This window comes from Bacteroides sp. AM16-24 (genome assembly GCF_003471885.1).
Taxonomy (GTDB): Bacteria; Bacteroidota; Bacteroidia; order Bacteroidales; family Bacteroidaceae; genus Bacteroides.
This window is the reverse complement of record NZ_QRKI01000022.1, coordinates 1-57,671: the sequence shown is the minus strand read 5'-3', so window position 1 is coordinate 57,671 and position 57,671 is coordinate 1. Positions and strand designations below refer to the sequence as shown.

The 57,671-nt window shown below is 41.8% G+C and carries 56 protein-coding genes, 1 tRNA gene and 2 pseudogenes; 27 read left to right on the top strand and 32 right to left on the bottom strand.

All coding sequences use genetic code 11. From position 1 onward, the window contains the following. Position 1 precedes the first annotated feature (1 nt). Positions 2–85, bottom strand: a complete 84-nt coding sequence (locus DW182_RS22820) for a hypothetical protein (protein WP_370449836.1) — start codon at positions 83–85, stop codon at positions 2–4. A gap of 271 nt (positions 86–356) precedes the next feature. On the opposite strand from DW182_RS22820, the pseudogene DW182_RS19740 reads away from it, so the two are divergent. Then, positions 357–2,172: pseudogene (locus DW182_RS19740) on the top strand (right-handed parallel beta-helix repeat-containing protein). A gap of 45 nt (positions 2,173–2,217) precedes the next feature. Beyond that, positions 2,218–4,713 carry a glycoside hydrolase N-terminal domain-containing protein gene (locus tag DW182_RS19735; protein WP_118296566.1) on the top strand — a complete coding sequence of 832 codons (2,496 nt, stop codon included), beginning with the start codon at positions 2,218–2,220 and terminating at the stop codon, positions 4,711–4,713. Between the two features lie 88 nt (positions 4,714–4,801). On the opposite strand, the gene DW182_RS19730 is transcribed toward DW182_RS19735, so the two are convergent. Together DW182_RS19730 and DW182_RS19725 are read right to left on the bottom strand one after the other, a co-directional pair. After that, positions 4,802–5,488, bottom strand: coding sequence for a TrkA family potassium uptake protein (locus DW182_RS19730; RefSeq protein WP_118296565.1), 687 nt, complete (start codon positions 5,486–5,488; stop codon positions 4,802–4,804). 51 nt (positions 5,489–5,539) lie between these two features. Continuing rightward, positions 5,540–7,369: a TrkH family potassium uptake protein gene (locus DW182_RS19725; protein ID WP_118296564.1), complete on the bottom strand. Its 1,830-nt coding sequence runs from the start codon at positions 7,367–7,369 to the stop codon at positions 5,540–5,542. A 132-nt stretch (positions 7,370–7,501) separates the two neighbouring features. On the opposite strand from DW182_RS19725, the gene DW182_RS19720 reads away from it, so the two are divergent. Further along, positions 7,502–8,869 carry a TrpB-like pyridoxal phosphate-dependent enzyme gene (locus DW182_RS19720; protein ID WP_118296585.1) on the top strand — a complete coding sequence of 456 codons (1,368 nt, stop codon included), beginning with the start codon at positions 7,502–7,504 and terminating at the stop codon, positions 8,867–8,869. Between the two features lie 16 nt (positions 8,870–8,885). Here the strand turns inward: DW182_RS19720 and DW182_RS19715 are convergent, their stop codons facing one another. From DW182_RS19715 to DW182_RS19700, 4 genes are all read right to left on the bottom strand, one after another. Beyond that, the gene (locus DW182_RS19715; RefSeq protein ID WP_118296563.1) at positions 8,886–10,460 is read right to left on the bottom strand and encodes a ClC family H(+)/Cl(-) exchange transporter; all 1,575 of its coding nucleotides are present in this window, start codon (positions 10,458–10,460) and stop codon (positions 8,886–8,888) included. 187 nt (positions 10,461–10,647) lie between these two features. Further along, on the bottom strand, positions 10,648–11,190 hold the full coding sequence (locus tag DW182_RS19710; RefSeq protein ID WP_118296562.1) for a hypothetical protein: 543 nt from the start codon (positions 11,188–11,190) through the stop codon (positions 10,648–10,650). A gap of 25 nt (positions 11,191–11,215) precedes the next feature. After that, positions 11,216–11,569 (bottom strand): hypothetical protein, encoded by a 354-nt coding sequence (locus DW182_RS19705; RefSeq protein ID WP_118296561.1) that lies wholly within the window; start codon positions 11,567–11,569, stop codon positions 11,216–11,218. A 4-nt stretch (positions 11,570–11,573) separates the two neighbouring features. Then, complete coding sequence (locus DW182_RS19700) at positions 11,574–12,113, bottom strand: RNA polymerase sigma factor (RefSeq protein WP_007665601.1); 540 nt, start codon at positions 12,111–12,113, stop codon at positions 11,574–11,576. 169 nt (positions 12,114–12,282) lie between these two features. Between DW182_RS19700 and DW182_RS19695 the strand changes: the two genes are divergently transcribed. Continuing rightward, positions 12,283–12,510 carry a hypothetical protein gene (locus tag DW182_RS19695; protein WP_007665603.1) on the top strand — a complete coding sequence of 76 codons (228 nt, stop codon included), beginning with the start codon at positions 12,283–12,285 and terminating at the stop codon, positions 12,508–12,510. A gap of 897 nt (positions 12,511–13,407) precedes the next feature. Next, complete coding sequence (locus tag DW182_RS19690; RefSeq protein ID WP_118296560.1) at positions 13,408–14,505, top strand: DUF4421 domain-containing protein; 1,098 nt, start codon at positions 13,408–13,410, stop codon at positions 14,503–14,505. 11 nt (positions 14,506–14,516) lie between these two features. Here DW182_RS19690 and DW182_RS19685 read toward each other — a convergent pair whose 3' ends face one another. The 5 genes from DW182_RS19685 to DW182_RS19665 are packed head-to-tail and all read right to left on the bottom strand — an operon-like array spanning position 14,517 to position 19,042. Then, on the bottom strand, positions 14,517–14,693 hold the full coding sequence (locus DW182_RS19685; protein WP_044534617.1) for a DUF4250 domain-containing protein: 177 nt from the start codon (positions 14,691–14,693) through the stop codon (positions 14,517–14,519). Positions 14,694–14,748: 55 nt separating this feature from the next. After that, positions 14,749–16,308: a carboxypeptidase-like regulatory domain-containing protein gene (locus tag DW182_RS19680; RefSeq protein WP_118296559.1), complete on the bottom strand. Its 1,560-nt coding sequence runs from the start codon at positions 16,306–16,308 to the stop codon at positions 14,749–14,751. A gap of 19 nt (positions 16,309–16,327) precedes the next feature. Further along, on the bottom strand, positions 16,328–17,185 hold the full coding sequence (locus DW182_RS19675) for a FecR family protein (RefSeq protein WP_118296558.1): 858 nt from the start codon (positions 17,183–17,185) through the stop codon (positions 16,328–16,330). Then, positions 17,182–17,733 carry an RNA polymerase sigma-70 factor gene (locus DW182_RS19670; protein ID WP_118296557.1) on the bottom strand — a complete coding sequence of 184 codons (552 nt, stop codon included), beginning with the start codon at positions 17,731–17,733 and terminating at the stop codon, positions 17,182–17,184. The genes DW182_RS19675 and DW182_RS19670 overlap by 4 nt, the downstream gene beginning before the upstream one ends. Positions 17,734–17,782: 49 nt before the next feature. Beyond that, positions 17,783–19,042, bottom strand: a complete 1,260-nt coding sequence (locus tag DW182_RS19665; RefSeq protein WP_118296556.1) for a carboxypeptidase-like regulatory domain-containing protein — start codon at positions 19,040–19,042, stop codon at positions 17,783–17,785. Positions 19,043–19,307: 265 nt separating this feature from the next. On the opposite strand from DW182_RS19665, the gene DW182_RS19660 reads away from it, so the two are divergent. Both DW182_RS19660 and DW182_RS19655 read left to right on the top strand, forming a co-directional pair. Then, a complete protein-coding gene (locus DW182_RS19660) occupies positions 19,308–19,778 on the top strand; it encodes an N-acetylmuramoyl-L-alanine amidase (protein WP_118296555.1) in 471 nt (156 codons plus the stop codon). Positions 19,779–20,082: 304 nt separating this feature from the next. Beyond that, positions 20,083–21,660, top strand: a complete 1,578-nt coding sequence (locus DW182_RS19655) for an RNA-binding domain-containing protein (RefSeq protein WP_118296554.1) — start codon at positions 20,083–20,085, stop codon at positions 21,658–21,660. Between the two features lie 218 nt (positions 21,661–21,878). On the opposite strand, the gene dnaK is transcribed toward DW182_RS19655, so the two are convergent. After that, positions 21,879–23,798, bottom strand: a complete 1,920-nt coding sequence (gene dnaK, locus DW182_RS19645) for a molecular chaperone DnaK (protein WP_117694496.1) — start codon at positions 23,796–23,798, stop codon at positions 21,879–21,881. A 332-nt stretch (positions 23,799–24,130) separates the two neighbouring features. Between dnaK and DW182_RS19640 the strand changes: the two genes are divergently transcribed. The 4 genes from DW182_RS19640 to DW182_RS19625 all read left to right on the top strand — a co-directional run bounded on the left by DW182_RS19640 (position 24,131) and on the right by DW182_RS19625 (position 27,238). Continuing rightward, the gene (locus DW182_RS19640; protein WP_118296553.1) at positions 24,131–25,564 is read left to right on the top strand and encodes an MATE family efflux transporter; all 1,434 of its coding nucleotides are present in this window, start codon (positions 24,131–24,133) and stop codon (positions 25,562–25,564) included. Then, entirely contained in the window at positions 25,503–26,078 is a 576-nt protein-coding gene (locus tag DW182_RS19635) for a Crp/Fnr family transcriptional regulator (protein WP_118296552.1), read from the top strand. Before DW182_RS19640 ends, DW182_RS19635 begins: the two co-directional genes overlap by 62 nt. A gap of 198 nt (positions 26,079–26,276) precedes the next feature. Continuing rightward, positions 26,277–26,840, top strand: a complete 564-nt coding sequence (locus DW182_RS19630; RefSeq protein ID WP_118296551.1) for a Crp/Fnr family transcriptional regulator — start codon at positions 26,277–26,279, stop codon at positions 26,838–26,840. 71 nt (positions 26,841–26,911) lie between these two features. Further along, positions 26,912–27,238: a multidrug efflux SMR transporter gene (locus tag DW182_RS19625; RefSeq protein ID WP_115502947.1), complete on the top strand. Its 327-nt coding sequence runs from the start codon at positions 26,912–26,914 to the stop codon at positions 27,236–27,238. A 64-nt stretch (positions 27,239–27,302) separates the two neighbouring features. Here DW182_RS19625 and DW182_RS19620 read toward each other — a convergent pair whose 3' ends face one another. Next, the gene (locus DW182_RS19620; RefSeq protein ID WP_118296550.1) at positions 27,303–28,094 is read right to left on the bottom strand and encodes an META domain-containing protein; all 792 of its coding nucleotides are present in this window, start codon (positions 28,092–28,094) and stop codon (positions 27,303–27,305) included. A gap of 264 nt (positions 28,095–28,358) precedes the next feature. On the opposite strand from DW182_RS19620, the gene DW182_RS19615 reads away from it, so the two are divergent. From DW182_RS19615 to recA, 3 genes are all read left to right on the top strand, one after another. Beyond that, entirely contained in the window at positions 28,359–29,552 is a 1,194-nt protein-coding gene (locus DW182_RS19615; protein WP_118296549.1) for a saccharopine dehydrogenase family protein, read from the top strand. A 96-nt stretch (positions 29,553–29,648) separates the two neighbouring features. Beyond that, complete coding sequence (gene bcp / locus DW182_RS19610) at positions 29,649–30,095, top strand: thioredoxin-dependent thiol peroxidase (RefSeq protein WP_167507391.1); 447 nt, start codon at positions 29,649–29,651, stop codon at positions 30,093–30,095. 161 nt (positions 30,096–30,256) lie between these two features. Next, positions 30,257–31,294, top strand: a complete 1,038-nt coding sequence (gene recA / locus DW182_RS19605) for a recombinase RecA (protein WP_007665644.1) — start codon at positions 30,257–30,259, stop codon at positions 31,292–31,294. 73 nt (positions 31,295–31,367) lie between these two features. Here recA and DW182_RS19600 read toward each other — a convergent pair whose 3' ends face one another. From DW182_RS19600 to DW182_RS19575, 6 genes are all read right to left on the bottom strand, one after another. Continuing rightward, positions 31,368–32,141 (bottom strand): DUF4252 domain-containing protein, encoded by a 774-nt coding sequence (locus DW182_RS19600; protein ID WP_118296584.1) that lies wholly within the window; start codon positions 32,139–32,141, stop codon positions 31,368–31,370. A gap of 6 nt (positions 32,142–32,147) precedes the next feature. After that, positions 32,148–32,675: a hypothetical protein gene (locus tag DW182_RS19595; protein ID WP_007665648.1), complete on the bottom strand. Its 528-nt coding sequence runs from the start codon at positions 32,673–32,675 to the stop codon at positions 32,148–32,150. Then, entirely contained in the window at positions 32,656–33,171 is a 516-nt protein-coding gene (locus DW182_RS19590; RefSeq protein ID WP_118296548.1) for an RNA polymerase sigma factor, read from the bottom strand. The genes DW182_RS19595 and DW182_RS19590 overlap by 20 nt, the downstream gene beginning before the upstream one ends. A gap of 176 nt (positions 33,172–33,347) precedes the next feature. Beyond that, positions 33,348–34,424: a YeiH family protein gene (locus tag DW182_RS19585; protein WP_118296547.1), complete on the bottom strand. Its 1,077-nt coding sequence runs from the start codon at positions 34,422–34,424 to the stop codon at positions 33,348–33,350. Positions 34,425–34,614: 190 nt separating this feature from the next. Further along, positions 34,615–35,511 (bottom strand): LysR substrate-binding domain-containing protein, encoded by an 897-nt coding sequence (locus DW182_RS19580; RefSeq protein WP_118296546.1) that lies wholly within the window; start codon positions 35,509–35,511, stop codon positions 34,615–34,617. 44 nt (positions 35,512–35,555) lie between these two features. Next, a complete protein-coding gene (locus DW182_RS19575) occupies positions 35,556–36,158 on the bottom strand; it encodes a DUF6621 family protein (RefSeq protein WP_118296545.1) in 603 nt (200 codons plus the stop codon). 557 nt (positions 36,159–36,715) lie between these two features. Here DW182_RS19575 and clpB point away from each other — a divergent pair. After that, complete coding sequence (clpB, locus tag DW182_RS19570) at positions 36,716–39,304, top strand: ATP-dependent chaperone ClpB (RefSeq protein ID WP_118296544.1); 2,589 nt, start codon at positions 36,716–36,718, stop codon at positions 39,302–39,304. 78 nt (positions 39,305–39,382) lie between these two features. On the opposite strand, the gene DW182_RS19565 is transcribed toward clpB, so the two are convergent. The 6 genes from DW182_RS19565 to nusB all read right to left on the bottom strand — a co-directional run bounded on the left by DW182_RS19565 (position 39,383) and on the right by nusB (position 43,438). Beyond that, entirely contained in the window at positions 39,383–39,619 is a 237-nt protein-coding gene (locus DW182_RS19565) for a hypothetical protein (RefSeq protein WP_118296543.1), read from the bottom strand. Positions 39,620–40,043: 424 nt separating this feature from the next. Beyond that, on the bottom strand, positions 40,044–40,475 hold the full coding sequence (locus DW182_RS19560; protein ID WP_118296542.1) for a DUF5606 domain-containing protein: 432 nt from the start codon (positions 40,473–40,475) through the stop codon (positions 40,044–40,046). Between the two features lie 29 nt (positions 40,476–40,504). Next, positions 40,505–41,119 carry a dephospho-CoA kinase gene (gene coaE / locus DW182_RS19555; RefSeq protein WP_118296541.1) on the bottom strand — a complete coding sequence of 205 codons (615 nt, stop codon included), beginning with the start codon at positions 41,117–41,119 and terminating at the stop codon, positions 40,505–40,507. Continuing rightward, on the bottom strand, positions 41,109–42,125 hold the full coding sequence (locus DW182_RS19550) for a CdaR family protein (protein ID WP_118296540.1): 1,017 nt from the start codon (positions 42,123–42,125) through the stop codon (positions 41,109–41,111). Before DW182_RS19550 ends, coaE begins: the two co-directional genes overlap by 11 nt. A 17-nt stretch (positions 42,126–42,142) precedes the next feature. After that, positions 42,143–42,472: a preprotein translocase subunit YajC gene (gene yajC / locus DW182_RS19545; protein WP_007213184.1), complete on the bottom strand. Its 330-nt coding sequence runs from the start codon at positions 42,470–42,472 to the stop codon at positions 42,143–42,145. Positions 42,473–42,511: 39 nt separating this feature from the next. Beyond that, complete coding sequence (gene nusB, locus DW182_RS19540) at positions 42,512–43,438, bottom strand: transcription antitermination factor NusB (RefSeq protein WP_118296539.1); 927 nt, start codon at positions 43,436–43,438, stop codon at positions 42,512–42,514. A 172-nt stretch (positions 43,439–43,610) separates the two neighbouring features. Here nusB and DW182_RS19535 point away from each other — a divergent pair, with 172 nt between their 5' ends. The 5 genes from DW182_RS19535 to DW182_RS19515 all read left to right on the top strand — a co-directional run bounded on the left by DW182_RS19535 (position 43,611) and on the right by DW182_RS19515 (position 46,972). Continuing rightward, positions 43,611–44,066: a PUR family DNA/RNA-binding protein gene (locus tag DW182_RS19535; protein WP_118296538.1), complete on the top strand. Its 456-nt coding sequence runs from the start codon at positions 43,611–43,613 to the stop codon at positions 44,064–44,066. Positions 44,067–44,191: 125 nt separating this feature from the next. Beyond that, positions 44,192–44,782, top strand: a complete 591-nt coding sequence (locus tag DW182_RS19530) for a 50S ribosomal protein L25/general stress protein Ctc (RefSeq protein WP_118296537.1) — start codon at positions 44,192–44,194, stop codon at positions 44,780–44,782. Between the two features lie 164 nt (positions 44,783–44,946). Further along, entirely contained in the window at positions 44,947–45,510 is a 564-nt protein-coding gene (pth, locus tag DW182_RS19525) for an aminoacyl-tRNA hydrolase (RefSeq protein WP_118296536.1), read from the top strand. 35 nt (positions 45,511–45,545) lie between these two features. Beyond that, positions 45,546–45,965, top strand: coding sequence for an RNA-binding S4 domain-containing protein (locus tag DW182_RS19520; RefSeq protein WP_118296535.1), 420 nt, complete (start codon positions 45,546–45,548; stop codon positions 45,963–45,965). Between the two features lie 20 nt (positions 45,966–45,985). Then, a complete protein-coding gene (locus tag DW182_RS19515; RefSeq protein WP_118296534.1) occupies positions 45,986–46,972 on the top strand; it encodes a Gfo/Idh/MocA family protein in 987 nt (328 codons plus the stop codon). A gap of 89 nt (positions 46,973–47,061) precedes the next feature. Here the strand turns inward: DW182_RS19515 and DW182_RS19510 are convergent, their stop codons facing one another. Together DW182_RS19510 and DW182_RS19505 are read right to left on the bottom strand one after the other, a co-directional pair. Continuing rightward, a complete protein-coding gene (locus DW182_RS19510; protein WP_118296533.1) occupies positions 47,062–47,487 on the bottom strand; it encodes an HIT family protein in 426 nt (141 codons plus the stop codon). A 53-nt stretch (positions 47,488–47,540) separates the two neighbouring features. After that, positions 47,541–49,811, bottom strand: coding sequence for a cation:proton antiporter (locus DW182_RS19505; protein WP_118296532.1), 2,271 nt, complete (start codon positions 49,809–49,811; stop codon positions 47,541–47,543). 128 nt (positions 49,812–49,939) lie between these two features. Here DW182_RS19505 and DW182_RS19500 point away from each other — a divergent pair, with 128 nt between their 5' ends. Continuing rightward, the gene (locus tag DW182_RS19500; protein WP_118296531.1) at positions 49,940–50,263 is read left to right on the top strand and encodes a thioredoxin family protein; all 324 of its coding nucleotides are present in this window, start codon (positions 49,940–49,942) and stop codon (positions 50,261–50,263) included. Positions 50,264–50,316: 53 nt separating this feature from the next. Here DW182_RS19500 and DW182_RS19495 read toward each other — a convergent pair whose 3' ends face one another. From DW182_RS19495 to DW182_RS19485, 4 genes and pseudogenes are all read right to left on the bottom strand, one after another. Further along, a complete protein-coding gene (locus DW182_RS19495) occupies positions 50,317–51,831 on the bottom strand; it encodes a hypothetical protein (RefSeq protein ID WP_147400140.1) in 1,515 nt (504 codons plus the stop codon). Between the two features lie 323 nt (positions 51,832–52,154). Next, a complete protein-coding gene (locus tag DW182_RS19490; RefSeq protein ID WP_118296529.1) occupies positions 52,155–52,595 on the bottom strand; it encodes a DUF6078 family protein in 441 nt (146 codons plus the stop codon). A 98-nt stretch (positions 52,596–52,693) separates the two neighbouring features. Then, positions 52,694–52,819, bottom strand: a pseudogene (locus DW182_RS22195) (helix-turn-helix transcriptional regulator); the annotation flags it as partial. A 59-nt stretch (positions 52,820–52,878) separates the two neighbouring features. After that, positions 52,879–52,952 (bottom strand) — tRNA-Thr (locus tag DW182_RS19485). 241 nt (positions 52,953–53,193) lie between these two features. Here DW182_RS19485 and DW182_RS19480 point away from each other — a divergent pair. From DW182_RS19480 to DW182_RS19455, 6 genes are read left to right on the top strand one after another with little or no spacing between them, the layout of a single operon-like run. Then, on the top strand, positions 53,194–53,763 hold the full coding sequence (locus DW182_RS19480; RefSeq protein WP_118296528.1) for a DUF4199 domain-containing protein: 570 nt from the start codon (positions 53,194–53,196) through the stop codon (positions 53,761–53,763). 48 nt (positions 53,764–53,811) lie between these two features. Further along, a complete protein-coding gene (locus DW182_RS19475; RefSeq protein ID WP_118296527.1) occupies positions 53,812–54,765 on the top strand; it encodes a glycosyltransferase family 2 protein in 954 nt (317 codons plus the stop codon). Between the two features lie 4 nt (positions 54,766–54,769). Next, positions 54,770–55,270, top strand: coding sequence for a DUF6452 family protein (locus DW182_RS19470; protein ID WP_115502955.1), 501 nt, complete (start codon positions 54,770–54,772; stop codon positions 55,268–55,270). Beyond that, positions 55,233–55,997: a DUF6048 family protein gene (locus tag DW182_RS19465; RefSeq protein WP_118296526.1), complete on the top strand. Its 765-nt coding sequence runs from the start codon at positions 55,233–55,235 to the stop codon at positions 55,995–55,997. Before DW182_RS19470 ends, DW182_RS19465 begins: the two co-directional genes overlap by 38 nt. Positions 55,998–56,001: 4 nt before the next feature. After that, complete coding sequence (locus DW182_RS19460; RefSeq protein ID WP_117691495.1) at positions 56,002–56,583, top strand: manganese efflux pump MntP family protein; 582 nt, start codon at positions 56,002–56,004, stop codon at positions 56,581–56,583. A gap of 9 nt (positions 56,584–56,592) precedes the next feature. Beyond that, the gene (locus tag DW182_RS19455; protein WP_118296525.1) at positions 56,593–57,615 is read left to right on the top strand and encodes an FAD:protein FMN transferase; all 1,023 of its coding nucleotides are present in this window, start codon (positions 56,593–56,595) and stop codon (positions 57,613–57,615) included. Positions 57,616–57,671 lie beyond the last annotated feature (56 nt).

The window sequence follows — 57,671 nt, the reverse complement described above, 5'->3', positions numbered from 1 at the left end:
GTCAGGCATCCCAGTCGTATTGATCTATATATTCATCAAACACAGGTTGCCCTGTAATTCCACGGCTGAGGAAAATCCGGCGAATAGATTCTTGTTCAACTAACTATGAAGGCAATATACAAAGTTGAAAGGTATCTAGTCGTAAGTAAGATTCGGTTTCATATCAATTGTTTTAAGAATGTTTTATTCAGTGAAAAGGTAAGTTTTTTTAAGGACAAATATTCTAATAACAGGTAATTTATAAATTTGTGGAAGAAAAGCCGCTATTATTAATTTTGATAGCGGCTTTTTGTCTATTTTTGCCAGCATATTTGAGTATTACCCCCAACAAATCATAAATCTTAATACCAGAATTAATGAAACACACACTTTTATTCACTTTGACACTCATTGTATCAATCAACTGCAATACGGTTGCTGCACAACAACAAGACACGGTTTTCGTCTCTAACTTCGGGGCGCATGTTTATTCTTACACAAACAGTGTTACCAACATACAGGCTGCGATTAATGAATGTAAACGAACAGGCGCTCATGTGCTTTCTTTTGAAAAAGGCCGTTATGACATCTGGCCTGAAGGAGCGATACGCAAAGAATATTTCATCACGAATACTTCGACCGAGCAAGAGTGCCCTTCCAAAGTAAAAACAATCGGCTTGCTATTTGAAGATATGAAAGACCTGATAATCGAAGGCAAAGGAGCGACTCTTATGTTTCATGGCAAAATGACAACTATCGCCCTGGAACATTGCAAGAACTTGACCTTTCAGAATTTACAGGTCGACTTTGAACGCCCTGCGGGATCAGAAATAACGTTTACGCAGGTAAATGGAAATGAAGTGGAGGTGAAGGTGCATCGTGATACCCGTTATGAAATAGTAAACGACCGGATGAACCTTTACGGTGAAGGCTGGAGGTCTAACCGGAACCATTGCATAGAATATGATCCTGCGGACGAAACATTCCGCTACAGTCAGGGTTGGAATGTACTGTCTGCATCCAAAGCGAAAGAAATAGCGCCGAACGTAATACATTTCAACGTTCAGAAAGAATATTCCCCCAAAGTGGGCAACACACTGACCATTCGTGATATTATCCGTGACCAGGTGGGATGGTTTATTTTTGAAAGTAGCGACATTACCCTCAGTCAGATTCAGATACATTATATGCACGGGTTAGGCATAGTGAGCCAATACACGCGCAACATAACGATGGATAGAGTGAAATGCATGCCTCGTGAAGGAAGTGACAGATTGCTGGCCGCTTCTGCTGACATGATGCATTATTCGGGATGCAGCGGAAAAATTAAGAATAGACAGTTGCTATTTTGCCGGGGCGCAGGACGATCCTATAAATGTTCATGGCACTAACCTCCGCGTTGTGGAGAAGCTCGACGAACATACCGTGAAGCTACGTTTCATGCATGGACAGAGCTACGGATATAATGCCTATTTTGAGGGTGACACCGTAGCTTTTGTAAGAGCGTCTACTATGGAAAGGTTTGCCTCTGCCTGTGTTGTTTCTGTAAAGCGGCTGACAGACCGCACTGTAGAAGTTGCTTTCGACCGTGATATTCCCAAAGAACTGGAATTAAACCATGATTGTGTGGAGAACATCAGTTGTACGCCCGAGGTAGAGATTCGCAATTGTTATTTTACAAGAACCAGTACGCGGGGAACCTTGATGACTACTCCCCGAAAAGTAATCATTGCGAATAACACCTACTATAAAACAGGCATGAGCGCTATTCTTATCGAAGGAGATGCCGAGGGCTGGTATGAATCGGGACCTGTAAAAGATGTGTTGATTCAAAATAACATTTTTATCGACTGTGCCTATAATGGTGGTCCTGAATATGCGGTAATAGCATTGAACCCTTCCAATACCATTATTGATGCAGCGCATCCGGTACATAGAAATGTACGCATCATAGGCAATACTTTCCAAACATTCGGCAACCCGGTTTTATATGCCAAAAGTACAGAAGGATTGGTCTTCAAAGATAATAAAGTTACATCCACTCCGTTGCCTGGCGGTGCACTCCAAAAACCGGTATTTATACTGAATGGTTCTAAGAATGTGACAATCAAGGACAATATCCTGAAGGGAACCTTCCGGGAGAATATCGTTTTCAGAAATATGAAAAAGGGATTTATCAAGACCGACTTATAAATAGACTATATACCTTATATCAAAAACAATAAAAATACCACGATAATGAGAAAAAAACATTTGCTTTTTATTTTCGCCTTATTTACTATTGTCGCAGGACATGCACAGAGTATAGACTACACTAAAGGATTTTCTATCTGGTTCGACACTCCTAATACTCTGCAAGGAAAAGCCATCTGGTATGGCGGAAGACCGGATATGTGGAAAGGCGAAAACAAACCGGAAAGTGCCGGAAATACAGCACGCAATCCGGATGCCGATTGGGAATCACAATCGTTGCCTATCGGAAACGGGAGCATCGGTGCCAATATTTTAGGATCGGTGGAAGCCGAACGCATCACCTTTAATGAAAAGACGCTCTGGCGCGGTGGTCCCAATACAGCCAAGGGAGCGGATTATTACTGGAATGTGAACAAGCAATCCGCACATGTATTGGACGAAATCAGACAGGCGTTTGTCGAGGGCAATCAGGAAAAAGCAGAGCTCCTGACCTGCAAGAATTTCAATAGTGAAGTGGCTTATGAATCTAATGAGGAAAAACCGTTCCGCTTCGGAAACTTCACCACAATGGGCGAATTCTATATAGAAACAGGACTCAGTGTGATTGATATGGACAATTACAAACGCATCTTGTCGGTAGACTCAGCCTTAGCTGTCGTGCAATTCAATAAAGGCGGAGTAGCTTATGAGCGCAGTTATTTTATTTCATATCCCGCCAATGTAATGGCTATCCGGTTTAAAGCAAACCAACCGGGCAAGCAGAACCTGGTTTTCAGTTACTCCCCCAATCCGGTTTCCACCGGAGAAATCGCTTCCGACGGAACTAACGGATTGACTTACACCGCTCATCTGGACAATAACAGCATGCAGTACGTAGTACGGATTCATGCCGAAAACAAGGGAGGAACTTTATCGAACGCAAACGGGAAGTTAAGTGTGAACAATGCGGATGAAGTAGTATTTTTCGTAACAGCCGATACGGATTATAAAATTAACTTCAATCCGGATTTCACAGATCCACGGACTTATGTAGGGGTAAATCCGGCGGAAACGACCAATGAATGGATGCAAAAAGCGATAGAAAAGGGATATGATGCTTTGTATAAAGAACATTATAAAGATTATGCCGCTTTGTTCAACCGGGTGAAGCTGGAATTGAATCCGGACATGAAAAGCAACAATCTTCCTACCCCGCAACGATTACAGAATTATCGCAAGGGACAGCCGGACTCCTATCTGGAAGAACTTTATTATCAGTTTGGACGCTATCTGCTTATTTCCAGTTCGCGTCCCGGAAATATGCCTGCCAATCTGCAAGGCATCTGGCACAATAATGTAGATGGCCCGTGGAGAGTGGATTACCATAATAACATCAATATACAAATGAATTATTGGCCTGCCTGTTCCACTAACCTGACGGAATGTATGCTCCCACTGATCGACTTTATCCGTACGTTGATAAAGCCGGGTGAAAAAACCGCGAAATCTTATTTCGGAACCCGTGGATGGACAGCCTCCATCTCCGCAAATATATTCGGTTTCACTACGCCCTTGTCCAGCGAGAACATGTCCTGGAACTTTAACCCGATGGCAGGTCCGTGGCTGGCTACCCACATCTGGGATTATTACGACTATACGCGCGACAGAAAGTTCCTGAAAGAAACCGGATATGACATCATCAAGAGCAGTGCACAATTTGCAGCCGACTTCCTGTGGCACAAACCGGACGGAACGTATACAGCCGCTCCTTCCACTTCACCGGAACATGGTCCGGTAGATGAGGGAGCTACTTTTGTGCATGCAGTTATACGCGAAATCATACAAGATGCCATTGATGCCAGCAAAGTGCTGGGCGTAGATAAGGGAGAACGTAAACAGTGGGAAAAAATACTGCAACAGTTGGCTCCTTATAAGATAGGACGCTACGGACAACTGATGGAATGGTCTAAAGACATGGATGATCCTAAGGATACACACCGGCATGTGAATCATTTGTTCGGTCTGCATCCCGGACGGACACTCTCTCCTATTATTACTTCCGAATTGACTGACGCCGCCAAAGTAGTATTGGTGCACCGCGGTGATGGGGCTACCGGCTGGAGTATGGGATGGAAGCTGAACCAGTGGGCACGGTTACACGATGGCAATCATGCTTATAAGCTATTCGGCAATTTATTGAAAAACGGTACGTTGGATAATTTGTGGGATACACACTCACCTTTCCAGATAGATGGCAACTTCGGGGGAACTGCCGGAGTAACCGAAATGTTGCTGCAAAGCCACATGGGGTTCATTCACCTGCTACCGGCTTTGCCGGACCAATGGAAGGAGGGTTCAATCAGCGGTCTCTGTGCAAAAGGCAACTTCGAAGTCAGTATATATTGGAAAGGCGGGAAATTATCCGGAGCTTCCGTTCTTTCCAATGCCGGTGAACCTTGTGTGATAAGGTATAATGATAGTGTATTGTCTTTCAATACCAAGAAAGGCAGACAGTATGAGGTAGTACTTGCGGGCGAAAGCTTACAGTTAGTTGAAAAATAATAAATTGATTCTATGTCCGGAATGGCAAGATGACAAAAGCCACTTGGCACATTCCGGACATAGAAGTATTCATCCTTACAAGATACTTTTACATCGCTTTCCAGAACTTCTGAAAGTCCTTATACCGCCCGTAACAAACCAGTTCGTCATCCGCCTGCACCTGGTCATTTTCAGGCAATTCGTTCATCACATCATGCTCTGTAAAGGAGATACCCAAGCAGTTTTTCAGCGTCTTGGCACGCTTCAGCGCCAACAGTTTCAAACCGAATTCCTTGTCCAGGTTCAGTTCGTTGGCATAATATCCCACCATCTTTTCCGGCACCGTGAACTTCACCACATAATAATCCGCATCCACCCGGAACGTCTCCATGTTGGAACCGAATTCCAAGAGATGCACCAGCCCACGGGCAGCATCCTCTTCCGGAGTCAGTATGCGTTCCAGTTCAAAGGCTTCGAGCACGGAGCGATGGACATTATCAATAGCCCTTGCATAGATATGCTTCACCTTCTGCTGTTTCAGCAAAGCCACCACACGGATGGAGGCGCCGAAATTCTCACCGATAGCCACTATCACCACATCCACCCCATTCAGAGGAAGAACGGAAAGTGCCTGTTCGTCTGTTGCATCCAGCACAAAAGCCGTAGCTATTTTCTCTTTTATGCTGTCCACACGACCTGCACTTACATCTGCACCAATCACCTCGTGCCCCAATGTAGATAGTTCTTCGGCAAGCATATGCCCGTAATTTCCTAAACCAATAATAATATATTTCATTTTAAATAAATAATTGAAAATTAAAATACAGAATATCTCCTACTAACTACTCTAATTTATAATGATCTGCCCACTCGGATACTGATATTTCGTATGCTTCTTTTGCTTAATGATACCCAGCATCAGTGTAATCAGTCCCACACGTCCGATAAACATCAGAAGAGCAACAAGCAACTTACTGTTATCCCCCAAAGTCGGAGTAAGATTCAGACTGGAACCTACCGTACTCAACGCCGATACACACTCAAACAAAAGTGCCATGACAGATACCTGAGGTTCCCAGATTGTCAGAATAAACACAAATACAAACAAAACGCCGATAGACATCACCACCGTCGCATTGGAACGGCGAATGGAATCGTAAGACAGTTCGCGGCCAAATACTTCCACCCGCTCCGTACCACGCAACACGGCAACCAAATTCAGAACAACTACTGCAAACGCATTCACCTTGATACCACCCGCCGTGGACTGCGCAGCACCACCTACCCACATCAGGAAGATATAAACCAATACACTCTGTACTCCCAGCGAAGCCAGGTCCACACTTGTAAATCCGGCAGTACGCGGACAAGTCGCATTAAAGAACGCCTGTGTCCATTTATCAGCGACTGACATACCGGCAAAAGCATTATTCCACTCAAAAACAGCGATAAGCACCGTACCAAACACCAATAACAGGAAAGTCATAATCAGCACAATCCGTGTATTCAGATTATACAGATGATAAAAACGATGTCTGTCCCACTCCCACGTATGCAGGAATTTCCAGATACGGCGCAAATGATGGAGTACTATATCTTTGAAATTCACCAATATCGGGAAACCGATACCACCCAGAATAATCAACAGAGATATATAGATAAGGAATGGATTATGCCCCGTCATCACCAATGGATTGCCAAGGTTACCCGGTAATGTGGAGAAGCCGGCATTACAGAATGCTGATATGGCATGGAAAGCTGAAAAGGCCACTTCTTCCTCAAACGTCATCCCCATCGTACCGTGAATGTCGCTCCAGATGGCAAGCATACCGACACCTTCAATAACCAACGTGAATCCCAATATGTACAACAAAGTGGAAAGTAAAGAATTCAACGAATTGGAACTGACCATATCACGAACCACCAACTGATTATAAAAGGATGTATTACCCATAAAGAACATCGCAAAGAAACTAGTCAGTGTCATCACACCCAATCCGCCAATCTGTATCAGCAGAATGATCACCACAAAACCGGATGTCGTAAAAGTAGACGCTACATCCACCGAAGTCAGCCCCGTGACACAAACCGCACTGGTAGAAATAAACAGTGAGTCCACCCACGAAATACCACTCACCGTACATCGGGGAAGCATTAGCAAACCTGTTCCGATAAGAATGATTATCAGGAAACTACCGGCCAGAATCAAAGAAGGATTCGTTCGCCGTCCCAACACCCTGACCAAGCCATTGGATAAATTGAGAAAAGAGAAAATCAGCAGAAGCACTATATGATAGGGCTTTCCATTCAATATTTCCCAAAAATGCAGAATAGCTCCCTCCTCTTCCGGTCTATGAAAAATGACAGGGATAAGGGTAAGGTAAAGCAAGGCAATCAATATCCACGTCAATTTCTTAAAAGTACGCTTTGTGTCCCTGTATTCCAATAACAGGCGCAAAGTGACTTCGGACAGGAAAACACCCCACACAAACCGATAGAGTGTTTGCAGTTGAGAAGCCTCGTGTTCGGAAATAGTAAAGCCGTGTTCATATACCACTCCCATAATTAACAGAATAGAAGCCAGGTAGGCTATGTAAGTCACCCCTCCAAGAATGATCCGAGTGTACGGATGAATCCATTTATTCTGATACAACAAGAATTTATGATAAATCTTCATGGAGACCAAATTAAATATCAGGCAAACATAAACAAAACAATGCGTATAGACAAAAAACAAAAGAAAAAAGAAATTGTTTTAAAAATAATAGTTACATTTGGCCTCGTAAAAATTTTAATAGAAGTAACCACTATGAGCAATAAGACAAAAAGATTTTTCCTTCCGGAAGAAGAAATTCCACACTATTGGTATAATATACAGGCAGATATGGTGAACAAACCGATGCCTCCGCTTCATCCCGGTACCAAACAACCACTGAAAGCTGAAGATTTATATCCCATCTTTGCACAGGAATTGTGCAAACAGGAACTGAATCAGACCGATAAGTGGATCGAAATTCCCGAAGAAGTACGCGAAATGTACAAATATTATCGTAGTACTCCACTGGTTCGTGCTTATGGACTGGAAAAAGCATTGGGTACTCCGGCACATATCTATTTCAAGAATGAAAGTGTCAGCCCAATGGGTTCACACAAACTGAATTCTGCCATTCCCCAGGCTTATTATTGCAAGAAAGAAGGAGTAACCAACGTTACCACTGAAACCGGTGCCGGACAATGGGGTGCTTCACTGGCCTATGCTGCCCGCTTGTTTGGTTTGGAAGCTGCTGTTTACCAAGTGAAAATCAGCTACGAACAAAAGCCTTACCGCCGCAGCATTATGCAGACTTTCGGTGCACAAGTTACACCGTCTCCGTCTATGTCCACCCGTGCAGGAAAAGATATCCTGACGGCTCACCCCAACTACCAGGGTTCATTGGGAACAGCTATTTCAGAAGCCATAGAACTAGCCCAGACTACGCCGAATTGTAAATACACATTAGGTTCCGTATTGAGCCATGTAGCTCTGCACCAGACTGTAATCGGTCTGGAAGCCGAAAAACAGATGGAAATGGCAGGAGAATATCCTGATATGGTAATCGCTTGCTTCGGTGGTGGTTCCAACTTTGGCGGTATCGCATTCCCATTCATGCGCCACAAGATCCTGGAAGGTAAGCAAACACGTTTCATTGCTGCCGAACCGGCTTCTTGCCCGAAACTAACACGCGGTAAATTCCAATATGATTTTGGTGATGAAGCAGGATACACTCCGCTACTGCCTATGTACACGTTAGGGCATAACTTTGCTCCTGCTAATATTCATGCAGGTGGATTGCGTTACCACGGTGCAGGTGTCATCGTTTCTCAACTATTGAAAGACGGCCTGATGGAAGCTGTAGACATCAAGCAACTGGAATCATTCGAGGCCGGCTGTTTGTTTGCACAAGCTGAAGGCATCATTCCCGCACCGGAATCTTGCCACGCTATTGCTGCCGCCATCCGCGAAGCAAACAAATGCAAGGAAACAGGTGAAGAGAAAGTAATCCTGTTCAACCTCTCCGGTCACGGATTGATTGACATGGCTTCATACGATAAATATCTCTCCGGTGACCTCGTAAACTACGAGCTGCCTGATCAGGATATTCAGAAGAATCTGGATGAAATAGGCAGTCTGGCGTAAGGATACCTCATCCATATCAATAAATGTTTGCCAGGCTGACGAGTGGCTCATAGAGCTTTTCAATGTCCTGTGCATCCAATTCAATATCAACCTGGTCCCCCGGAATCAATCGTATTCCGGGGGGCTTTGCGTCTTTACCATCCCGATGTATATTGATAATAGCACAGTTTTCGGGCAAAGAAAGCTCGTCCACAAGTTTACCGTCCAGATACGAACCTGTCATCACTTCGATGGATAATTTATATCTTTTTTGTTCCTGGAAAGCAGGAGTATTGATCATATCCTCATAAAGCGTCACATTAAAAGGTTTTATCTGAAGAAGTTCCGTAAAATAATAAGTTAATCCGCCGACTACTACCGACGGGTAAAATACCTCAAAGTGCCCTGTTATCTCGGTAATCAGCACGATAGCCGTCAAAGGGGTACGTATCACAGCCACCAGAAATGCCGACATGGAAATCAACATCACATAACTGACATTCTCCGGTTCAATAACTCCATATTCCACTCCCAACAAACCGACAATCTGCCCCAGTAATCCACCGGTGACCAGTGTAGGGATAAAACTTCCCCCCGGCAAACCGGAGGAAACGCAGATAACGGAAAAGCCGAAATGTAACAGCATCATTGCCGTTACCCACATAATCTGTGCATGACTGCCGGATTGTGCCTGCTCCAAAAGAAACTGTTCTCCCCCACCCGTCAGGTTAACCTGCATAAAGGAAATAATGTAAGCAACCAGTAGCAAATAGAACATCTTCATATATACCGAAGATTTCACCGTAGCATAAACCCGCTTAAAGGACACCATCATCATGGAATACAACTTTCCGCAAACAGAAATAATCACTGCAAGCAATAAGAAGTACTTCACCTGGACTCCAAAAGAAAAACCGGGTTCGGCCACTTGTATCAGATGGTAGGAATTTATAGGAAAAACCATACTCGCTACCGCCCCTGCCACTACACCTGCCAGCAAGGTAGTAATAGCCGTTTTAGGAGCATCAAAACGTTCGATGGATTCGATGACAAGCAATGAAGAAGCCAACGGTGCTGCAAACGCAGCGGCAAGACCGGCACCGGCACCGGCAGCAAGCAATTGTTTTCGTTCACCTCTCAAAATATGTGTCCAACGCGCTACAAGACATCCGATATACGAACCTATTTGTACGGAAGGCCCTTCACGTCCCAGCGATAATCCGGCCGATACCGAAAGAATACCGCCGAAGAACTTAGAAACCAGCTCAATAAAAGGATGTTTATAGGTGATACGCCCGTTGATGGCAGCACGCGTTTGAGGAATACCTCCTCCAGTGATAAGCGGCATTTTCATCACCAGCCAGGATACGAATATCAGTACCGCCCAGAAGAAAAGAAAAAGAGGAATATGCCAGTACCAGTCCGGACGGGAAGCAAAAAACTCACTTCGCAAGTTGAAGAAATAATACAGGCAGTAATGATAGGGAACAGCCACCAACCCCGTCAGCAATCCCACGAAGATGCTGACGAAATACAGGCGGGCATCAACCAGTTTCAGTTTCACAACATACCACTTCCTCAGTTTTCTAAAGTTCTTGAACCTTTGAAACATTCCTCAGAGTTTTCTTTTATTAATTTGAGTATCTACAACAAATTAACCCTGTTGAAGTTTCAAGACTTTACGTTTTTTACTTTTTCAAGCACAACAATATTATCCCGCTGACTTAAATTCTGTGTAAACGATTGGTATAAAGAAGATACGTCCGGCAAAGTTCCCTTTGCCGGGCTAAGAAAAGACGTTATTTATTAGCAGGGGCGGGTCTTCCATGCATCGGACGCTTTCCTTGTCCGTGCTTCTGACCTTTTCTTCTATCAAATTCTTTTCTGAATTTATTCGCATTACTCTTTTCTGTCTGATAGATCTTCATAATCTGTTTAGGAGACAGAATCTTACGGAATTCATTATAATACTTCTCACGAACATCCAGGATCTTACGGCTTTGTGCAAACTGATCCTTAATCTGTTTTTCTATTTCCGCATCCGTCGGTACAGGTTTCGCAGCTTGTTTAGTTTCTGCATTGTTTCCTCTGTTTCTTTCGTGGCGGTTCATCATCCGACACTCACGCAGTGCTTTCAGGTAACCCTCGTAAACAGGAGTAAATTTAGCAGCCGTAGCGTCATCCAACATCAATGTTTTTACCATCTGGTTAGCTTGTCTCTGCATCATCTGCTCGGGAGTAGGGCGTTGTTTCTGATCCTTATTATCCTTATTCTGAGCAGAAATTGTTTGGCTACCAATCAAAAGAGCGGCCATCATTACATAAATAAACTTAGTCTTCATAATCTTCTTGTTTTTTTATTAATACCTAATTTAAAAATATGTCATTTTCAGAGAAGTCGACGAGCTCTTCCAACTCCTCATCCGACAGTTCATGAATCCATTTATCAACCGGATCGCTGCCGCTTCTGTCCACAGCCAGCATATCTGAAGTTCCTGCAGGTACATCTCCCGTTTGTAAATAAGACGGAACAAACAATACCCCTGCCAATATTGCAGCAGCTGCTACAGCAGTAGAGAACATTATCTGTAAACGGCGTTTCCTGCATTGCCCACCGTAAGTGCGTTCCATTACCTTCTGCTGCATATCCTCAAAGAAATTATCAGGAGTGCGGTAAGGTATTTTTTTACCTATATCGTCAAAATCAAATTCTTTATCCATTGTCCTACCTGTTTAAGATGTATTCTTTTATTTTTTCTTTCGCATAGTGATAATTCACTTTGAGAGTATCGACCTTGCTATCCAGTATCCGGCTGATCTCTTCATAATCAAGCTCGTCGTAATAGCGCAGGTTGAATATCAACCGTTGTTTTTCCGGTAAACTCAGTATAGCTTCCTGAAACTTGACTGCCAATTCATTTTCATAATCAATATAATCGGAAGCTTTCAGTTTACCAATCAGTTCTTCTTGTACTTCTTCCGCAGGAATCGCTTCTTCATCCTTTCGTGTATTCAGCAAACGCAAACTCTCATTGGTTGCAATCCTGTATATCCAGGTACTCAGGGAGCTTTCACCACGAAACTGTCCCAGATTACGGTATACCCGGATAAAGACTTCCTGAAGAACATCTTCTGCATCCTCATGTGATACCACCAAACGCCGTATATAATTATATATAGGTACTTGGAAGTTATCCATCAGCATTTTAAACCCCTTCTTCGGGTCAGAAGCATATACCTGCCGGATCTTATCTTCGTTTATCATCCATTCAATTTCTTAGCTTTATTAGGTTAGAAACAGAAAAAAGGATGAAGTTAAATCGGCAAGTTCACATTTTGCATTTATTAAAGAAGTGGTTAAAAATAAAGTTTCTTATCTTTACCTCCTCAAAACGTACATAAATAATATATTCTGCATAAAAAAACAATTTATTATGAGAGATCAAGCAGTATTAGTACGCAATGCGGTTAAAAATGAAATACCAGCATTTGCCCTGATCGGGAAAGATAAGTTTGCACTACAAACTCTGGAATACTATTATTCCTTGGCAAAAGAAGAATGTAGCGAAGAGTTTCTTAAAGACTTGAGAGACTTGATAGAGAATGATTTCAAAAGGTACCGTGAAGAAAATCCGGAGAAGATAAAAGTACCCGATATGTAGTTCACTTCCAAGCATAAAAAAAGGCTATCTATCCCAGACAGCCAATCTTTTGTTAACCTTAAATCTAATACTATGAAAAACACATTGCAAAGATACGAACTTCCGGAATATCTCCAAATTTTCGGGGTGAACTACAACATATTACAACATGTTTTAATAGGCTCTGCGGTTTCGTTAACCATTAGGGATTCGTTGTGTTAATAATTAATATAATCCTTTCTTGCTATGAGTCGATTCGGTGAAAGATTTGTCAGAATTTATCAATAGCGATACAGCTTTTTATAACTTTCTGATTATCAATATCATTAAACCATACCCTATTCAGTATACGATTGAACCCTATTAAGTATACGACTGAATGGCATTCAGTATACGACTGAATTAGGTTCAGTATACGACTATTTTAGGAACACATATCATTTGTAAACAATATACACCGCTACCCAGTTTTTTTAGTTCATAACCCTACAAAAATGAATCAAGACACGTTTTTTTGTGTACAATTTTCATCTTTTTTCTTTCCTGTCTTGTCACCTTCCCTACCCCCTCCCAGACACCTTCTGAATGGGGGTACAATGAGTCAGGGACTGAAAGGCATTCAGTCACTGAGTGAAAGGCATTCAGTCACTGACTGAATCAGGTTCACTCAACGAGTGGGAGGAAGAACTGCGGGAAAGGAAGAAATCTACTCGCTTTTTGTAAGCATAATTACTAATCGGTGAAATATACAATGAATTATCATTTACCTCATAACGGGAAAGAAACGAAACAATCCCGCCAGATTATTGGATATATGCCCAAAAACTGTTAAATTCGCAAATAGAACCAGTGCACTTCTTTCTTTTGCTTTGTTTATAGCATAGAAACTTGGATTGTTAATTTTAAAAAGCAGGATTGATGTTGAAGAGGCTCATCTTCTGTCTGTGGATATTATTACCGTTCTTTTTGTTTGCCCAAAACGAAGAGACTCATTTCACTGTACACGATAGTCTTGCCACCGGGAAGCATCAGGGGACTTTTATTAAAGCAATGAAAAAGTTCCTTAATTTCAATGATTTCGATACAACTTATATAAGCCCTAATCGCTACAACTATGCCTTAATGCTCGACCATTTCACAAATTACGAGTATTACTCTGTAGGTACCGCTGTTCCCGAACCTCAACGACTCCGGTTCACCCCCAACCCTCGCAACAAAATAGGAGCTTACTTCGGTTGGCGCTGGATATTTTTAGGATGGTCTGTCGATACAGATGGCCTCCTTGGAAAAAAAAGTGGGAAAAACAGGGGAACAGAATTCGACCTAAGTCTCTACAGTTCGAAATTTGGAGTGGATCTTTTCTACCGGCGTACAGGTAACGATTACAAGATACACCAGGTTACAGGCTTTTCCGACCGCATTCCTTCCAACTATTCAGAAGACTTCAATGGACTGAAAGTAAATATGAAGGGATTCAACTTATATTATATCTTCAACAACCGGCACTTCTCATATCCGGCAGCCTTCAGTCAGTCTACCAACCAACGACGAAATGCGGGTTCACTGATAGCCGGTCTTTCCGTGTCCACCCACAATCTAAAATTCGATTATACTAAATTACCTGAGCTTATTCAGGAAACAATGAATCCCGGAATGAAAGTCAGGCACATCAAATACACCAATATCAGTCTCAACTTTGGATACGCCTACAACTGGGTATTTGCGCGCAACTGCCTGGCTTGCCTGTCGCTCTGCCCGGCAATCGCCTACAAAACGTCACGTATAGAAAAGGATGCGGAAGAAGGAAACGACTGGTACAAGAACTTCAATATTGATTTCATATTGCGGGCAGGTGTGGTATACAATAATAGTAAGTACTTTGCAGGTGCTTCTTTCCTAGGCAGGACATACGACTATTATCGGGATAACTTCTCCTTAAACAACGGATTCGGCACGTTGCAAATATATGCCGGCTTCAATTTCTATCTGAAAAAGGAACACCGGAAAAAGGAATAATGGCTATAAATTTACCAGAACTTATTATGCTCGGCACTATATTCAAATCCGGCAGACTGCAATTTTCCTACAATCATCTCCTTATTTACATTCATATCATCGCAAAGTTCATCCAATGAAGAATAACAGTCACGCAATTTCATATTGATGAAGCTGAAAAGCATCATCGGGTCTTTAGGTAATTCCATCTTTCTACTAATACTTATTGATTCCGGCTGCAAAATTACAATTATCCGGCTTATTCTATTCCTCCTCAGCACCTGTTTTTTCTATCTTTAACGCAACCTTCTCTATTATTTTACTGAGTTCTTCTTCCAGTGGAATGATATTGAAATCTTCCCAGAAATGTTCGTCATACCTGAATTCTTCATCTGCAAGTACAGTACGTGTAGGCAGTCTCTCAGCACGAGGAAAGCGGGTCACATTCTCTTTATCCACCAAGCAAGTCACCATTTCAAACCAAGTATGCAAAGTCGGATTACTGAAGAAAACACGTTTTCTCTTCATTTTGAAATATAAGTCACCACGAATGTGATGGATGTAGTAAGTACCATTCCACGGTTTATACGAAATGGTATATACCACCTTTTGTGTAGTCAGGTTCACCTTCTGCGCCTGCCGGACAACAAAAATCCGCGTAGCATCTTTGATGTACTTGGGTTGCATCTCTATGCGAGCCTGTACCAAAGCTCCATTCTCCGAATCAATATACAATGCTCCACAATAAAGAGGTGCCTTGATTTCCCGCTTCTGCTCAAAATAAACCACATTGACGCATCGGTCGTCAATAAATGTAATGTCACCCGAGGTATATACATATGGGTTATCTTCTGCATCCACCGACAGGAAATCCGGCAGATCCTTAATAAAATCCAGTTGCAGGCAAGCCTGTATGCCGGCTCTAATCTTAGCTACCAGGCTATCTGTTCTCTCTCGATTATCAATCCGGCTCATCTTTAATAGTTTTACCTGATCGGATGTATTAATCTCTTGCAGAGGAGATTTATAAACTTTGAATACAGCTTCTGTCAGACTTTGGAATTTGTTCTTCAGCTGGACGCCTTCCCGATAGAAGGTAGTCAGATAAACGGAAGCTGACGAATAGTTTTCTTTGCGTCGCTCCACCATTTCCCGCAATAACTTCCTGGGTTCTACCAACCGGATCAGCACTTCTTGTAAAGGAACTATTTTGGGTTCCAGGCTCAGTACATTATCCCGTCCAATCAGCGTAGCTGCTTCAATATTTTGTGCAACATACCCTAAATGGGAAAAAGAAAGATTGCCACTTTTCAGGGAGTCAGGCAGATGTAGCCTGAACTCCCCATTCTTATTTGTAATATTACCTATTGAAGTGCCTTGAAGAATGACCGATGCATTTACAACGGGGTCTCCCGTTTCTTTATCACGTAAAGTTCCGGTTATGGTGAAATAAGCCGGTAGTGGAAGTAGTTCTTCCGAAGCAGTTTTTTTCCCCACAATCCTCTCCATAGGAGGCAGAATTAGGATGTGATGCCCTATCACTTTAAGTTCTAATGACCTATCACCTATGATTTCATAAATAGCCTGCCGGACCGTGCAACTTTTCCTTTTTGTCTTTACCTCAATATCATTATTCACTACCTTGCTGTCGTAAACGAAAAGGTAACCGGATTGCTCCGAAACTTTACCCAACAAGGAGTATACGGTTCCTTTCATTCCGGGCAGTCGGATCATACGTTCCAACACATCTCCCCCATCTGCTCTCATACCACAGGTTATGAAGAGTAGCCCTAAAAGGAGAATGAAGAAACGATAAAGTTTCATGATTCATATTATTAAGTTATCATTCGGATAAAATCAGTTTATCGCCTTCGCGTGAACATTTCAGACTCAACGCCCAGCAAATGAGCTCTGCCACTGTTTCGGGGGAGTTGTTTTCAAATTCAATAGTCAGCTTCCGTTTATTCAAGACCGACGATGCTACCTGTATCTGCAAAGTAGGAGCTTCAGCATTCACCACCCGCAAAATATCTTCCAGACATTCATCTTTGAAGCGTATATTCTTTGTATACTGTCTGAATTCATCGGAATCTTCTGTTTCACTCAATTGTAATTGTCGAGCCTGTAAGGTCACGGTTTTTCCGGCACTTACCAGCACACTCTGTCCCCCTTGCTTCAACGAGACCTTCACCCTGCCCCGCTGCACGGATAGCCGGAAAGAATCATCCTCATGACTGCGTACATTGAAAGCCGTACCCAGCACCTCTATCCGTACCTTCCCTGTCTCAATCAGAAAGGTTTGTTCGTGATTCTTCGCTACATCAAAGAATGCTTCTCCCTGCAAATTCACTTCCCGCTTATCCGTAGCAAAATGTTCGGGATACTGCAAAGTACTCTCTTGAGCCAGATATACCACAGAGCCATCTTCGAGCGTAGTAACCAACATGGATGCTTCACGGTTTTCCTGCGTCACCAGATTAAGATTTTCCACCTCACCTCCCGGCACGAACCATAAAGCAGATGCCAGATAGACAAAACCGGCAATTACGGCAGCCGCCAGTGTCCCCCATTTCAGAAGTAGTTTGCGACGCACCGCCCGTTCCTGCCCTACCTCTACGAGCAGGCGGTCTTTATCCAAACGGGCATACAACCGTTCCCATGCCTCATCCGTCTTTGTCCTATTTTTATTCACTTCAGTCATTTCGTAAGAATATAATTATCTATTTCGTTTCGTAAGGTACGGAGCGCTTTCGTCATTTCGGCCTCTACTGTCTTAATGGACAGAGATAATGAAGAAGCAATCTCCGCATATTTCTTTCCTTCCATACGATGCATTTGGAATATCTGCAGCCTGCGTACCGGCAATTTATCAAGAGTATGGCGAATCAGTCCCTGCAATTCTTCATATTCCAATTGCCTGTGAGGATCAGAATTCTGTTCCAGGACATTACCTGCCAATACATACTCGCGATACCGCTCTTTAACTTCCTTGTGCTGGCAATATTGTAGAGCTTCATTGCGAACAGCTTTATACAGATAGCTCTTTACAGACTGGAAAATTTGTAAATGCTCCCGGTCCTTCCAAAACACGTAGAACAGTTCCTCCACTATTTCCTCGGCAGCTTCCATCTCCCCCGTAATGCCTGCGGCATACCAGCAAAGAGAGGAATAGTAACGGCGGAAGACCTCCTCGAACGCCTTTATATCGCCCTCTTTTATTTTTGTCAGTATGAAAAGTTCGTTCAGCATATCCGGGAATTATTGTTGATCTCCAAATATAAGAAAAACTATCTGAAATCTAACGGGATTGTTTTTTCAATTTGCTCACTGCATGTTCCAGAGACTCTGTGGGTTCAATAATATTATATGCTTTCCAGAAGTCCTCATTCCAATATACATCTACCATATCATAGAACACCTGTTTTTCTTTAAAAGCCTTCTTGTTTGGAATAGCTGCGAAATCATTCTTTCTATCCGTCACCACCATTTCGGAAAATACTGTATAGCCGGAAGAGAATAAACGCCTTTTCCAGTCGCACTTAAAGCGGATTTCATTCCGTATATAATTCAGATAAGTTTTCCCATTCTGCTCCTTATATGTCACCAGATAGGAGACTTCCTGCGGTCTGAATCGTAACCCAAGGGGTTTCTTATGGAGAATAGCTTCTACCGCCTTCACTCTGTTCTGCATATCCAAAGAGAACTCTGCACGGGTGAATGCCAGCTTCTCAAAATCAATATAGAGCTTCCCGTAGAACAAGGCGTACATCAGGCTTACTCTGGGACGGAAACTAACTACATATTGCATACGGTTATCCAGATTCACAGGTTCCTCAATTTGGAAATCATAGTAATTCAGATTTTCCGGACTCAGCAGTGCATCCCCGTTCTTCACAACATCCAGATAAATGGAGAGAGTAGGTCCACCCACTACTTTGACAGCCAGCGTATCACTTGTCTTTTGACTTAGCAAACGACGTCCCTTCTGTATCTGTACTTTGTCATTGGAGGGATCACGGTCACTATATGCTGTTTTAGCAACATCTATCACAGCTTCCGATACACTGATGTAACGGCGTCTTTTCTGTACTGTCTCCCGATAAAATGCGGTCAGTAAACTCCTATCAGGCGAATAGTTCACCGGAATCTTCTTGATGGCTTCTTCCACAAGTGCACGGGCATTATTACCAAAGATCACAATTTCACTCAGCAGATTAGGAGCCGGCAGCATCCAAATGGTAAGATCAGATATATCTTTGTTTTCTTTCAGAGAAACCTGGGAATTCAAGTATCCGATATGTGAAACTTCCAATCCCTGAATAGTCTCCGTATCCTTTATCTTCAAAGAGAACACACCATCCGCATTCGTAACGGTTCCGATGTTCGTACCGGGAACAGATACATTCACATTCTCCAGTTTTCTCTTATTATCCTTATTTTTCACCACTCCCGTGATAGTGAAATAGTTCCCGGCCTCTTCCTGTGCCCACAAAGGTGAAATATCCAATAGCAAAAATGCCATCAACCACCCAACTGTAATTCCAACTAACTTTTTCATCTTCGTATGATTTTAAAGGTGAACAATTCTTGTTTTCTACTTATAAGATCGTCCAGCAAAGAAAAACCCTACAGATTTTGGAAGAAAAAAGTAAGTAAAATATTTCCAGTACAAAATATTTCTGACAGTATCACACGAGGCCGCTTTATTATAAAAGAATACAAAAAGAAGAAATAAGTAACTGCTAATATGAACTTTGATCCTCTACTATTGTTCATATGCGATCAATAAGTAAATTATTCACCTTACAAAACATTTAACAGCTATGAGAACAGTTCATCTGATAGTTATTCATTGTTCCGCAACAAAGGAGAATGAAACTTTTACGGAAATGGAGTTAGAGAAATCACATCGGCAACGTGGACTTAATGGTATTGGTTATCATTATTACATCCGAAGGGATGGAAATATTAAAAGCACACGTCCAGTCCGAAAACCCGGTGCTCACGCCCGAGGACACAATCTTGACAGCATTGCTATATGTTACGAAGGTGGACTTAATCAACGTGGAGTTCCCAAAGATACACGCACGGAATGGCAAAAACACTCCATGATCGTTCTGATAAGAGCGCTGCTCACCGACTTTCCCATGTGCCATATTTGTGGGCATCGTGACTTACCTCAGATTCCGGATGATAATTCACTGATAGAACCGGAATCGTGGTTGAGAGAATGTCCCTGTTTTGATGCAGCAAGAGAATATGGTTATTTGAGAAAAGAGGTTGTGTCAATGTGACACAACCTCTTTTCTTATAATATATTATTCGTTTATCTACAACTTACTTTCTTCCTCAAAGTCAACTTAATATGTCTATCAGCGACTTGCGTACACGTGTTGCAAATGTAACGCAAATCCGGAAATAAGCATTCATAAGCAACAACAGCTCTTGACTGCAAAAGTACGGATTTATTTAATAAAAATCGTGATATAAACGCATAATAATCAAAAGCCTGTGGCAATTTTAACAGATTCTTCGGTTTTATCCTTACCTTTGTGTATGATATTGGGGGGATTGTGCCCTAACAATAATAAGAAAACGATGCAGATACATAACAATACATTGATAGCAGAATGCTCGACTTACGATTTCAAGGAAATGTTGGAACGCAAGAAGGTGAAGTCATGGCTTAAATCGGTGTCGGCATTCGCCAATACGGATGGCGGCAGTTTGTTCTATGGAGTGAACGATGACGGAGTGATTGTAGGTTTGGAGAATCCGCAAGCCGATGCCGATTTTATCAGCGAAACCATCAAGGCAAGACTTGACCCTGTGCCGGAAGTTCAACTTATTCCGATAGAACACGAAGGACACTCCTTACTTGAAGTGAAAGTAAAGGCTGGAATGCTTACACCTTATTACTATTATCAGGATGGGACACGTACTGCGTATGTACGGGTTGGCAATGAAAGTGTAGAATGTAATTCACAACAACTTCTTTCGTTAGTATTAAAGGGTACGCACATGACATGGGATTCTCTTCCTACACAAGTGGATGCCAGCAAGCACTCTTTCATCATCCTTGCTAATACCTTCCGCGAGCAAACTCATCAGGAATGGAACGATAAGTATTTGGAATCATTCGGGCTTATCACTTCTGACGGAAAACTGACCAATGCCGGATTGCTGTTTGTGGATAATTGCACGGTATTTCAATCGCGTATTTTCTGTACACGTTGGACGGGACTTTATAAAGATGATGCTATCAGTTCCGTAGAGCATCGGGATAACCTCGTATTGCTCTTGAAATATGGCATGGACTTCATCAAGAACTACACCATGAGTGGATGGGTAAAGATGCCGAACTATCGTCTGAATCTCCCCGACTACTCTGACCGTGCCATCTTTGAAGGACTGGTAAACCACCTTATCCATAGAGATTATACCGTGATGGGTGGTGAAGTACATATCGACATTTATGATGACCGCATAGAACTGGTATCACCCGGTGCGATGCTTGACGGTACACAAATTCAAGACCGAGATATATACAAAGTGCCATCCATGCGCCGTAACCCTGTCATTGCGGATGTGTTCACACAGTTGGATTATATGGAGAAACGTGGTTCCGGCTTGCGCAAAATGCGTGAACTTACAGAGAAGTTGCCCAACTTCCTGCAAGGAAAAGAACCGCAATATCAAACGGAAGCGACTTCTTTCTATACCACTTTCTATAATCTGAATTGGAACGAAAGCGGAAGAATACCTGTTGAGGAAGTGGCTAACAGGGTAAACAGTACCCTCGAAAAGTACCCTGAAAACGAAGAAAGTTCGGTGGAAAAGTTCGGTGTAAACAGCAAAAGTTCGGAGAAAACCTTTGGTGATACGCAAGAAAGTTCGGAGAAAGGTTCGGAGATAATGCAAAAAGGTTCGGAGAAAAAGTTCGGAGATTCGAAAAACAAATCTAAAAGCATTGGGAAAACCGCACAAAAGATTATTGATTTCGTCATTTCCGACCCATCAATGTCTGCTGAAGCAATGGCCTATAAAATAGGAATAAGCTCCCGAGCCGTAGAAAAACAGATTTCCAAGTTACGTTCTATGGGTATTTTGTCTCGTGAAGGAGCAGACCATGGTGGCTATTGGCGCATTGTTATTAATCCTCAAACCGAGCAATAAACCTATGGAAACATCTTTCATACCATTCTGTGCAATAATTGCCGTTTTGATTATCGCCTTTTTGTTTGCCTTATCGCCAAATAAGACATGTCGCAAATAAGAGATAAAAAAGCCCATAGAAAACACATAGCAACCATGAACCCCATAAACGCAAAAGCGTGCAACTCAATGAGCTGCACGCTTTTGCTTATTGTTTATTATCTGTTTCCTTATCGGAATCATTTGACTTCCTCAAAATCTGCATCCTGCACATTATCACCATGCTTGCTGTTATCTTGAGCACCACCAGCTTGTCCGGCATTCATATCAGGACCAGCCTGAGCACCACCTTGAGCACCGCTCTGTGCATACATTTCAGCACTTGCAGCCTGGAATGCAGTATTCAGTTCTGCCATAGCAGTATCAACAGCAGCTAGATCCTGTGCCTTATGAGCATCTTTCAGTTTCTGTAAAGCAGCTTCAATCGGAGCTTTCTTGTCAGCCGGCAACTTGTCACCTAATTCCTTCAACTGATTTTCAGTAGTGAAGATCATTGAGTCAGCCTGATTCAGCTTATCAATCTTTTCACGTTCTTTCTTATCAGCTTCTGCATTAGCTTCAGCTTCAGCCTTCATCTTTTCAATTTCTTCTTTGCTCAAACCGCTGGAAGCTTCGATACGAATGGCTTGCTCCTTACCTGTAGCCTTATCCTTAGCAGATACCTTCAAGATACCGTTAGCATCAATATCGAACGTTACCTCAATCTGAGGAACACCACGACGAGCCGGAGCAATACCTGACAGGTTAAACTGACCGATTGACTTATTTTGAGCAGCCATCGGACGCTCTCCTTGCAATACATGGATCGTTACTTCGCTCTGGTTATCAGCAGCAGTAGAGAACGTTTCGCTCTTCTTGCACGGAATAGTAGTGTTAGCATCAATCAGCTTAGTCATTACACCACCCAGGGTCTCGATACCCATAGACAGCGGAGTAACATCCAGCAATACCACACCCTTGATTTCGTCCGTCAACACAGCACCCTGTACAGCAGCACCTACGGCTACTACTTCATCCGGATTTACACCTTTAGAAGGAGCTTTACCGAAGAAATCTTCAACCAACTTCTGTACAGCCGGTATACGTGAAGAACCACCTACAAGGATTACTTCGTCAATATCAGAGTTGCTCAAACCAGCATCAGACATAGCCTTCTTACACGGTTCCAGACAAGCTTGAATCAAAGTGTGAGCCAAAGCTTCGAACTTAGCACGAGTTAAAGTCTTAACCAAATGCTTAGGTACACCACCTACCGGCATAATGTACGGTAAGTTAATTTCAGTGCTTGTAGAAGAAGACAATTCAATCTTAGCTTTTTCTGCAGCTTCTTTCAGACGTTGCATAGCCATCGGATCTTGAGTCAGATCGGCACCTTCGTCATTCTTGAATTCATCTACCAACCAAGTGATAATTACCTGGTCAAAGTCGTCACCACCCAAGTGAGTATCACCGTTTGTTGACAAAACTTCGAATACACCGCCACCGAATTCAAGAATAGAGATATCAAATGTACCACCACCAAGGTCGAATACGGCAACCTTCATATCTTTGTTCGCTTTATCGATACCGTAAGCCAAAGCAGCAGCTGTCGGTTCGTTCACGATACGTTTCACTTCCAGACCGGCAATCTGACCGGCTTCTTTTGTTGCCTGACGCTGAGAATCGGAGAAGTAAGCCGGAACGGTAATTACAGCTTCTGTAACTTCTTGCCCCAAATAGTCCTCAGCAGTTTTCTTCATTTTCTGAAGAATCATAGCTGAAATTTCCTGCGGAGTATAAAGACGTCCGTCAATATCTACACGCGGCATGTTGTTGTCACCCTTAACAACCTTATAAGGCATACGGGCAATTTCTTTCTGAACCTGATCCCAAGTCTCACCCATGAAACGTTTGATTGAGGATACGGTTCTTGTCGGGTTCGTGATAGCCTGACGTTTTGCAGGGTCACCCACTTTACGCTCACCACCGTCAACGAATGCTACGATAGACGGAGTAGTACGCTTTCCTTCACTGTTTGCAATTACTACAGGCTCGTTTCCTTCGAATACAGAAACGCAAGAGTTTGTAGTTCCTAAGTCAATACCAATAATTTTTCCCATGATCTTTAATATTTTATTTGTTATTATTCAAGTTTCAGTCGCCTGCCTCAGCAGCAGACGCCAATAAAAAGACAAACGTCGTGCCAAAATGTTCAGAGAGGTTGTAATTTTATAGGTTGGCAGAAAGGCTGTCAGTTTGGCAGAATACAACTGCTTTTTTCTGTCGAAAATTACCATTTGTTAATCGCTCCTTCATGCAAAAGCACTACTTTTGTCGGCGAAAAAGCTAAGAGCTACAAGTGACAGGCTACAAGCGACAAGTGCCTTTCGGCATCATAGCGCAGCCACTCGTAACTCGTAACTCGTAGCCTGTAGCTTGTAACTAATGTAATATGGAAAGAGATAGCATTGATTTTAAAAACACAGACATCGCGGCACTGTTCCGCAAACTATTACTCCCTACCGTACTGGGAATGATATTTTCTGCATTATTTGTCATTACGGACGGAATATTCGTTGGAAAAGGTATCGGCAGTGATGCCCTGGCGGCAGTAAACATAGTAGCTCCACTCTGGTTATTCTCCACTGGTGTCGGATTAATGTTTGGCGTAGGGGCATCTGTTGTGGCATCTATCCATTTATCACACGGAAAAGTAAAAGCTGCCCGCATCAATATCACACAGTCTATAGCTGTATCTTCACTATTGCTGATAAGTACCTCTACATTATTTTGCTCATTTGCTCCACAAATAGTACACCTTTTAGGTGGTTCCGAGCGCCTGACTCCACTGGCTATAGAGTATATGCTGTGGTTTGTTCCATTCTCGGTATTTACCGCCCTGCTTAATTCGGGAATGTTTTTCCTGCGCCTCGACGGATCACCCAATTTTGCCATGATGTGCAATGTAGTGGCTGCCGTTCTGAATATCATTCTTGATTATCTCTTTATCTTCCCTTTCGGATGGGGTATGTTCGGTGCAGCTATTGCCAGTGCTATTGGTACTACGGTGGGAGCATTGATGATAATCATCTATCTCTCACGTCACAAATGTGCCTTACGCTTTTACCCTGTAAAACTCACTCGTAAAAGTATGCAGCTGACCCGCCGTAATATAGGATACATGTGCCGTTTGGGATCTTCTGCATTCCTGTGCGAAGTAGCTATTGCCTGTATGATGTTCGTTGGAAACATCGTATTTATCCATTATTTGCAGGAAGAAGGTGTAGCAGCGTTCAGCATTGCGTGTTACTTCTTTCCTATTATATTTATGGTATACAATGCCATTGCACAATCTGCCCAGCCTATTATCAGCTATAACCACGGACTACATGAAACTGCTCGCGTCCGCCGTGCCTACTTGCTGGCGCTGAAAACAGCTGTCGGTTGCGGTGCTATTTTTGCCTTCATAACCGCCCTATTCAGCTCAGAGATTGTTTCCATGTTCATCGACCGCAGTTATCCGGCCTATGAGATAGCCAGTAAGGGGCTTCCTTTGTATGCTACCGGCTTCATTTTCTTTGCCATCAATATCGTATCTATCGGATACTTCCAAAGTGTGGAACGGGCACGCTATGCCACTATCATTACCTTATTACGTGGGTTCGTCCTGCTAACGGCCTGCTTCTTTGGACTTCCCCTGCTCTTTGGCAACGCGGGTATTTGGCTGGCAACTCCCTTGGCAGAGTTACTAACCACCCTTTTCATACTTATTATTTATATAAAAGCGAAAAGGGAGCGTAAAGAAAATATAGTATCTTTGCCACATGGAAACGATGATAAAGAAATTCTGCCAAAGATACAGACTTCCGGAAAAAAACCTGCATGAACTTTTGTCACACATGACAGAATATCATTTTGGCAAAGGAGAATTAATTGTGAAAGAGGGAGAACGGAACACCAACTTCTACATTCTTAAGAAAGGCATCTGGCGTGCTTATTATATGATAGACGGAACAGAAAGTTCTCTCTGGTTTGCCGGAACAGGCGAAATAGCCTTTTCATCCTGGGGGTATGTCAATAATGAAATTTCACAAGTGAATATTGAATCTGTGAATGAAAGTACTGCCTATTATATTGCCAAACCGGATTTAGAAGAGCTCTTCAACAGTTCCATAGAGTTATCTAACTTCGGTCGAAAAATCTTTGAACAGGAAATACTATTCATTGACGGCTACACATTGGCATACGGTACTCCAAGCGCCAAAGAACGTTATCTAACCTTGATGGAAGAGAACCCGGAATTATTGCAATATGTTCCATTGAAACATCTGGCATCCTATTTATACATTACCCCACAGTCATTGAGCAGAATACGGGCTGGATTAAAAAGAAGAAGATAAACTCATAAAACCTTTATGAAATTTTTCCCTTCTTCACCCTGTCAACTCCATGCCTGAACCCTATCTGCGACATACTTGCTCCGTACATTCCCCATTCGGAGGTACCTCTATGCGGACAAGATACGGAGCAAGTATGTCGCAGATAGGGTTCAGGCATGAATCATATATCATGAAAACGAGATATAAAACAGTACTCATATGGATATAAATCAGATTATTGATCATATAGGCAAACTCCCGGAAGCGTCAAAGAATACGCTAAAAGAGATTATTTCTGAGGTTACTTATCCCAAAGGACACATTTTATTTAAAGCAGATAAAGTGGAAACCAAGGTATATTTCATCAAGAAAGGTATTGTCCGCGCTTATACAGAGTTAGCTGACAACGAGATTACATTCTGGTTCGGACGTGAAGGCGACACAGTAGTTTCAATGAAAAGCTATGTATCCAACCAAAGAGGCTATGAAAATATAGAGCTTCTGAAAGAATGTGAACTATATGAAATGAAGAAACAATCCTTGCATGAACTATTCGGCAAAGACATACATATTGCTAACTGGGGAAGAGAATTTGCAGAACAGGAACTGCTAAAAACAGAGGAAAGATTTATCGGCAGACAATTCAAAACATCTCTGGAACGCTATAGGGACCTGATGAATCACACTCCTGATCTGCTACAAAGAGTACAATTAGGCTATATAGCTTCTTATCTTGGCATCACCCAAGTCAGTTTAAGCCGTATCCGGGCCAAATTCAGGTAAATCACTTTTTATCATTTGTTAAATAACAAGTCAAAATAATTCATGAACTTTACACACAAAAAATAAAAGTTATGAGTTGGATATATTTGATTGTAGCCGGGTTGTTCGAAGTAGCATTTACATCGTGCATGGGCAAAGTAAAAGAAACAACAGGCAGTGAAATGTACTGGTGGTTCACCGGTTTCTTAGTATCTATGAGTATCAGTATGTTTTTACTGATAAAAGCAACACAAGCCCTGCCTATTGGTACGGCTTATGCAGTATGGACGGGAATAGGTGCAGTGGGAACTGTATTAGCAGGCATACTGATATTCAAAGAGCCTGCTACCGTATGGAGATTACTTTTCATTGTAACGTTGATCGGTTCGATCATCGGTTTAAAAGTTGTTTCTCATTAAAACTAAAAAACGGGATGTCAATTAGATATTGACATCCCGTTTTGCTATATCCAGTTTTTACGGATTACTTCTTCACCAACACCATCACCAGCGTATTGTCTGCATCATAAAGTCCGATGCCACCGCCTGCCAATTTACCGAAAGACTTTACTTCATTCAATGCTTTCATCACACGGCCTTCCACTTCCATATCCGGACAAGCCATCATTGTACTGATAAGCTGCGGGAAAGAGATAGCAGAGGAATTCTCATTATCTGCAACAAATCCACCGTTAATAAGATTACAACCGGCATTACCGTGTATTCTCTTCTCCGGAAGATTAAATTCAATGAACGGTTGCTTCTCCATGCCTTCGGGAATGGCCTGGCCACCGGCTTCAGAAATCATCCACTTACCACTCAAATCTGATAATTTCACTGTAGGGGTTTTCTTTTGTAATACAATAATAGGGCGATTGGACGAACCGCACAAGGCTATATTCTCCTTGCCCAGTTTTTTATATTTCTTCACTTGTCCTAAAGCAGACAAAACGTTTTGTTCCAAGGTCATATCCGGACAAGCCATGCGTGTGCTTGCCATGGCACCGAGATCAATTGTACCGGGTTTAGCATCCACATCAAACGAACCCATCATACGATTGCAACCACTGTTACCGAATACTTTTCCGGTATTTGTATCAAAACCGATAAAAGGGAATTCCTGATTAGGAGCAGGCACTACAGCAGCACCATTTATTTCAATAATATTCCATTCACCACTAATGGAAGATAATGTCGCAGCATCCTTGGACGAGCGACAAGATGACAGAGCTACCAAAGCCCCTGCCATACAGAGAGAAACTAAAACTTTCTTCATTGTTATTCGTTGTTTAAGTTAATTTTACGGGGCAAATATATACAAAATAACCCAAATACAAGCAGTTTGTTTAGAAATAGAAGCTTTTTTTGAAAAGTATTTAGTGGGATTTTAATGTTTATCTGCGAATTAAATCCTATATTTGCTCACCATAAAAAAAGAGGTTCCCTGATGAGGGAAACGTACTTTTTATCATGAAATGGAGACGGAAAGATTCCGTCCTTTAGTTTATAATTTGTAACTCGTAATTTGTTATTAAAAGAAATGGGTAAAGTTCTTATTATCGGTGCAGGCGGTGTAGGTACCGTCGTTGCGCACAAGGTGGCTCAAAATCCGAATGTATTCACTGAGATTATGATTGCCAGCCGCACAAAGTCCAAATGCGACGCTATCGTAAAAGCAATCGGTAACCCTAACATCCGAACCGCACAGGTGGATGCCGACAATGTGGATGAACTGGTAGCTCTCTTTAATAGCTTCAAACCCGAAATCGTCATAAACGTAGCACTCCCTTATCAGGATCTTACCATTATGGAAGCTTGCCTCAAAAGCGGAGTTAATTACCTGGACACTGCCAACTATGAACCGAAAGATGTGGCTCACTTTGAATACAGCTGGCAATGGGCATACAAGAAACGTTTTGAGGATGCCGGACTGACCGCTATCCTGGGTTGCGGTTTCGACCCGGGTGTAAGTGGTATTTATACTGCCTACGCCGCCAAGCATTATTTTGATGAAATGCAGTATCTGGATATTGTAGACTGTAACGCGGGCAATCATCACAAGGCATTTGCCACGAATTTCAATCCGGAAATCAACATCCGTGAGATCACACAGAACGGACGTTATTACGAAAATGGAAAATGGGTAACTACTCAACCTCTGGAACTCCATAAAGATCTGACATACCCGAATATCGGGCCACGTGACTCTTATCTTTTATATCACGAAGAACTGGAATCTTTGGTGAAAAACTTCCCAACCATTAAACGTGCACGTTTCTGGATGACTTTCGGTCAGGAATATCTGACTCATCTGCGAGTAATCCAAAATATTGGTATGGCGCGCATCGATGAAGTGGATTACAACGGAGTGAAGATTGTTCCGTTGCAATTCCTGAAAGCCGTATTGCCCAACCCGCAAGACCTGGGCGAAAATTACGAAGGAGAAACCTCCATCGGTTGCCGTATCCGTGGTCTGAAAGATGGTAAAGAACGCACTTACTATGTTTACAATAATTGCAGCCATCAGGAAGCCTATAAGGAAACCGGCATGCAAGGAGTTAGCTATACAACAGGTGTTCCTGCCATGATAGGTGCCATGATGTTCCTCAAAGGACTATGGAAGAAGCCGGGGGTATGGAATGTGGAAGAATTTAATCCGGACCCGTTCATGGAACAACTAAACAAACAAGGATTGCCGTGGCATGAGGTGTTTGATAAAGATTTGGAAGTATAAACTAAATGAAGAACTAAAAATGAAGAATTCAGCTGCACGGTGAAAGCATACCGAAAGGAAATTCTTCATTCTTCATTTTTAATTTAATTATAGATTATGCAAGTCGGAGATAAAGCGCCCGAAATACTGGGCATCAATGAAAAAGGCGAAGAAATCCGCCTCAGCGACTATAAAGGAAAAAAGATAGTTCTTTATTTCTATCCTAAAGATATGACTTCGGGATGTACGGCACAGGCCTGCAACCTGCGTGATAACTATTCTGAACTACGCAAAGCCGGTTACGAGGTAATTGGCGTAAGCGTAGATAATGAAAAGTCGCACCAGAAATTTATAGAGAAAAATAATCTACCCTTTCCACTGATTGCAGATACGGACAAGAAACTCGTAGAGCAGTTCGGAGTATGGGGAGAAAAGAGTATGTACGGACGTAAGTATATGGGTACTTTCCGCACCACCTTCATTATAAACGAAGAAGGGGTGATAGAGCGGATTATCACGCCGAAGGAAGTAAAAACCAAAGACCACGCCGCACAAATCCTATAATTTACGATTTGACTATTTACGATTTACGATTAAAGGTAACTCTTGTAAGGTAAACGGAAATCCCAAATTGCTAAATAGACTAATTTAAATCGTAATTCGTAAATTTGTAAATCGTAAATAAACTAATTTGAATCGTAATTCGTAAAATCGTAAACATAAAGATGGCAAAGAAAGACGAACTTAATTTTGAGAACGAAAATAAAATAGCACCAAGCGAAAAGCTGAAAGCTTTGCAGGCAGCTATGGACAAGATAGAAAAGAGCTTCGGCAAGGGTTCTATCATGAAAATGGGAGACGAAAGCGTCGAACAAGTAGAAGTAATCCCCACGGGCTCTATCGGACTGAATGTAGCACTTGGCGTTGGCGGCTATCCCCGCGGACGTATCATTGAAATTTATGGTCCGGAATCTTCCGGTAAAACGACTCTGGCTATCCATGCCATTGCCGAAGCACAAAAAGCAGGGGGCATTGCCGCATTCATTGATGCAGAACATGCATTCGACCGTTTCTATGCTGCCAAGCTGGGTGTAGATGTAGACAACCTATTGATTTCTCAACCGGACAATGGAGAACAAGCTCTGGAAATCGCAGAGCAGCTGATCCGTTCTTCTGCAATCGATATTATCGTCGTGGACTCTGTAGCTGCTCTGACTCCAAAAGCAGAAATCGAAGGTGACATGGGTGACAATAAGGTTGGTTTGCAGGCACGTTTGATGTCTCAGGCATTGCGTAAACTGACAGCAGCCGTAAGCAAGACGCGTACCACATGTATCTTCATCAATCAGTTGCGTGAAAAGATTGGCGTTATGTTCGGTAATCCTGAAACAACTACCGGTGGTAATGCCTTGAAGTTCTATGCTTCGGTACGTCTGGATATTCGCGGAAGCCAGGCTATCAAGAACGGTGACGAAGTATTAGGCAAGCAGACTAAAGTAAAAGTAGTAAAGAACAAAGTGGCACCTCCTTTCCGTAGAGCAGAATTTGATATCATGTTCGGTGAAGGTATTTCCCGCGCCGGTGAAATCATTGATTTGGGTGCAGATTTAGGTATCATCAAGAAAAGCGGTTCCTGGTTCAGCTATAATGAAACGAAACTGGCACAGGGACGTGATGCAGCCAAACAAGTGGTTGCCGATAATCCAGAACTGGCAGAAGAACTGGAAGGATTGATTTTCGAGGCACTTAGAAAGGACAAATAATTTCACAATAAAGGGGGAACCGGAATCGGCTCCCCCTTTTCAACAAACTATTTACACCTATCAGCAGATGGCCTCATTCTAGGTCTTCCAAACGCTTTTCAAGCATCTCCATGCTTTCCTCAAATCGTTTCCAGGTATCAGCATCCATCTGTTTCTTTAAATATTCGCTATCTTTCAACTTACCTAAGTCTTTCAAACTTTTCAATCCTTTCAGGCTTTCCAGACTTTTTAAGCTTTCCAGACTCTTTAAACCTTCCAAGCCTTGTAAACCCTCTAATCCTTGCAAGCTCTCTAATCCTTGCAGACCATTCAAAACGCCCAAATCGGCCAAATCAAGAGTACCATCTACGATACGATATACATTCCCTCCCTCATTCATACTTGTATTCTGATACATCATGATATTCTGAATATCCTTTAAAGTCATTTCGCCTTCCAGATAAACAAACTTCAAGTTGGCAGCACCATCAATAATCATAATCAGCTCTTTTACTTTATCCCCTTTCCTATTGATATAAAATTCGGAACTGGATACGGTGCCTTTCTGCTTCATCAGCAACTCATACTTAGAGGACTGCACCAATGCACGCAAATCCTTACGCATGTCTTTCTTGATATTGCTATCCATCGTAGAAAGAATCTGCACACAATCCAATTTACCGGATACCTTTCCTATATAGATATCTTTCGTGAACAGGTTAGGATTCATTTCAATCATCGCCTTTGAGATATAAACGGAGGAGACGCCCTTCATATCATTGTAGGTGTTGAATATATTTTTCTGCGCCTGGCAGAGCAGGGGTAACATCAGCAACACACCTGCCAATAAAATCTTGTTGAGTTTCATAATCATTTATCTTTGTATTTCTTTTTTTATTTCCTGATTTACTTTCTTCATATCAACCTGCGTCTCCTTCACCTGAGCAATGCCTTGGTTCAAATTGGTAGAAACTTCCATTAAAGTAGCTTGCAGCACCTGATAAGCTTCTTCCGGATCAGAGAATGTATCTTGCGGTGTAGGCGGACACACCCCTCTTCCGAGATTTTCGACCCCATACCCTATACCGATAATCACCAATATGGTAGCTGCAACACTTCCAATCCAGCGCCAGTTGCGTTTGGACTTGTTAGGACTGAAGAACCTTTGCTCTTCCTCAGCCTTTTCATCAATCAGCAGGCTTAGTTTATCCCCCAGCCCCGCAGGAACTTCCACATCTCTATCTGCGTCTTGATAAAGGCTAAGAAAAATTTCTTTATCCTTCTGCAGATGTTCAGGTACTTCCGTTGTTCTGAAATAATCTCTCAACGCCTCTTCCTGGCTCTCGGTAGTGTTCCCCTCGTAAAACTCGGTGAGCAGCCTTTCAATTTCCTCGACTTTCATAGTTATTCCATTTATTAAATTCCTCACGTATTCTTTTCCTTGCCCGGGACAGCAGTACACGAACATTTGTAGAATTCAACCCGGTCACTTGTTCTATCTCTTCGTAAGAGCATCCTTTGACGTCACGCAGGTTCACAATCCGTTGCTGCTGTTCGGGCAAGTGGGCAATGATATCTTTTACTTGCCGTACTTCGTCGCGCACTTCCAGGTTATCATTTTGAGAAACATCCTGCGCAGCAGTTAATTCTACCGTCTGTCTGGATAAGACATATTTTCCTGAACGGAGCAAATCAAAGCACATATTCTTTACCAAAGTGACACTGAACGCTTCCGGATTGCTGATAACCGTCAATCCTTCTCGCTTATCCCATAGCTTCAGATAGGCTTCCTGAACCAGATCCTCCGCATCGGCCGCATTCTCCAGTAGCCGATAGGCTACACAGTATAGCTTGCGGTGGTAAGGCAGAAACTCATTTTTAAAACTTTCAGCATCCATGGGCTTTTTCTGTATCTCAATCCTGTTTATTTGTTGTATCTATTTGTTAGACGTAAAGGGACGGAACTTTGTTACAAAGAAAATAAAAAAAATCGCCCCTACAAAACTTATCAGTTTGCAGGAGCGAAACCTTAACGCCCGGACAAAGTCTCTCCGGGCTCCACATATAAATCAGATTATGCCAACACCGGCACCAGATATTTAGTCAACAAGTAACCGCCACCTACCAACCATATGTAAAGTAAAAAAGCCAAAACAAACGGTTTGGCACCGGCTTGCTTGAATTTATCAATACTGGTATCAGTACCCAATGCCGTCATAGCCATTGTCAACATAAAAGTATCTATATATTCAATCGCCCCATTTAGAGGAATTTCTTTCACTGTCTCCGCACCTGTCAAATATTGCAAAAGAGAGTTCAGACAAATAATTCCAATAAAACCAAAAGCAAACCAAGGAATAGTAATCTTGCTTTTCACTGCCTTACCTTCAGCATCCACTCTCTTACGCCCTGCCAAGGCAAAACTCATTATAACCAATACAGGGGCCAGCATCATCACACGTATCATTTTTGTAATAGTCGCCGGTCCGGCAATGCCCAATGCATCCGTAGGGTCCATTGCATTACCCGCACCCGCCACGTGAGCAACTTCATGCAAAGTACTACCCGTATAAATAGCAACTCCCATATTACTTAAACCATCAAGTAGTCCGGCACGATACATAATTGGATATAGAAACATAGAAATCGTACCGAAAATAACAACAGTAGACACGGCAATAGCCGTTTTATGCCCTTCACACCTTACTACAGGTTCGGCACCCAACACTGCCGCCGCACCACAAATGGCACTGCCCGTAGAGGTCATCAATGCCGTATCCTTGTCTATCTTCAACAATTTGCCCAACCAGATACCCAGAAAAATTGTACCAGCCACTACAATGGTATCAACAACCACGGCAGGCAGACCGACTTCTGCCACCTGCGTCAGCGTCAGACGAAAGCCATACAGCACAATGCCTGCACGTAGTATTTGCTTAGTACAGAACTTTATACCCGGCACCCATGTCTCCGGCAAATGATTACGTAAGCTATTGGCGTATACCATACCCAAGATGATACCCACAATTAGCGGACTAAAAGAAAGACTTTTTACGAAAGGAATCTCAGCTATATAAAAAGCTGAAAAAGAAAATAAGGCAATCAGCAGAATGCCATGCAAAGTATTACCTCTGTTACCACGACTAAACATAAAGTTAAATTTAGTATTTATAATGTTTGTTTTTTAACTGGCGCAAAGGTACGTCATTCACATTTTCTATCCTATTTAAATCTCATTATACATGATAACAGAAAGTAATAGCCAAGCAAAAATCACCCCACTATTCACTACAAAGCACTTCACATTTTAAAATTAATGTGCACAGATAACACTTGCAAAATTACAGTTTACTTCCATTATGCATTGCAAACTGCATGAAAACTTGCGCCAATCCTCCTTCTTGCCCTTGCTGCTGCACAAAGCTGAAATCACGGAGCATAGGCATGTCTTTCACTTCAACCACACGGAAAATACCAGAAGCCAATTCACGACTGATGGAACGTATAGAGACAATCCCCATACAATTTGCATTTTCAAGGAAAAGCTTAATGCTTTCCGTACTGCCAAGGTACATCAACACCTGGAGTGAAGAAAGCTTAATGCCACATTGACTCAAACCTCGCTCTATCAAATCAAGCGTACCGGAGCCACGTTCACGAAGTACTAAAGGAATACTCAGCATATCCTTGGAAGTAATCTCTTCCGGTAATGACAACTTGCTTTTAGTGTGCACCACAGCCACAAGTTCATCATCCAAGAAATGAGAATATTTCAGATTTGGCAAACGAAAAACGCCCTCTACCAGCCCCAAGTCTATGCGATGCTCCTGTAAAGCAGCTTCTATCTCACGTGAATTACCATTCATCAGCGAAAGGTTTACTTGCGGGAATTTCTTAATGAAGCTGGCAAGCAACGGAGGCAAAACATATTGGGCAATTGTAGTACTGGCCCCCAAACGCAGTTCTCCCGTATATTCATTATGCAGCAGATGCATTTCATATTCCAGTCGCTTGTAATCTTCCAAGATACGGCCACAATGCTCCAGCAGCAACTTACCAGCTTCCGTCAAGCTGATTTTACTACCTTGCCTATCAAACAGACGCGCCTGATAGGTACTCTCCAACTCTTGTATATGCTTTGTTATGGCAGGCTGACTGACAAACAACTCTTGCGAAGCTTTCGTGAAACTCAGATTCTTCGCCACAGATTGAAATACTTTTAATCGAAAATCAGACACGGAGTTAGTGATTAAGGATTAATAATAGGTGATTAATAACAGGACTATTCCAATTCTTCGGCTTTAATGCCTAACGCACGCATCATGGAATAACCTAGCAAATCCCATTTACAACCAAGAGGACGAGCAGGTTCATCCATATTGAAAAGAAAAATTTCTTTCGATTTTTCCGGATCAGCTTCCCTTAGATGCTCCTCAAGAACCTCCATAAGTTTAACACCGTAATCATCTATAAACGGAACCAGCATAAGACGCTTCACATCAGCAGAATCAAGTGCTATATTCAGCAGATCAAGATAGAGGTTCGCCCGGGAAACAAGTCCCTCAGAAGAAACAGAAATGAATGAAAACTCACCTAACTGATTCGTAAATCCCACCCCATTTAAGTCTTTATTTAAATCTGCGGGATCACAATGAAGCAATTTATCAGTCTGCCCATCATGTACAAAAAGCACTCCGATATTGTTTTCTTTATCACGAACACCAGAATCAAGTGCCAGATAAGAAGCCCATTCTTCCACATAGATATTTTGCAAGGGACGTCCCAACTGCAATTCAAAGTATTTCTTTAAGTCCTTAACCACATCATTGAAATATGCTACATCCACCAGTACCACATTCTCTGCGAGTTCTACATTTTCTGCCATAATCTGCTCTATTCTATTTTTAAGGGATAAAGATACGATAATCCTTTTAACCCAGCATGAAAACTATTCAAAAATTTCCCGATATAAACCAAATAAAAAGTTGAGATTTACTCTTTTATATTTACATATGACTTGAGACGTTATTTGAGGTACCCTCAGTCGTTATGCAAGGGTATCTCAGTCGTTAAGTGAGGGTACCTCAGCCGTTATGTGAGGGTACCTCAGCCGTTATGTTAGACTCCTTCTTTTTAAACACCTAATATACAACATATTACAAATCAACATCTTTAACTTTTTTCCAAAAATCGGAATCTTCGAACAGAAAGGAATAGTAATTTATCTTTAAATTCATAACCAACTATGCACTTTTGAAGTAACCTTGCCGCTATCTCATCTTAGTTTCGGCAGAAGTTATATAAATCCCGCAATGCCACACAGTCATTTTGTCATTATTATTCATTTACTAACTGCAATTTTGTCATAAATAGGCTATTGGCAAATCTTTTGCGCCCCCTTAGGTGTTATTGAAAATGAAAAATAGAAAGGAGATATAAGATATGAACTTTAACAATTTTACCATTAAATCGCAAGAGGCTGTGCAAGAAGCACTGAACCTGGCCAAAAGCCGTGGACAGCAAGCTATCGAACCAGTTCATGTAATGCAAGGAGTAATGAAGGTAGGCGAAAACGTCACTAACTTCATCTTTCAGAAGCTGGGCATGAATGGTCAACAGGTTGCACTTGTACTTGACAAACAAACTGACTCTTTGCCCAAAGTTTCGGGTGGAGAACCTTACTTGAGTCGCGAGACAAATGAGGTATTCCAGAAAGCGACCCAATATTCCAAAGAAATGGGTGACGAGTTTGTTTCACTGGAGCATCTGCTGCTGGCATTGCTCACTGTAAAAAGTACCGTTTCTACCATCCTGAAAGATGCAGGAATGACAGAACGTGAACTTCGTAATGCCATCACCGAGTTGCGTAAAGGAGAAAAAGTGACTTCACAATCCAGTGAAGACACCTATCAGTCACTTGAAAAGTATGCTATCAACCTGAACGAAGCCGCCCGAAGCGGTAAGCTCGACCCTGTTATCGGTCGTGACGAAGAAATCCGGCGTGTATTGCAGATTCTGAGCCGTCGTACCAAAAACAACCCTATATTAATAGGTGAACCGGGTACCGGTAAGACTGCCATTGTAGAAGGTCTTGCCCACCGTATTCTGCGCGGTGATGTACCTGAAAACCTGAAGAATAAACAAGTATATTCACTGGATATGGGAGCATTGGTTGCCGGTGCTAAATATAAAGGTGAGTTCGAGGAACGCTTGAAAGCTGTTATTAATGAGGTGAAAAAATCAGAAGGAGACATAATTCTCTTTATTGATGAAATCCACACTTTGGTTGGTGCCGGAAAAGGTGAAGGCGCTATGGATGCCGCCAACATCCTGAAACCTGCACTGGCTCGCGGCGAACTGAGAAGTATCGGTGCAACTACCCTCGACGAGTATCAGAAGTACTTTGAAAAGGACAAAGCATTGGAACGCCGCTTTCAGATAGTGTATGTCAATGAACCGGATACGCTGAGTACCATCTCCATCCTGCGTGGTCTGAAGGAGCGTTATGAAAATCACCACCATGTACGGATTAAAGACGATGCCATCATTGCTGCTGTGGAGTTGAGTAATCGTTATATCACAGACCGATTCTTACCGGATAAGGCTATCGACCTGATGGACGAAGCCGCTGCTAAATTACGTATGGAAGTAGATTCCGTACCGGAAGAGTTAGATGAAATTTCCCGCAAGATCAAACAGCTGGAGATTGAGCGCGAAGCTATTAAACGTGAAAACGATAAACCGAAACTGGAACAAATCGGCAAGGAACTTGCCGAACTGAAAGAACAAGAGAAATCGCACAAAGCGAAATGGCAAAGTGAAAAGACATTGGTCAACAAGATACAACAGAATAAGGTTGAAATCGAAAACCTTAAATTTGAAGCTGATAAGGCGGAACGTGAAGGTGACTACGGCAAAGTAGCCGAAATCCGTTACGGTAAGCTACAAGCTTTGAACAAGGAAATCGAAGATACTCAAAAAGAACTTCACATGATGCAAGGCGATAAAGCTATGATTAAGGAAGAAGTAGATGCTGAGGATATTGCAGATGTTGTATCCCGCTGGACAGGTATTCCGGTCAGCAAGATGTTGCAAAGTGAAAAAGACAAATTGTTGCATCTGGAAGATGAGCTCCACCAGCGTGTGATTGGCCAGGACGAAGCTATCGAAGCTGTCGCTGATGCTGTACGCCGCAGCCGTGCCGGTCTGCAAGATCCAAAACGCCCGATTGGTTCGTTTATCTTCCTCGGTACTACCGGTGTTGGTAAGACGGAACTTGCCAAGGCTCTTGCCGAGTTCCTCTTCGATGACGAGTCTATGATGACACGTATCGATATGAGTGAATATCAGGAAAAGCATAGCGTATCTCGTCTAGTCGGAGCGCCTCCGGGATATGTAGGTTACGATGAAGGTGGCCAGTTGACCGAAGCTATCCGACGTAAGCCCTATTCAGTCGTACTGTTCGACGAAATAGAGAAAGCACATCCGGATGTATTCAATATCTTACTTCAGGTATTGGACGACGGACGTCTGACGGATAACAAAGGACGTGTGGTAAATTTCAAGAATACCATCATTATCATGACATCTAACATGGGTAGTGCTTATATCCAAAGTCAGATGGAAAAACTGAATGGTGCCAACAAAGAGCAGGTAATTGAGGAAACGAAGAAGGAAGTGATGAATATGTTGAAGAAAACTATCCGCCCGGAATTCCTGAACCGTATCGACGAAACAATCATGTTCCTGCCATTGACCGAAAGCGAAATCAAGCAGATTGTGGTACTTCAGATAAAAGGTGTACAAAAGATGCTTGCCCAAAATGGCGTGGAATTGATATTGACGGAAGGAGCTATAGAATTCCTGACAAAAGTAGGATATGATCCGGAGTTTGGTGCTCGTCCTGTAAAACGGGCTATCCAACATTACTTGCTGAATGACTTGTCGAAGAAACTGTTATCTCAGGAAGTAGATCGTAGCAAACCGATTACAGTAGATGCCAGCGGTGAAGGGTTAGTATTTAAAAATTAAACCTAAAAAACGGAGATAAAAAAGGCTGTCTTGTTAGTTCTGAAGTACATTTCATCCAGAAACAAGACAGCCTTTTTCTTATTTTATAGCGAGCTGCTTAACAACTGGTGTGGATAAGGGATGCGTCACAACCAACACATAATCTCCTGCACATGGCAAATCGAAAGAAATATTTTCTCCTTTCGCCTGCTTTACATCGATCACCTTTCCCCGGATATGGTATAAACAAAGCGTAGCGTTAGGCAACACTCCGCCCACATATATCTTACCAGCAGTTTTATCTACCTGTACTGTTACGCTCTTATGTTCTTCCATCTTATCATTGCCAACCTCAAGTTCCCCCTCAAGGCAGTAAATTCATAATAAAAAAGCGTGGGAACTGTTGTTATTATTGTACCTGGGGCTCTGGACTGCCACTATTCAAATAATATACAACAACCCACGCTCCGAACTATATATACATGTGCATATACAACAGAGCATGAACGTTTGTTGTCTATTATCCTTGAATAGCGTGAAATTGTCCAGATTTCAAGTACAAGATAATATAAAACGCTTTTATCTATAATTATCCTTCAATTATTGTAAAGGGAGGCCACTACCTACCCTGCATTTCAGGATGGCAACAAAGGTAGAAAAAAAGTAGTCAAAATTAAAGCTACAGCATAAAAAAAAGCGAATTATCCGAGAAGTCCCGCATAATCCGCTTTTCTATGAAAAGAATAGCTTGTTTTTAAATTTATTCTTCTGTTTTTTCTTCAGTAGCTTCAACTTCTGCAGCCTCTTCGAAATCAGTCATTCCGCAAGTAACTAACAGGTTGTACCAGGAAATAAGTTTTTTGATATCCGTCACATATACACGGTCGCGATCGAAAGTAGGCAGAACCTCTCCCAAATAAGTACGAAGGTCATCAGCAGTGGCTTTTTTCAGATCCATCACTACAGCTGCACCGTTTTCTTTCTTTTTCATGGCTAGTAATACATCTTTCAAAGGCACATCGTCCGTATCCGTATACATGGCAATATCGCCCAAAGATATTATTTTCTCGTTACCATAAGCAGGGAAACGTTTCTTGTCTGTAAGTGATTCTACAATCAACATATTTCTACCTTGTGAAATGAGCTTATACAATCCCGGTTTACCGGAGATAGACAAAATAGTCTTCAACATAGTATATTCTATTTTTTATTAGTAATATTTTATTTTTTCGGTGGGCAAAGGTAAGCAATATTTTTAGATAGAGAAGTTATTAGTGCTAAAACCTGCGGAATTAACGGAGTTTCACCGTCGTTTACAATTACAAAATCAGCCTGGATACGCTTATCTTCATCACTCATCTGGCTACGAACACGACGTTCCACTAATTCCCGCGGAGCAGTATCACGCTGCATGGCACGGGCTATACGAATCTCCTCGGGTGCATATACCATAATTACGGCATCTACTTCACCTGCAAATCCGGCTTCAATCAGAATTGCAGACTCCATTCCTACTATCGGATACGCATCGTATCGCTTTACCCATTGATGAAAATCATCCCGCACCCGTGGATGAATAATACCATTTACAGTACGGATATGTTCGGGGTTACCAAATATATAGGAAGCAAGCAAGGGTTTATTCAACTCTCCACTGGCATAAATATCTTCTCCCAGTAAAGCTATCAGTTCCCGGCGAATCAAAGAGTCCGAAACAGTCAGGCGCTTGGATTCAATATCCGAGATATAAACAGGGACACCCATCACTTCCAGTAGTCGGGAAACTACACTTTTTCCACTACCGATTCCACCAGTTATACCTATCTTAATTGCCATAATCAGGAGATACTTGCTCAATTAGGAAATCTACCTGCTCCGGACTGATACGTATTTGGTTTACGCCTTTCGGCACTGATCTTAATTTCACCGTATACTTATCCGAACCTAACTTCAGAAGTTCCTCATAAGAAACATTGATATGAAAATCACTTGCTGTTATTTGGCGGAAATGACTCAAACCAACCTGGAAAGTAACATTCACTTTTGATGGAAATGCACGCAATACTTTACCTGCAGGAAAGTTAACACCCCTCAAAGGAACTTCCACAGTCTTCTCCGTATAAATATCCACAGGAAAAATCATCTCCACAGAAGCTGGCACAAACTTAACCCCCTTCTGAGCAAGCAAAGGAATTTGTCTCTTCAGCGTATCAGAGACATCTTCAAATTTCACCGTCTTTGTATAGGCAATGGTTATCGTATCCAGTACGCCGGCAGGTGCGTAGGCTAATACAGAATCAGGTGTACAAATTGTATCGGAAATATAATACTGGCGTCCGGCACTCACTGTTCCCTGTAACTTTACCGGAACTAATTTGGAGTCTCCGGTAGAATAGATATACTCTAACGTATCGGGTTTCACGGAAAGCAATTTTGTAGATACGTTCAACTGGTTGAGCAATCTTTTCTCAAACTGCGAAGAATAAATACGTACATGGTTATCCTTTCCTTTATAATCAGAAAAATCCAGAGTAATAGGGAAAAAGCTCTTCCCAAGCATATAGTTAAGTAACACCGTACCTTTATCTTTCACCCGAATATGCAGTTCGGAAGGAGGTTCAGAAGTTATAACAATATTATTAGGAACTCCTTTCAGACGTACCGGAATGGAGAATTCCGTTTCATAATCATTATTCAATGTCTGAAGCAGCCAGAAACCACTGGCAATGAAGAAGAAGAATAAAAAAATTAAGAACTCTCTGCTCTTATCACTGAGCAGAAAGTCCTTAATTTTTCTCGCTGTTTTTAAATATATGCGTTTTATGTTCCTACGATCAATCATAGGCTCACTATTCAAATTTATTTAGCAGCCTGATTACTGTTAGCATCTGCAGCTGCTGCAAATATAGAATTCTTATCAATTCTAATCTTAACATTAGAAGCGATTTCAAGTACTATATCATTATCATTAATCTCTTTGATAACACCATGAATACCGCCGGCAGTAATCACTTTTTGGTTTACCTGAAGCGATTTGCGGAAGTTTGCAATTTCTTTTTGCTTTTTGTTTTGTGGACGAATCATGAAAAAATACATGATAGCAAACATGGCAATCAGAAGAATCCACATCATGCTACCACCACCAGGGGCTGCGGCAGGAGCTTGCAAGAATACGGTCATTAAATTCATAAATTATTCGTTTTTAGTTTTTAATACTCAACAAAGATATCAGTTTTTAGCCAACTTACCTTCTTTTTTTAATTGATTAACTATTCCGTCTAATGTACCATTTACGAAACTTCCGCTCTTTATCGTACTATAGACTTTAGCAATCTCTACATACTCATTTAACGAAACACTCACAGGAATGTTCGGAAAACTTAGAATTTCTGCTAATGCACATTGCATTATTATCACGTCCATAAAGGCTACACGATCCAAATCCCAATTACGAGTATTCTCACTGATCAGATGACGATAGTAGTCGCAGTTCAAGATAGCACGACGGAACAAACGACGAGCAAACTCCTGGTCCTCCTCATCTTTGAACTCAGGCAGCAAAGTCTGATTGGCACCATTCTTTTCCTCAAAACGTTTGATTGTCTTCAGAACAAAAGTATCTACGATTTCTTTGTCATCGTTCCAGTAAAGGCTCTGGTCTTCCAACAAAGTATCCAATGCTTCGTTATTAAAAATAAATGCTTTATAGAGCTTTCTCCATAATTCACGGTCTGTTTCATAAGACTTATCAGGCGAAGCCATATACTCCTTATATATATCAGAAGATATAATCTTCTCATACAAACCCTTGATAAAATCTTCGTCATTTGTCCACGACCGTTTTTGGTTGGCAGCAAAGTCAAGCAACTGCTTATTCACTTCCAATTGAGAAACGAACTTGTTTTCTACGAATTTCATGTTGGGATACAACTCCTCTGCGGTCGGAGCTAACTTGGCTTTTGCCGCATCAATGCGTTTTTGTGCGTAAGTCGTCAGAGCCACCATCAGCATCAGCAAATAATTATAAAGGTCATACGCTTTCGAAAGACTAAAGAATAATTCTTTCTCCGCTGAGTCTAAATTTTTACTGCCATTCTGATAATAAGCATATACAATCTGTATAATCTTAAGACGAATAAGAACTCTGTTAATCATAAATCTATTAATCAATACTGTTGTTAACGAGTTGCAAAAGTAGACATTTTTAATGAGTTTACGCAAATAAATCACATTTTTTAATGCAGATATTCATTATCCGGGCTTTTTCTTTTGACAGTTTAAAAAAAATCGTCATTTTTGAAGCCAATTACAACAAGAAACCTAAAATATGGAAGACTTAAAGAAAAAAGGAGCGGACATGAACGATAAGGAGATTGTATTCTCCAAATCCATTAAAGCAGGTAAACGAATCTACTATCTGGATGTAAAAAAGAACAGAAAAGATGAAATGTTTCTTGCAATCACTGAAAGCAAGAAAGTGGTGACCGGTGAAGGCGAAGATGCACAGGTAAGTTTTGAGAAACATAAGATTTTCTTATATAGGGAAGATTTTGAAAAGTTCATGAACGGTCTGAATGAAGCTATTAATTTCATTAACCAGAAAGAAATGCCGGAAGTTATAGGCGATATGAATGCAAAAGCAGATGCAGAGCATGTTATAGATGCAGATGCCGATGCAAATATAGAAGCAACACTGGAGACTATAGCTGAAATGAATGAAAAAGGTATGGAATTGGACGGAGAAATCAAGATTGATATAGATTTTGAAGAGCCAACTCTTTGATAATTCAAAAAGAAGCTGTACTTTTGCACCGCTTTTTTGCAACATTGTGTGGTAACCCCACATCGTGCGATGGTGAATTAAGCAACAAAACAACTTAATTTAGAGTAACACAAAAAATTAAAGAAATGAAATCAATTGAAGTAAAAGGTACTGCAAGAACTATTGCAGAACGTTCTTCGGAACAAGCAAGAGCTTTGAAAGCTATTCGTAAAGACAACGGTGTACCATGCGTACTCTACGGAGGAGGTGAAAACATTCACTTCACTGTACCTGCTGATGGTCTGCGCAACTTGGTTTACACTCCGCACATCTACGTAGTTGACCTCGTAATCGATGGCAAGAAAGTAAACGCTATCATGAAGGATATTCAATTCCACCCGGTAAAAGATACTATCCTGCACGTTGACTTCTATCAGATTGACGAATCTAAACCCATCGTAATGGAAGTTCCGGTACAGATGGAAGGTTTGGCAGAAGGTGTTAAGGCCGGTGGTAAACTGGTATTGCAGATGCGTAAGCTGAAAGTGAAAGCTTTATATAACGTTATTCCTGAGAAACTGACTATAAATGTTGCTCACTTGGGTCTGGGTAAGACTGTTAAAGTCGGTGAGTTAAACTTCGAAGGTTTGGAATTGATGAACGCAAAAGAAGCTGTTGTATGCGCTGTTAAGCTGACTCGTGCTGCAAGAGGTGCCGCTGCTGCTGCAGGCAACTAATTAGTTCTTTCGTAAGAAGACATATTCCGGAACGCGGGTTAACGCAGAAGACGCAGATTACATTAATCCGCGAACGCTGCGATAATCCGCGTTCCTCGTTTACTATTATTCTCATAGCATAACTATTTATAGCTTATAGTTTTCTAAAAACATTATTCAGAAACATGAAATATTTAATTGTTGGATTAGGGAATATAGGTCCTGAATATCACGAAACCCGCCATAACATAGGTTTTATGGTAGTAGATGCATTGGCAAAAGAAGCAGGTGCAACTTTCAACGACGGACGTTACGGCTTTACCACTACCCTATCCGTCAAAGGACGCCAACTGTTATTACTAAAACCTTCTACATTCATGAACCTCAGCGGAAATGCCGTGCGTTACTGGATGCAGAAAGAAAACATTCCATTGGAAAATGTGTTAATAATAGTAGATGACCTTGCCCTACCTTTCGGAACTTTGCGCCTAAAAGGAAAAGGCAGCGATGCCGGACACAACGGTTTAAAACATATTGCTGCTATTCTGGGTACACAGAATTATGCCCGACTTCGTTTCGGTATCGGTAACGAATTTCCACGAGGCTGCCAAGTGGACTACGTGCTGGGACATTTTACCGAAGAAGATCAGAAAACGATGGATGAACGTCTGAAAACAGCAGGAGAGATCATCAAGAGTTTCTGCCTAGCAGGAATTGATATTACAATGAATCAATTTAACAAAAAGTAGTTAACAGATAATAGCTACTTCCTCCTAAAATAATTATGAGTGAAGCAAGAATAGATAAATGGATGTGGGCCGTGCGCATTTTCAAAACACGCACCATCGCTGCCGAGGCATGTAAGAAAGGTCGCATCAACATCAATGGAGCATTGGCAAAGGCTGCTCGTACAGTGAAACCAGGCGATGTTATACAAGTGCGTAAACCACCTGTTACCTACTCTTTCAAAGTACTGCAAGCCATTGAGAAACGTGTCGGGGCAAAGCTCGTTGCAGAGATGATGGAGAATGTAACGACTCCCGACCAGTATGAATTATTGGAAATGAGTCGTGTCAGCGGCTTCATAGACCGTGCTAAAGGTGCCGGCCGCCCTACAAAGAAAGATCGACGGAGTCTGGAGGAGTTCACTACTCCCGAATTTATGGATGATTTTGACTTTGATTTTGATTTTGAAGAAGAGTAAAAGAGAACACATTATATATTATGAGCGAAAAGAAGATAAAATGGGGATTCATTGGTTGCGGGGAAGTAACCAAACATAAAAGTGGTCCCGCCTTCCAGAAAGTAGAAGGTTCAGAAGTGATTGCTGTCATGAGCCGCGATGGCGCCAAAGCCAAAGCTTATGCTCAGGAAAGAGGTATTCCAAAGTGGTATAATGATGCTCAGGAACTGATTGATGACGAAGATGTGAATGCCATCTATATCGCCACTCCACCTTCTTCGCACGCCACCTATGCCATCATGGCAATGAAAGCAGGTAAACCTGTTTATATAGAAAAGCCTATGGCGGTAACATACGAGGAATGCTGCCGTATCAACCGTATCTCAAACGAAACAGGAGTTCCTTGTTTTGTGGCTTATTATCGCCGTTATCTTCCCTATTTTCTGAAAGTAAAGGAATTAGTAGAAAATGGAACGATTGGTAATATTATCAATATACAAATCCGCTTTGCCCAACCTCCCCGGGACTTGGATTATAACAAAGAAAATCTTCCGTGGCGAGTACAACCGGACATTGCCGGAGGAGGCTATTTTTATGATTTAGCTCCACACCAGATTGATTTATTACAAGATATGTTCGGCTGCATCCTGGAGGCTAATGGATACAAAAGTAATCGTGGCGGACTCTATCCGGCCGAAGATACTTTAAGTGCATGTTTCCAGTTCGACAGTGGGTTAGTAGGTAGTGGTTCCTGGTGTTTTGTAGCACACGACTCTGCACGTGAAGACCGCATTGAAGTTATCGGAGATAAGGGAATGATTTGTTTCTCCGTATTTACTTACGATCCCATCGCCCTGCATACGGAAAAAGGAAGAGAAGAAATTCCGGTTGCAAACCCTGAGCATGTACAACAACCACTTATTCAAGCCGTTGTAGATCATCTTTTAGGTAAATCCATTTGTACCTGCGACGGAGCAAGCGCAACGCTCACAAACTGGGTAATGGACAAGATACTTAATAAACTTTGATACTAATATTAAGTATTGGGTATGGTGTGCTGAGAATCATATAATAAAGAATCACAAGCCACTACCCAATACTTAATATCCAAGACCTATCACAGTTCTTTCTTCACTGCCTCAATCAACTCATTATATTCAGCATCCGTCAAGTATACCTTTCCCGGATTCATCTGAAATGTACCACCATAATCAGGACCATCTACATACTTCGGTGCAAGATGGAAATGCAAGTGTGATAATTTATCGGAATATGCACCGTAATTGATCTTTTCAGGATTAAAAGCTTTCTGCATAGCACGGGTTACGCGAGTAACATCTTCCATAAAAGCATTACGGTCTTCATCACTCAATTCATTCAAATCATTGACATGGTCTTTATAAGATACAAGACAACGTCCTCTGTAGGTTTGCTCTTTAAACAAAAATACGCGGGATACACTCAATTCAGCAAACTCAATCATCAGATTGTGCAGAGTCTCATTATTCTGACAATACAAACATTCTTTCGGATCACTTTTCATGATATTCTTGATTTATTATTTATGTTTACGGAGCAAAGATAAACTTTCTATCCTTATTCCATGTCGACATTTTCATTCTTTTGTCCCACTAATTTATACACATCCGCATTTTCCCCTACTAGCCAGACCACGTCATCCTCCATAAACGGTTCATGCGGGTCGGGCGCGTGCAAAGTTTCCTCTCCTCTCTCCACGCCTACAATAAGACAATGATACTGCTCACGAATACCGGATTCACGCAGCGTCTTACCTAAAAATACGGAGTGGGCATCTACACGGAACTGACGCAAAATCATCTCACTCTTTTCAACTACATCTGTTTCTAAGATTGCTGCTTTCTCCATCTCCGAACTAAACCGGTTCAGTTCTTCATCCGTACCTATAACCTGTATTTTATCTTCCGGGAAAAGACGCACGGAAGCTCCCGGTATATTAATTCTCTTCCTTCCACGGAGAATAGAGGCTACATGTATACCATATTTCTTTCCGAAATTGAGTTCTGCAAGTGTTTTCCCTGCCCATGCCGACTCCCCAGGTACTTCAAAATCCGTCAGGTGCAGATCGCGGGATAACAGACGTCCGGCATACTCCGGCTTTTTCTCACCCATATATTCAGCACGCATATCACGATAACGAAGATTCTGAAAAAACTTCCGTTCTATCATGATAGACTGCTTCTTCAGTTGGCGGGATAATATCATCATTATAACCAGTAAAACCGCTACCCCCAGCAACAGGCCGACAGAAACTTTAAACAAACCGGATATCACAAACATTACAAATGAAACAGCTATCAATATACGGATAACAATAGTTGCCACCAGCGGTGCACGATTCCCCCGGCTATCATTCCATAAAGTAACGAACTCAGCAGAATGATTCTTTTTAATCATAATAGCCCGCAAGAAAGGTGAGATAAACAAAATGATCACCACTGCTACAAGCAATCTTCCCCAGATACCGGGTATATGTTCCAGAAACAACGGAACAAGAAAGCGGAAAGCCAAAGCAACTACTGCAATGCTGACTATGGAATAAACAATCGTAATTCGCGTCAAAGCCAGAATAAGTTTCTTCCATAAACTCTCATGATTCATGGTCTGAGAACCGGAAGAATAATGCAACAAAAAGTTTTTCCATTTGGCTGGCAAATGCGTATCAACGAAATTAGAGGCCGGTTCGGCAAAACGAATCATATAAGGGGTGAGGAAAGTAGTAATAACCGAAACCGCTACTACAATGGGATATAGAAAATCACTCGTCACATGGAGAGATACACCCAAAGATGCTATAATAAAAGCAAACTCACCAATCTGAGTCAGACTGAAACCACACTGCATAGCCGTTTTCAAAGGTTGCCCTGCCAGCAGAACTCCCAATGTACCAAATAAGGATTGCCCCAAAATTACTGCCAAGGTGATCACAATAATCGGAAGCGCATACTCCACAATCATAGCAGGATCAACCATCATACCTACCGACACAAAGAATACAGCTCCAAAAAGATCCTTCACCGGCTTTACCAACCGTTCAATACTCTCCGCTTCTACCGTTTCGGCCAAAATAGAACCCATGATAAAGGCACCGAAAGCTGCGGAAAATCCTGTACGGGCAGCCATTACCACCATTCCGAAACAGAGGCCTAGCGAAACGATAAGCAATGTTTCTTCACTCATCAATTTGCGGCAACGTTTCAGTAATTCCGGTATCAGATAGATGCCTACCACAAACCAAAGTATCAGGAAGAAGAGAAGTTTTCCAATACTTTCCAGCATTTCCGATCCTTCGAAATTATGCCTCACTGCCATGGTAGACAGCATTACCATCAGTACAATGGCAAGAATATCTTCCAGTATCAGCACACTAAGTACTAACCCCGTGAATTGTTTCTTGCGCATCCCCAGATCATCAAATGCCTTATAAATAATAGTTGTAGAAGACATCGCAATCATACCACCCAGGAAGATGCTATCCATACGTTGCCAACCAAAGCCTGTACCTACAGTAATCCCCAAAAGGATCATACAAAATATAATGGTACAGGCAGCAATGATAGCTGCGCCGCCCACTTTCACAATTTTCTTGAAGCTAAACTCCAGTCCCAATGCAAATAAAAGAAAGATTACACCAATATCTGCCCAGGTCTGGATATTCGCCGTATCCATCACAGAAGGGGTATATGGCATATGAGGACTCGCCAGGAAACCTGCCACTACATACCCCAAAACCAATGGTTGTTTCAGTTTCTTGAACAATAGCGTCATGACTCCTGCACAAATCAGTATCAACGCTAAATCATTTATCAAAGTAGCTAAATGTGACATATTATTTGTCCTTTCGTGTTTCTGCTGACAAAAGTAGCAATTTTTATAGCATAAATAATTGTTATGCCACAAACTTTTTTTCTTGCAACATTGTTGAATTAACAATCAATCATTCAAAACATATTATTATGGAAGAAAAGAAAGAAGTACGTGAAGAAAGAAATAAAGAGAAGTTGGCAAATGCTGATTGGGTCATGGCAGAATTTTATGCAACCTGGTGTCCGCATTGCAAACGAATGCAACCCATTGTAGAGGAATTTAAGAAATCAGTGAAAGGAATCCTTGAAGTGGTGCAAATTGATATCGACCAGGAAAGCGCGCTTGCTGATTTGTATACTATCGAAACAGTTCCTACATTTATATTAATAAGGAAAGGTGAACAACTTTGGAGACAATCAGGAGAAATGCCTCTCGAAAGGTTAGAGAAAACAGTGAAAGATCTTAAGCCCTAAAAATGATAGTGAGGGATATGTTCAAAATCCCATATCCCTCCTTCTAGTAATACTTATGGCCTGCTATCAGGCATTAAAGCGATTTCAATTTTATAAGCACCTGCAGATTCCGGCAACAGCACCTTTCCTTTGAAAGTTTTAAATCCAGCCCTCTTGACACTACAAGTATGCTCACCCGGAAATGTATGTAATGCATAAGATTCCGGTCCTAAATAAACAAAAGGTTCTCCATCTATTTCTACAACAGCATCCCTTAAAGCAATTCCACAAGGTGGTTTAATAGTACAGAGAGCGGTTTTCCCGATGGAATTGCAAGGTTCAAGCACCACTTTTGCCGGAGTATCCTTTCCTAAAACCACTTTCACCGTCTTTATTTTCAATCCACGAAGAATATACGTACCGGGAGATGCCCAAAAAGAACCGGACACGCCTGCGGTATATGCGACCAATGACATCGTTTCATCAATCAGTTCTACCTGCCCACCGGCATCCTCCTTATTTTCTTTCTCAAATATGATTTGCTGAAGTTTGGACGCATCACAAACAAGCAGATTCTCTTTATCCTTCTCTACAGTAAACACACCTCTGACCTGATAATGAGAATCAACTGAACGATATTCGTAAGTGCCCACCGGCAGCATGCCTGAAGCACGCATCCTCAACCTGTAACGGTTATCCCAGGAACCACCCGCATTCAATGGAATAAAATCCAGAAGAGGAATCCACATCTTCATATCCGGCGCCTTGCCTGTTACCCTGACCGGTGCACATTCAGAGTGAACGGTGTAATCAAAATAAACCGTTTTCGATTCTCCCTTTACATCAAATTTCTGAAAAGAAGTTTCTTTGTACATAGAATCTATCGTACAAGTATACTCACCATCAGGCAAATACACCTTAGAACCAGGTGCATAGGAACCTATTTTCAATCCATTTTGATTAAGCTGTATATTATACTTTATCCTTCTGGGAGCATTCTTCATTCCCAAAGTTATCCGAGTGAACGAAGGTAATATAACCTTTACCTCTACATTCTCTCTCACCTCAAAAGTATCAGCCATTGCGTACACAGAATCTCCACCAAAACACCAGTAAGAAGCTCCTTTAGGAACATAAATACTGGTTTTCCAAATACCGATTTTATTCTTGACAAGCGGTGAAGTATAAGTCAGCAAATGGCTAAGTTGCCCTGCAGAAGCGACAACCTGAGGCGAAACCCGGAACTCGACCTTTACATGTCTTGGAATATCAGGACAAGTCATTGATGCAGTTACAAGTTTAAACCCTTTAAAACTGATTTTTGTAGAAACATCCGTTTCATCCAAATTTATCAGGCCCTTACAATGGTAATGCCCATGAGAGATTATAAAACTCCCAGTTCCACTTACAGGTAAAGCAACTTCCGCTACTCCTTTTTTATCAGTAATAATATCAGTGGTTATATTAATCCCTTCACGTCTTCTTTCAACGTATCTAATATGAATTGATGCACTCACCAACGGATCTCCATCAATCCCCGTCAAATGAAAACTTTGGCATACTAGTTTTTCGTCGTTATCTCCAACCATAATGCGAATCTTAAAAGTGCTATATCCGTGTTTTATAAAAATATCCGGCCAAAGTTAAGGATATTTTTATTATCACAATTCGCCAACTCCCAAAAAAATTAATCTAATTGAAATTCTCCTTTATTCAAAGTAAGCTTTAAGCAACTCCCATCTAAGTTAAACGACTTTTTCTCACTATAGAAAGAATATATTCTCACCGTATTGAGAAGAAATACTCATCATATTGAGAAAAAGATCTCACCCCATTGAGAAAATATTCTCAATACAATGAGAATAGCTGAGAAAAAGCAGAGCTGTTACCACTTAATATAGTAGCAAGAATCTTACTCCCAATCATACTTCTCCACATACGTGTCATACACAGGTTCTTCCTTGATTCCATGATTAAGGAAAATCTGACGAATGTGTTCCTGCTGGGTAGGAGTAGCAAGGCGTTCCTGGTTTTTGATGCGATAATACATATTTCTGCCAAGGAAAAAATAAATCTCGCGTTTAATGACAAGAGCTTCGGCATGCGGAATCTTATCCAGCAGATGAGTGATACCTGAGGCATAGCGTTTCATACGATCAGGTATAAAAAAGGAACAGGGTTCAACTTCCTGAGAAGCTGTGAGGGCAGGATTCACAACACAAACAACGGTGAGCTGCAAGGGAATGTAGGAGGTTACCAAGTAACGCAGACATTTGGCGGCGCGTGGACATTTTGTGTTAAAGCAATGAGCGAAGGCATAAGGTACCTCGCTGTAGTCAAAATCGGGTTTCATATTCTATTATAATAAAAACATTATTCAAATAAAGCTATATGCATCTAAAACGCACATATCAAAAAGCACTGACAAAGATAGAACTTGTTTTTCAAACTCTACAGTTGATTACTCAAATAATCCGTCAAGCTATCTTCACGCTCCAAACCAAACTTCTTACGCAGGCGGTAGCGAATGGTCTCGACACCACGAACGGAGATATTCAGTAAAGGAGCTATTTCCTTTACAAAAAACAAATAAAAAAAGAGATACATTCTTTGTAGAACATATCTCTTTTCTTTTGAGCCTCTTGTCGGATTCGAACCAACGACCCCGAGATTACAAATCACGTGCTCTGGCCAACTGAGCTAAAGAGGCGGGTGGGCAAGCTTACTATATCGCGCCGCTACAACCAACTACCTTTGCTGCGATCAAGCCCTGGAGGATTCGAAGGGAGCTGGCCGTATAGGACTTACCCGTTTTTCTTGTTTGCGGGTGCAAAGGTAGGCATTTTTATGAAACATGCAATACTTTGCCCAAACTTTTTTCAACTTTAACAAGAATACACGGGCTACAAACAATATTATTTATACCTTTGCGCCATTATTCCTAATGAAAGATGACAGAAAACAAAGGTTACTTGCAACGATATGCCATGTTGTTCGGCACTTACTTGGGCGGTTTTTGGATTTTGAAATTCATACTGTTCCCTCTGGGTATCACCGTACCATTTCTCTTTTCCATTTTTATAGGACTAACTTTATGCGTGCCCTTTATGGCGTATTATTACGTGCGCATGTACCGGAACATGGTATGTGGCGGGACAATAAGTTTTCTTCATGCATGGATTTTCACCGTATTTATGTATATGTTTGCCGCATTGCTTACGGCCGTGGCACATTATATATATATCCGCTTTATTGACCAAGGGTTTATATTGAATTCCTATGAAACGATGTTGAACTCCTGGGAAACCATGCTGAATAATCCTACATATAAAGCTGTGCCCGGCATTGACGCATATATTGAACAATTAAGGGAAGGCTTAAGCCAGGCGCGTTCACTGACTCCGATAGAAATCACGATGCAAATGATGTCGATGAATGTTTTTGTGGGATCATTACTTGCCATTCCCACCGCTTTGTTTGTTATGAAGCGCCCACCGGCAGACTCTATCGGAGGAAGATAAAATAAGAGATAGTGTATATAGAAAACAGTTTAATCGTAATATAGAAAGATGGATATTTCAGTTGTCGTTCCTTTGTATAATGAAGAAGAATCACTTCAGGAACTGTACGCATGGATTGAACGGGTGATGAAAACCCACGGCTTTTCATACGAAGTAATTTTCGTGAATGACGGAAGTACCGACCGCTCCTGGCAAATTATCGAAAAGCTGAGTCGAGAATCAGATGCAGTACATGGCATTAAGTTCCGCCGTAATTATGGCAAGTCTCCGGCATTATATTGTGGCTTTGAAAAGGCACAAGGAGATGTTGTCATTACAATGGATGCAGATTTACAGGATAGCCCGGACGAAATACCCGAACTATACCGGATGATAACAGAGGATGATTACGACCTGGTATCCGGCTGGAAAAGGAAACGTTACGATCCGCTTTCAAAAACCATTCCTACAAAAATATTCAATGCAACGGCACGCAAAGTATCCGGTATCAAAAACTTGCACGACTTTAATTGCGGCTTGAAAGCCTACAAAAAAGATGTGGTGAAGAACATTGAAGTGTATGGCGAAATGCATCGTTATATCCCCTACCTTGCCAAGAATGCCGGTTTCAAAAAGATCGGAGAAAAGATTGTTCAACACCAGGCACGCAAATTCGGCAAGACGAAGTTCGGCGGTTTGAATCGTTTCTTTAATGGATACCTGGACCTGATCTCACTTTGGTTCCTGTCAGCCTTCGGAGTAAAACCGATGCACTTCTTCGGACTTCTCGGTTCACTTATGTTCATCTTCGGCTTTATTGCAGTAGTCATTGTAGGCGCTACAAAACTATACCACATACATAGCGGGATGCCTTACCGTTTGGTTACCGACTCCCCCTACTTCTACTTATCGCTGACCGCCATGATTATCGGAACACAATTGTTCCTTGCCGGCTTCCTTGGCGAACTGATTTCACGCAATGCCCCTGAACGAAATAAATATCAAATAGAAAAAACAATATAAGACTATGAGAAAATTAGTAAAACTGATATTGCTTTGTCTGATTGCTTATCCTATTATCAGTATCGTTTCTTCCTGTTCGGAAGAAGAAGACTGCTCAATGAATGCACGCCCGATGATGCAATGCTATCTTTATAAAATAGACGGAGAGACAGAAAGAGTTATGAATGATACTCTTGACTCGCTCACCATCACCGCATTCGGCACAGATTCTATCATCCTCAATAACCAGAAGAGAGTACACGGATTATCATTACCACTACGCTATACGGCAGACTCCACCGTACTGGTATTTCATTATAGCAAAGACGTTAAGATTAAAAAAGATACGATTGTCATCCGCCAGAAGAATACGCCTTATTTCCTTTCAATGGATTGCGGCTACCAGATGAAGCAAAGCATCACAGGCAGATCATATAGCCGTCATCTACTTGACTCCATATATATTCAAACAGCAGAAGTAAGCATTTATGGAACGGAAAATCTTAAGCTCTTTTATCGTAATTAATCTGGTGCTTTGTTTGTTGGCCGGATTTCCGGTACAAGCACAAAACAGCAACCGTCCTCCTGCCTCTAATCCGCCGAAAGAGCAAAAGAAAGAAGTGGATGAGGAAGCTTTCCCGCTATACAATGGCGTGAGTGTCAGTGTTGATTTATGGGGTATCGGAAGCAAAGCTTTCGGAAGTGATTTTATAAGTTCGGAAGTAGCGGTGGATGTTAACCTCAAAAACCGTTTCTTCCCGATAGTAGAACTTGGATATGGCGGCACCGATGCATGGAATGATAATGGTACCCACTACAAGAGCAATGCGCCATATTTCCGTATCGGAATGAATTACAACGCTCTTTTCAAAAAGAAATTCAAGAATTACCTGTTTGTGGGACTACGTTACGCCATGAGTAGTTTCAAGTATGATATAGCAACCCTATCGGTAGATGATCCTATCTATGGCGGAGGCATTGGTAATCCGAACCAGGTAGATGACATCTGGGGTGGAAGTTTACCTTTCAACCACAAAGGAATGAAAGGGTCCATGCAATGGTTTGAATTTTGTGTCGGCATTCGTGCACATATATGGAAAGAACTCTATATGGGCTGGGGATTGCGCTTCAAATTCCGCACAAGTTCATCTACAGGAGAGTATGGAGATCCTTGGTATGTACCCGGATTTGGCAAATATGGCTCCAACACAATGGGCGTGACTTATACAATCACTTATAAACTACCATTCTAAAACTATGACCGGATTAGAGATTTGGCTTCTTGCCGTGGGACTCGCGATGGATTGCTTCGCCGTCTCCATAGCCAGTGGCATTCTTCTGAAACGTACGCTATGGCGGCCTATGCTGACCATGGCTTTTTTCTTTGGATTATTCCAAGCTATCATGCCACTCCTCGGGTGGATAGGTGCCAGCACATTCAGCCATCTGATAGAGAGTCTGGATCATTGGATTGCTTTCGCCATTCTTGCTTTTCTGGGCGGACGCATGGTCAGAGAGTCTTTCAAGGACGAAGATTGCAAAAAAGAATACGACCCGAAAAGCTTAAAAGTAGTGCTCGCATTAGCCGTTGCAACCAGTATCGATGCATTGGCCATTGGAGTCTCATTTGCATTTCTGGGTATGCGTGATTTTTCAGAAATACTCCCTCCTATTTCTATCATTGGCTTTGTATCTTTCGCCATGTCTCTTATAGGATTACTATTCGGTATCCGCTTTGGATGTGGCATTGCACGAAAACTACGGGCAGAGCTCTGGGGAGGTATTATCCTGATTATCATCGGAACCAAAATATTAATAGAACACTTGTTTTTCAACTAAACTTCGCTTATGGAAAAGAAGGCACAGAGAAATTTCTTATGGATTGCCCTACTTGTACTGGGAACAATCTGGATACTTGCGCGTCACAACCGTACGCAACCTTATTATACAATAAACGGATTGATATTCGGCACGGTTTATAATATAACCTATCAGTATGATGGTGACTTGAAAGTTGAAATTGACGAAGAATTGAAGAGGTTTGACGGCTCTCTGTCCCCTTTCAATGATACGGCCACAATTACGCGAATCAACCGCAACGAGGATATTGTACCGGACACTTTTTTCACGAATGTATTCCATCGTAGTATGGAAATTTCCGAAGAAACGGATGGTGCATTCGACATTACGGTTGCCCCATTGGCCAATGCCTGGGGGTTTGGTTTCAAGAAAGGCGCATTTCCTGATTCGACCATGATAGATAGTCTGCTGGACATTACGGGATATACCAAAGTAGCCCTATCCAATGAGGGAAAGGTTGTGAAGCAGGATAAACGCATGATGCTATCATGTAGTGCCGTTGCTAAAGGGTATGCCGTAGATGTAATAGCACAATTTCTCGCAAAGAAAGGCATTAAGAATTTCATGGTAGAGATAGGTGGAGAAATCGTAGCTCAGGGAGAAAATCCAAAGAAAGATTTGTGGCGCATCGGTATCAACAAACCGGTAGATGATTCGCTTTCTATCAATCAGGAATTACAAACAGTACTGAGTGTAACAGGTGTGGGTATCGCTACTTCAGGCAATTACCGTAATTTCTATTATAAAGATGGAAAGAAATATGCACATACCATCGACCCAAGAACGGGATATCCGGTACAACACAACATCTTATCCGCCACGGTAATAGCCAAAGATTGCATGAGTGCTGATGCTTATGCTACCGCTTTCATGGTGATGGGATTGGAAGAAGCCGAACGTTTTGCCAATGCCCATCCAGATATTGATGCCTGCTTTATCTACACAGATGAAAATGGGAAACTTCAAACATACTATACGAAAGGGATGGAACGGTTTATATCAAAGAAATAAGAATTCTTGAGTTCAACTTATAAATGCAACTTTTTGGGTGCGGATAATAAGCAATA

What these genes read in the sequence shown, in the direction of transcription:
- DW182_RS19735 (WP_118296566.1), top strand. Translation starts at nt 2,218, where the DNA reads ATGAGAAAAAAACATTTGCTTTTTATTTTCGCCTTATTTACTATTGTC.
- DW182_RS19730 (WP_118296565.1), bottom strand. Translation starts at nt 5,488, where the DNA reads ATGAAATATATTATTATTGGTTTAGGAAATTACGGGCATATGCTTGCC.
- DW182_RS19725 (WP_118296564.1), bottom strand. Translation starts at nt 7,369, where the DNA reads ATGAAGATTTATCATAAATTCTTGTTGTATCAGAATAAATGGATTCAT.
- DW182_RS19720 (WP_118296585.1), top strand. Translation starts at nt 7,502, where the DNA reads ATGAGCAATAAGACAAAAAGATTTTTCCTTCCGGAAGAAGAAATTCCA.
- DW182_RS19715 (WP_118296563.1), bottom strand. Translation starts at nt 10,460, where the DNA reads ATGTTTCAAAGGTTCAAGAACTTTAGAAAACTGAGGAAGTGGTATGTT.
- DW182_RS19710 (WP_118296562.1), bottom strand. Translation starts at nt 11,190, where the DNA reads ATGAAGACTAAGTTTATTTATGTAATGATGGCCGCTCTTTTGATTGGT.
- DW182_RS19705 (WP_118296561.1), bottom strand. Translation starts at nt 11,569, where the DNA reads ATGGATAAAGAATTTGATTTTGACGATATAGGTAAAAAAATACCTTAC.
- DW182_RS19700 (WP_007665601.1), bottom strand. Translation starts at nt 12,113, where the DNA reads ATGATAAACGAAGATAAGATCCGGCAGGTATATGCTTCTGACCCGAAG.
- DW182_RS19695 (WP_007665603.1), top strand. Translation starts at nt 12,283, where the DNA reads ATGAGAGATCAAGCAGTATTAGTACGCAATGCGGTTAAAAATGAAATA.
- DW182_RS19690 (WP_118296560.1), top strand. Translation starts at nt 13,408, where the DNA reads ATGTTGAAGAGGCTCATCTTCTGTCTGTGGATATTATTACCGTTCTTT.
- DW182_RS19685 (WP_044534617.1), bottom strand. Translation starts at nt 14,693, where the DNA reads ATGGAATTACCTAAAGACCCGATGATGCTTTTCAGCTTCATCAATATG.
- DW182_RS19680 (WP_118296559.1), bottom strand. Translation starts at nt 16,308, where the DNA reads ATGAAACTTTATCGTTTCTTCATTCTCCTTTTAGGGCTACTCTTCATA.
- DW182_RS19675 (WP_118296558.1), bottom strand. Translation starts at nt 17,185, where the DNA reads ATGACTGAAGTGAATAAAAATAGGACAAAGACGGATGAGGCATGGGAA.
- DW182_RS19670 (WP_118296557.1), bottom strand. Translation starts at nt 17,733, where the DNA reads ATGCTGAACGAACTTTTCATACTGACAAAAATAAAAGAGGGCGATATA.
- DW182_RS19665 (WP_118296556.1), bottom strand. Translation starts at nt 19,042, where the DNA reads ATGAAAAAGTTAGTTGGAATTACAGTTGGGTGGTTGATGGCATTTTTG.
- DW182_RS19660 (WP_118296555.1), top strand. Translation starts at nt 19,308, where the DNA reads ATGAGAACAGTTCATCTGATAGTTATTCATTGTTCCGCAACAAAGGAG.
- DW182_RS19655 (WP_118296554.1), top strand. Translation starts at nt 20,083, where the DNA reads ATGCAGATACATAACAATACATTGATAGCAGAATGCTCGACTTACGAT.
- dnaK (WP_117694496.1), bottom strand. Translation starts at nt 23,798, where the DNA reads ATGGGAAAAATTATTGGTATTGACTTAGGAACTACAAACTCTTGCGTT.
- DW182_RS19640 (WP_118296553.1), top strand. Translation starts at nt 24,131, where the DNA reads ATGGAAAGAGATAGCATTGATTTTAAAAACACAGACATCGCGGCACTG.
- DW182_RS19635 (WP_118296552.1), top strand. Translation starts at nt 25,503, where the DNA reads ATGGAAACGATGATAAAGAAATTCTGCCAAAGATACAGACTTCCGGAA.
- DW182_RS19630 (WP_118296551.1), top strand. Translation starts at nt 26,277, where the DNA reads ATGGATATAAATCAGATTATTGATCATATAGGCAAACTCCCGGAAGCG.
- DW182_RS19625 (WP_115502947.1), top strand. Translation starts at nt 26,912, where the DNA reads ATGAGTTGGATATATTTGATTGTAGCCGGGTTGTTCGAAGTAGCATTT.
- DW182_RS19620 (WP_118296550.1), bottom strand. Translation starts at nt 28,094, where the DNA reads ATGAAGAAAGTTTTAGTTTCTCTCTGTATGGCAGGGGCTTTGGTAGCT.
- DW182_RS19615 (WP_118296549.1), top strand. Translation starts at nt 28,359, where the DNA reads ATGGGTAAAGTTCTTATTATCGGTGCAGGCGGTGTAGGTACCGTCGTT.
- bcp (WP_167507391.1), top strand. Translation starts at nt 29,649, where the DNA reads ATGCAAGTCGGAGATAAAGCGCCCGAAATACTGGGCATCAATGAAAAA.
- recA (WP_007665644.1), top strand. Translation starts at nt 30,257, where the DNA reads ATGGCAAAGAAAGACGAACTTAATTTTGAGAACGAAAATAAAATAGCA.
- DW182_RS19600 (WP_118296584.1), bottom strand. Translation starts at nt 32,141, where the DNA reads ATGAAACTCAACAAGATTTTATTGGCAGGTGTGTTGCTGATGTTACCC.
- DW182_RS19595 (WP_007665648.1), bottom strand. Translation starts at nt 32,675, where the DNA reads ATGAAAGTCGAGGAAATTGAAAGGCTGCTCACCGAGTTTTACGAGGGG.
- DW182_RS19590 (WP_118296548.1), bottom strand. Translation starts at nt 33,171, where the DNA reads ATGGATGCTGAAAGTTTTAAAAATGAGTTTCTGCCTTACCACCGCAAG.
- DW182_RS19585 (WP_118296547.1), bottom strand. Translation starts at nt 34,424, where the DNA reads ATGTTTAGTCGTGGTAACAGAGGTAATACTTTGCATGGCATTCTGCTG.
- DW182_RS19575 (WP_118296545.1), bottom strand. Translation starts at nt 36,158, where the DNA reads ATGGCAGAAAATGTAGAACTCGCAGAGAATGTGGTACTGGTGGATGTA.
- clpB (WP_118296544.1), top strand. Translation starts at nt 36,716, where the DNA reads ATGAACTTTAACAATTTTACCATTAAATCGCAAGAGGCTGTGCAAGAA.
- DW182_RS19565 (WP_118296543.1), bottom strand. Translation starts at nt 39,619, where the DNA reads ATGGAAGAACATAAGAGCGTAACAGTACAGGTAGATAAAACTGCTGGT.
- DW182_RS19560 (WP_118296542.1), bottom strand. Translation starts at nt 40,475, where the DNA reads ATGTTGAAGACTATTTTGTCTATCTCCGGTAAACCGGGATTGTATAAG.
- coaE (WP_118296541.1), bottom strand. Translation starts at nt 41,119, where the DNA reads ATGGCAATTAAGATAGGTATAACTGGTGGAATCGGTAGTGGAAAAAGT.
- DW182_RS19550 (WP_118296540.1), bottom strand. Translation starts at nt 42,125, where the DNA reads ATGATTGATCGTAGGAACATAAAACGCATATATTTAAAAACAGCGAGA.
- yajC (WP_007213184.1), bottom strand. Translation starts at nt 42,472, where the DNA reads ATGAATTTAATGACCGTATTCTTGCAAGCTCCTGCCGCAGCCCCTGGT.
- nusB (WP_118296539.1), bottom strand. Translation starts at nt 43,438, where the DNA reads ATGATTAACAGAGTTCTTATTCGTCTTAAGATTATACAGATTGTATAT.
- DW182_RS19535 (WP_118296538.1), top strand. Translation starts at nt 43,611, where the DNA reads ATGGAAGACTTAAAGAAAAAAGGAGCGGACATGAACGATAAGGAGATT.
- DW182_RS19530 (WP_118296537.1), top strand. Translation starts at nt 44,192, where the DNA reads ATGAAATCAATTGAAGTAAAAGGTACTGCAAGAACTATTGCAGAACGT.
- pth (WP_118296536.1), top strand. Translation starts at nt 44,947, where the DNA reads ATGAAATATTTAATTGTTGGATTAGGGAATATAGGTCCTGAATATCAC.
- DW182_RS19520 (WP_118296535.1), top strand. Translation starts at nt 45,546, where the DNA reads ATGAGTGAAGCAAGAATAGATAAATGGATGTGGGCCGTGCGCATTTTC.
- DW182_RS19515 (WP_118296534.1), top strand. Translation starts at nt 45,986, where the DNA reads ATGAGCGAAAAGAAGATAAAATGGGGATTCATTGGTTGCGGGGAAGTA.
- DW182_RS19510 (WP_118296533.1), bottom strand. Translation starts at nt 47,487, where the DNA reads ATGAAAAGTGATCCGAAAGAATGTTTGTATTGTCAGAATAATGAGACT.
- DW182_RS19505 (WP_118296532.1), bottom strand. Translation starts at nt 49,811, where the DNA reads ATGTCACATTTAGCTACTTTGATAAATGATTTAGCGTTGATACTGATT.
- DW182_RS19500 (WP_118296531.1), top strand. Translation starts at nt 49,940, where the DNA reads ATGGAAGAAAAGAAAGAAGTACGTGAAGAAAGAAATAAAGAGAAGTTG.
- DW182_RS19495 (WP_147400140.1), bottom strand. Translation starts at nt 51,831, where the DNA reads ATGGTTGGAGATAACGACGAAAAACTAGTATGCCAAAGTTTTCATTTG.
- DW182_RS19490 (WP_118296529.1), bottom strand. Translation starts at nt 52,595, where the DNA reads ATGAAACCCGATTTTGACTACAGCGAGGTACCTTATGCCTTCGCTCAT.
- DW182_RS19480 (WP_118296528.1), top strand. Translation starts at nt 53,194, where the DNA reads ATGACAGAAAACAAAGGTTACTTGCAACGATATGCCATGTTGTTCGGC.
- DW182_RS19475 (WP_118296527.1), top strand. Translation starts at nt 53,812, where the DNA reads ATGGATATTTCAGTTGTCGTTCCTTTGTATAATGAAGAAGAATCACTT.
- DW182_RS19470 (WP_115502955.1), top strand. Translation starts at nt 54,770, where the DNA reads ATGAGAAAATTAGTAAAACTGATATTGCTTTGTCTGATTGCTTATCCT.
- DW182_RS19465 (WP_118296526.1), top strand. Translation starts at nt 55,233, where the DNA reads ATGGAACGGAAAATCTTAAGCTCTTTTATCGTAATTAATCTGGTGCTT.
- DW182_RS19460 (WP_117691495.1), top strand. Translation starts at nt 56,002, where the DNA reads ATGACCGGATTAGAGATTTGGCTTCTTGCCGTGGGACTCGCGATGGAT.
- DW182_RS19455 (WP_118296525.1), top strand. Translation starts at nt 56,593, where the DNA reads ATGGAAAAGAAGGCACAGAGAAATTTCTTATGGATTGCCCTACTTGTA.